General features: G+C 58.1%; 46 protein-coding genes (2 of these 46 cut by a window edge). 23 read left to right on the plus strand and 23 right to left on the minus strand.

The genetic code is table 11. The annotated features are described in order from the left end of the window. Positions 1–300, minus strand: the beginning of a protein-coding gene (locus tag WX88_RS27310) for a response regulator (protein ID WP_052732437.1). It extends 1695 nt beyond the left edge of the window; 300 of the gene's 1995 nt are visible here — the first part of the coding sequence; it begins with the start codon at positions 298–300; its stop codon lies beyond the left edge, outside the window. Positions 301–667: 367 nt separating this feature from the next. Between WX88_RS27310 and WX88_RS07075 the strand changes: the two genes are divergently transcribed. After that, positions 668–1048, plus strand: a complete 381-nt coding sequence (locus WX88_RS07075; RefSeq protein WP_046243644.1) for a hypothetical protein — start codon at positions 668–670, stop codon at positions 1046–1048. Between the two features lie 252 nt (positions 1049–1300). Here the strand turns inward: WX88_RS07075 and WX88_RS07080 are convergent, their stop codons facing one another. Continuing rightward, on the minus strand, positions 1301–2224 hold the full coding sequence (locus tag WX88_RS07080; protein WP_046243645.1) for an EamA family transporter: 924 nt from the start codon (positions 2222–2224) through the stop codon (positions 1301–1303). A gap of 205 nt (positions 2225–2429) precedes the next feature. On the opposite strand from WX88_RS07080, the gene WX88_RS07085 reads away from it, so the two are divergent. Beyond that, on the plus strand, positions 2430–4094 hold the full coding sequence (locus WX88_RS07085) for a M1 family metallopeptidase (RefSeq protein WP_046243646.1): 1665 nt from the start codon (positions 2430–2432) through the stop codon (positions 4092–4094). A gap of 147 nt (positions 4095–4241) precedes the next feature. After that, on the plus strand, positions 4242–5648 hold the full coding sequence (gene lpdA, locus WX88_RS07090) for a dihydrolipoyl dehydrogenase (RefSeq protein WP_046243647.1): 1407 nt from the start codon (positions 4242–4244) through the stop codon (positions 5646–5648). A gap of 146 nt (positions 5649–5794) precedes the next feature. On the opposite strand, the gene WX88_RS07095 is transcribed toward lpdA, so the two are convergent. Together WX88_RS07095 and WX88_RS07100 are read right to left on the minus strand one after the other, a co-directional pair. Beyond that, entirely contained in the window at positions 5795–6187 is a 393-nt protein-coding gene (locus tag WX88_RS07095) for a RidA family protein (RefSeq protein ID WP_046243648.1), read from the minus strand. Between the two features lie 444 nt (positions 6188–6631). Next, positions 6632–7363, minus strand: a complete 732-nt coding sequence (locus WX88_RS07100) for a hypothetical protein (protein ID WP_197076700.1) — start codon at positions 7361–7363, stop codon at positions 6632–6634. A 483-nt stretch (positions 7364–7846) separates the two neighbouring features. Between WX88_RS07100 and WX88_RS07105 the strand changes: the two genes are divergently transcribed. The 4 genes from WX88_RS07105 (at position 7847) to WX88_RS07120 (ending at position 11465) form a co-directional block, all read left to right on the plus strand. After that, complete coding sequence (locus tag WX88_RS07105; RefSeq protein ID WP_072052954.1) at positions 7847–8797, plus strand: helix-turn-helix domain-containing protein; 951 nt, start codon at positions 7847–7849, stop codon at positions 8795–8797. An 87-nt stretch (positions 8798–8884) separates the two neighbouring features. Next, positions 8885–9622, plus strand: coding sequence for an SDR family oxidoreductase (locus WX88_RS07110; RefSeq protein ID WP_046243650.1), 738 nt, complete (start codon positions 8885–8887; stop codon positions 9620–9622). 130 nt (positions 9623–9752) lie between these two features. Then, complete coding sequence (locus WX88_RS07115; protein ID WP_046243651.1) at positions 9753–10646, plus strand: AraC family transcriptional regulator; 894 nt, start codon at positions 9753–9755, stop codon at positions 10644–10646. Positions 10647–10721: 75 nt separating this feature from the next. After that, entirely contained in the window at positions 10722–11465 is a 744-nt protein-coding gene (locus tag WX88_RS07120) for an SDR family oxidoreductase (protein WP_046243652.1), read from the plus strand. Positions 11466–11695: 230 nt separating this feature from the next. On the opposite strand, the gene WX88_RS07125 is transcribed toward WX88_RS07120, so the two are convergent. The 3 genes from WX88_RS07125 to WX88_RS27315 all read right to left on the minus strand — a co-directional run bounded on the left by WX88_RS07125 (position 11696) and on the right by WX88_RS27315 (position 15162). Continuing rightward, a complete protein-coding gene (locus WX88_RS07125; protein ID WP_046243653.1) occupies positions 11696–12985 on the minus strand; it encodes an AlbA family DNA-binding domain-containing protein in 1290 nt (429 codons plus the stop codon). Positions 12986–13295: 310 nt separating this feature from the next. Continuing rightward, positions 13296–13985 carry a LytR/AlgR family response regulator transcription factor gene (locus WX88_RS07130; protein ID WP_046243654.1) on the minus strand — a complete coding sequence of 230 codons (690 nt, stop codon included), beginning with the start codon at positions 13983–13985 and terminating at the stop codon, positions 13296–13298. Positions 13986–14058: 73 nt separating this feature from the next. Further along, positions 14059–15162 carry a sensor histidine kinase gene (locus tag WX88_RS27315; protein WP_052732439.1) on the minus strand — a complete coding sequence of 368 codons (1104 nt, stop codon included), beginning with the start codon at positions 15160–15162 and terminating at the stop codon, positions 14059–14061. 228 nt (positions 15163–15390) lie between these two features. Here WX88_RS27315 and WX88_RS07140 point away from each other — a divergent pair, with 228 nt between their 5' ends. Then, positions 15391–16737, plus strand: a complete 1347-nt coding sequence (locus WX88_RS07140; RefSeq protein WP_046243655.1) for an erythromycin esterase family protein — start codon at positions 15391–15393, stop codon at positions 16735–16737. Between the two features lie 130 nt (positions 16738–16867). Beyond that, entirely contained in the window at positions 16868–17455 is a 588-nt protein-coding gene (locus tag WX88_RS07145) for a YdeI/OmpD-associated family protein (RefSeq protein ID WP_046243656.1), read from the plus strand. Between the two features lie 162 nt (positions 17456–17617). Here WX88_RS07145 and WX88_RS29875 read toward each other — a convergent pair whose 3' ends face one another. Continuing rightward, positions 17618–17821: a hypothetical protein gene (locus WX88_RS29875; RefSeq protein WP_156175988.1), complete on the minus strand. Its 204-nt coding sequence runs from the start codon at positions 17819–17821 to the stop codon at positions 17618–17620. A 266-nt stretch (positions 17822–18087) separates the two neighbouring features. Here WX88_RS29875 and WX88_RS07155 point away from each other — a divergent pair, with 266 nt between their 5' ends. Further along, positions 18088–19218: a putative sensor domain DACNV-containing protein gene (locus tag WX88_RS07155; protein WP_046243658.1), complete on the plus strand. Its 1131-nt coding sequence runs from the start codon at positions 18088–18090 to the stop codon at positions 19216–19218. Between the two features lie 125 nt (positions 19219–19343). Here WX88_RS07155 and WX88_RS07160 read toward each other — a convergent pair whose 3' ends face one another. From WX88_RS07160 to WX88_RS07185, 5 genes are all read right to left on the minus strand, one after another. Next, positions 19344–20438: an L-dopachrome tautomerase-related protein gene (locus tag WX88_RS07160; protein ID WP_052732440.1), complete on the minus strand. Its 1095-nt coding sequence runs from the start codon at positions 20436–20438 to the stop codon at positions 19344–19346. Between the two features lie 318 nt (positions 20439–20756). Further along, positions 20757–22361, minus strand: a complete 1605-nt coding sequence (locus tag WX88_RS07165; RefSeq protein WP_072052955.1) for a glycosyl hydrolase family 18 protein — start codon at positions 22359–22361, stop codon at positions 20757–20759. A 193-nt stretch (positions 22362–22554) separates the two neighbouring features. Beyond that, entirely contained in the window at positions 22555–26145 is a 3591-nt protein-coding gene (locus WX88_RS28630; protein WP_082115898.1) for a glycosyl hydrolase family 18 protein, read from the minus strand. A gap of 568 nt (positions 26146–26713) precedes the next feature. Then, positions 26714–29560, minus strand: a complete 2847-nt coding sequence (locus WX88_RS27325; protein WP_052732441.1) for an RICIN domain-containing protein — start codon at positions 29558–29560, stop codon at positions 26714–26716. 119 nt (positions 29561–29679) lie between these two features. Then, complete coding sequence (locus tag WX88_RS07185) at positions 29680–31620, minus strand: beta-1,3-glucanase family protein (RefSeq protein WP_046243659.1); 1941 nt, start codon at positions 31618–31620, stop codon at positions 29680–29682. A gap of 632 nt (positions 31621–32252) precedes the next feature. Here WX88_RS07185 and WX88_RS07190 point away from each other — a divergent pair. Next, entirely contained in the window at positions 32253–34283 is a 2031-nt protein-coding gene (locus tag WX88_RS07190; protein WP_046243660.1) for a sensor histidine kinase, read from the plus strand. A 64-nt stretch (positions 34284–34347) separates the two neighbouring features. On the opposite strand, the gene WX88_RS07195 is transcribed toward WX88_RS07190, so the two are convergent. Beyond that, positions 34348–34734 (minus strand): DUF5367 family protein, encoded by a 387-nt coding sequence (locus tag WX88_RS07195; RefSeq protein ID WP_197076701.1) that lies wholly within the window; start codon positions 34732–34734, stop codon positions 34348–34350. Between the two features lie 173 nt (positions 34735–34907). On the opposite strand from WX88_RS07195, the gene WX88_RS27330 reads away from it, so the two are divergent. From WX88_RS27330 to WX88_RS07210, 3 genes are all read left to right on the plus strand, one after another. Further along, positions 34908–35912 carry an AraC family transcriptional regulator gene (locus tag WX88_RS27330; protein WP_082115900.1) on the plus strand — a complete coding sequence of 335 codons (1005 nt, stop codon included), beginning with the start codon at positions 34908–34910 and terminating at the stop codon, positions 35910–35912. 296 nt (positions 35913–36208) lie between these two features. Continuing rightward, positions 36209–36550: a hypothetical protein gene (locus WX88_RS07205; protein ID WP_046243662.1), complete on the plus strand. Its 342-nt coding sequence runs from the start codon at positions 36209–36211 to the stop codon at positions 36548–36550. 99 nt (positions 36551–36649) lie between these two features. Then, a complete protein-coding gene (locus WX88_RS07210; protein ID WP_046243663.1) occupies positions 36650–36922 on the plus strand; it encodes a hypothetical protein in 273 nt (90 codons plus the stop codon). A 320-nt stretch (positions 36923–37242) separates the two neighbouring features. Here the strand turns inward: WX88_RS07210 and WX88_RS07215 are convergent, their stop codons facing one another. From WX88_RS07215 to rluF, 4 genes are all read right to left on the minus strand, one after another. Continuing rightward, positions 37243–37731: a cold-shock protein gene (locus tag WX88_RS07215; RefSeq protein WP_046243664.1), complete on the minus strand. Its 489-nt coding sequence runs from the start codon at positions 37729–37731 to the stop codon at positions 37243–37245. Between the two features lie 112 nt (positions 37732–37843). Further along, entirely contained in the window at positions 37844–38821 is a 978-nt protein-coding gene (gene rlmF, locus WX88_RS07220; protein WP_046243665.1) for a 23S rRNA (adenine(1618)-N(6))-methyltransferase RlmF, read from the minus strand. Between the two features lie 86 nt (positions 38822–38907). Beyond that, positions 38908–39744, minus strand: coding sequence for a hypothetical protein (locus WX88_RS07225; protein WP_046243666.1), 837 nt, complete (start codon positions 39742–39744; stop codon positions 38908–38910). Between the two features lie 131 nt (positions 39745–39875). Further along, positions 39876–40898 carry a 23S rRNA pseudouridine(2604) synthase RluF gene (gene rluF, locus WX88_RS07230; RefSeq protein ID WP_046243667.1) on the minus strand — a complete coding sequence of 341 codons (1023 nt, stop codon included), beginning with the start codon at positions 40896–40898 and terminating at the stop codon, positions 39876–39878. Positions 40899–41076: 178 nt separating this feature from the next. Here rluF and WX88_RS07235 point away from each other — a divergent pair, with 178 nt between their 5' ends. Then, positions 41077–41946, plus strand: coding sequence for an SDR family oxidoreductase (locus WX88_RS07235; RefSeq protein WP_046243668.1), 870 nt, complete (start codon positions 41077–41079; stop codon positions 41944–41946). A 109-nt stretch (positions 41947–42055) separates the two neighbouring features. Continuing rightward, the gene (locus WX88_RS07240; protein WP_046243669.1) at positions 42056–42685 is read left to right on the plus strand and encodes a hypothetical protein; all 630 of its coding nucleotides are present in this window, start codon (positions 42056–42058) and stop codon (positions 42683–42685) included. A gap of 87 nt (positions 42686–42772) precedes the next feature. On the opposite strand, the gene WX88_RS07245 is transcribed toward WX88_RS07240, so the two are convergent. Continuing rightward, entirely contained in the window at positions 42773–43978 is a 1206-nt protein-coding gene (locus WX88_RS07245) for a phosphatase PAP2 family protein (RefSeq protein WP_052732443.1), read from the minus strand. A gap of 250 nt (positions 43979–44228) precedes the next feature. On the opposite strand from WX88_RS07245, the gene WX88_RS07250 reads away from it, so the two are divergent. Continuing rightward, entirely contained in the window at positions 44229–45695 is a 1467-nt protein-coding gene (locus tag WX88_RS07250) for an aldehyde dehydrogenase family protein (protein WP_082115902.1), read from the plus strand. A 100-nt stretch (positions 45696–45795) separates the two neighbouring features. On the opposite strand, the gene WX88_RS07255 is transcribed toward WX88_RS07250, so the two are convergent. Beyond that, on the minus strand, positions 45796–46254 hold the full coding sequence (locus WX88_RS07255; protein WP_156175990.1) for a hypothetical protein: 459 nt from the start codon (positions 46252–46254) through the stop codon (positions 45796–45798). Positions 46255–46276: 22 nt separating this feature from the next. Further along, complete coding sequence (locus tag WX88_RS07260; RefSeq protein ID WP_046243671.1) at positions 46277–46621, minus strand: hypothetical protein; 345 nt, start codon at positions 46619–46621, stop codon at positions 46277–46279. Positions 46622–46897: 276 nt separating this feature from the next. Here WX88_RS07260 and WX88_RS07265 point away from each other — a divergent pair, with 276 nt between their 5' ends. The 4 genes from WX88_RS07265 to WX88_RS28635 all read left to right on the plus strand — a co-directional run bounded on the left by WX88_RS07265 (position 46898) and on the right by WX88_RS28635 (position 52153). After that, the gene (locus WX88_RS07265; RefSeq protein WP_046243672.1) at positions 46898–48745 is read left to right on the plus strand and encodes a glycoside hydrolase family 15 protein; all 1848 of its coding nucleotides are present in this window, start codon (positions 46898–46900) and stop codon (positions 48743–48745) included. A gap of 335 nt (positions 48746–49080) precedes the next feature. After that, entirely contained in the window at positions 49081–49284 is a 204-nt protein-coding gene (locus WX88_RS07270; RefSeq protein WP_046243673.1) for a hypothetical protein, read from the plus strand. Positions 49285–49436: 152 nt separating this feature from the next. Beyond that, a complete protein-coding gene (locus WX88_RS07275; RefSeq protein WP_046243674.1) occupies positions 49437–50087 on the plus strand; it encodes a hypothetical protein in 651 nt (216 codons plus the stop codon). Between the two features lie 347 nt (positions 50088–50434). Further along, on the plus strand, positions 50435–52153 hold the full coding sequence (locus tag WX88_RS28635) for a thaumatin family protein (protein ID WP_197076702.1): 1719 nt from the start codon (positions 50435–50437) through the stop codon (positions 52151–52153). A 95-nt stretch (positions 52154–52248) separates the two neighbouring features. Here the strand turns inward: WX88_RS28635 and WX88_RS07285 are convergent, their stop codons facing one another. Continuing rightward, on the minus strand, positions 52249–53562 hold the full coding sequence (locus WX88_RS07285; RefSeq protein ID WP_052732445.1) for a DUF2268 domain-containing putative Zn-dependent protease: 1314 nt from the start codon (positions 53560–53562) through the stop codon (positions 52249–52251). Between the two features lie 736 nt (positions 53563–54298). On the opposite strand from WX88_RS07285, the gene WX88_RS07290 reads away from it, so the two are divergent. Next, a complete protein-coding gene (locus WX88_RS07290; protein ID WP_046243675.1) occupies positions 54299–54901 on the plus strand; it encodes a helix-turn-helix domain-containing protein in 603 nt (200 codons plus the stop codon). A gap of 194 nt (positions 54902–55095) precedes the next feature. On the opposite strand, the gene WX88_RS07295 is transcribed toward WX88_RS07290, so the two are convergent. After that, entirely contained in the window at positions 55096–57102 is a 2007-nt protein-coding gene (locus WX88_RS07295; protein ID WP_046243676.1) for an FAD-dependent oxidoreductase, read from the minus strand. Between the two features lie 198 nt (positions 57103–57300). Here WX88_RS07295 and WX88_RS07300 point away from each other — a divergent pair, with 198 nt between their 5' ends. Beyond that, a protein-coding gene (locus tag WX88_RS07300; RefSeq protein ID WP_046243677.1) for an acyl-CoA thioesterase crosses the window boundary here: on the plus strand, positions 57301–57671 show its 5' portion. It continues 142 nt past the right edge of the window; 371 of the gene's 513 nt are visible here — the first part of the coding sequence; its start codon is at positions 57301–57303; its stop codon lies beyond the right edge, outside the window.

Consider the following 57671-nt stretch of genomic DNA (forward strand, 5'->3'; position numbering starts at 1 on the left):
AGCAGTACCCGCAAGCATAAATTCACTCAATGAATGGCCCGTGAGCTGCGCGGCTGGCCGTTGCAGCAGCAGCGCAAAAGCCTGATTGCAAGAAAGCAGCACGCCCTGCAGGTCATGCGTGGCTACGGCCGCCGGTAAGTAGTACAGCAGCTCATTGTGCTGCGTCTCGGGGGGCAGCCCTGCTAAGTGGCGTTCGGCGGCGGCGCGGTCGTTGGCTTCGCGCAGGGCCTGCTCAAGCTCTGCAATGCGGGCCGCCGCGGCAGCAGGAACAGCATCGGGACTGGAAGAGTCGGGGAGCATAAAATGAAGATGCGACGCGGTAGACTTCGTTCTGCTAAAGCGGCTTAGGGTCGGCTTCTTCTTGGGGCCGCTCGGGGCGTAAGCTATAATGGCCTTTTGCCTTGGATAAAAGGCTGCATTAGAAACGAGCTATTCACGCGCTCACTCGCTGTAAAAATACGGTCATTCGCATCATAAATGTGCTAATCCAGCAAAAACTCAAAAAGGAGGCTGAATGACGGGCTTAACATTGTATTGTCAACGCGACAGCAAGGCTCGTCGGGCGAGGTAAGCTCTTAGTCTGTGCCGCTGGCCCGTTACCAGCTCTCGTTCCAAATAGTCTTTTTTATCTCTTCTTTAGTCGATTTCATTTTAACCAACCTCAATTATGGCTTACTCTACTTCTTCGGCTGCTGGTCAGTGCGTTCAAAACATCATCAACTCGTTGCCCGGCCTGTTGGCCGTAGCCGTAGTAGATGTGACCTCTGGCATGGCTCTGGCTTCCCATAGCAACTCACCCAACCTGAATCCCGAAACGGCGGCTGCCTATAACACCGAAGTGGTGAAGCAAAAGCAAAAGGCCATATCTGCCCTGAAGCTGCAAGGCGAGCGCATCGATGACATCCTCATCACGCTATCGAACCAGTTGCACCTGCTCAACCTGTCGGAAGACGGCAAGAAATTCATTTATCTGGCAGTGAATTCCCGCGACACCAACCTGGCCATCGCCCGCGACGTGTGCCGTCAGGAGGCAGAACTGCTGAAGTAGATTGCTGCTGGTCAGGAATTCATTAGAAGCCACCTCGCTCGGGGGTAGCCCTTCTTATTGTTAGGACTCACGCACTCTGCGCCCCGCCGCAAGTTTACACCCGAGAGGGTATGGATTTCGCGAAAATAAAAAATCCATACCCTTCCCGGGGGTATGGATTTTTTATTTTCGCGAAATCCATACCCTGATGCGGAGCTGGGCATTGGCAAACTCGTCCGACAGCTTGCTGCTTACCGCTTACCCGGCCACTGCTCAACGCCGCGACCTGCCGCCCAGCACCACGAGGCCCACGGCCAGCACAATCAGTGCGGCACCGCCCAGCATCTGCGGGTTTAGACTTTCGCCGGCGAAGGCCCAGCCCAATAGCACGGCCACTACTGGATTGACAAATGCGTAGGTGCCGGCCAGCGCGGGCTCTACCGCGCGCAGCAGCCAGATGTAGGCTGTAAAGGCTACGATGGAGCCGAACGTGACCAGGTAGCCGTAGGCCAGCCAGGACTTGGCCGTGACCTGCGCCAGCTCGAAGCCCGATGCTTCGCCCCGCGCCAAGCCTACCAGAAACATGGCCGCGCCGCCGCACATCATCTGCATGCCGCCCGAGAGGAAGGGTGAGGCAGCGGGCTGGTTTTTCTTCGAATACAGCGAGCCGGCCGACCATAGCAGCGCCGCCAGCAGCACCAATGAAACCCCAATGCCGGCGTGTCCCGGTCGCGGCACGCCGGCCGAACTGGGGTGTGCGGCCAACAGGTACATGCCCAGCAGGCCGCACACCAAACCCAGTGTGACCCAGCGCGTGGGCCGGGGCGTGATGCCGCTCAGCCAGCCTAATAAAGCCAGAAACATGGGCACCGTAGCCACCAGCAGCGAGGTAGTGCCGCTGGGCAGATACAGCACGCTAAGTGTGGTGCCGCCGTTGCCGAAGCCCAGTAGGCACACGCCAATCACCAGCGCGTGGCCCCAGCCCCGCAGGGTGGGCCGGGGCTCGCCGCGCCCGCGCATGGCGGCGTAGAGCAGCGTCCCGGCCAGGCCGTAGCGGGTGCCCGCCATGAGCAGCGGCGGCATGCTGGCCACGGCCAGCTTCATGACCAGATAGGTTGAACCCCAAATGAGGTAAACGGCCGCAAAAGCGGCGAGAAGTGCTACCCGCGAAGGCGTGGCAGAACTGGAATTATTCATAAAAATTGCTGAAAACCGCTGCTAAATTACGACCTGCTGCCCGGGAGCTATGAAAACACGTCAGTGGATTGTACCTACCGCTGTGCGCGGAGAGTTAGGCTTGTTTTCCTCATCTCCAACTACGAGCATATAGCCACTGCCTTTTTTGCAGGAAGTATGTGGCCTGGGACGGTGTTAGTTAGGCCCGCCCGTTGTTGCTTTGTGCATGAGAAAAGAGAAAATGCTGCTTTCGCTGCTGCTACTGCTGGGGCCATTATGGCCGGCGGCCGCACAGCTGCTGCAAACCAAATCCACCTTCACCCGCGCCGATTCGCTGCGAGGAGGGCAGTCGGCGTTGCGCACCTGCTACGATATCAACTACTATCACCTCGATGTGAAGCTGGACCCGGCCAAGCGGTTTATCAGTGGCTCCAACTTGTTTCGCTTCACCGCCACGCAGGATTTTACGCGGCTGCAATTCGACCTCTTTGCCAACCTGCAAGTCGACAAGGTGCTCTACAAAGGCAAGGAAGTGCCCTTTACCCGCGAAGCCAATGCCGTGTTCGTTCGCTTTCCCACGGCTGTTCAGAAAGGCAGCCGCGACGAGTTTACGGTGCACTATTCCGGTAACCCGACCGTAGCCAAAAAAGCACCTTGGGATGGAGGAATGGTCTTCGCGCAGGATGCTGCCGGCAAGCCCTGGGTGGCTACGGCCTGCCAGGGCGTGGGCGCCAGCATCTGGTGGCCCACCAAGGACCAGCAGGCCGATGAGGTCGACAGCATGCTTATCAGCGTGAGCGTGCCCAACGGATTAAAGGATGTGTCGAACGGCCGCTTGCGTAAAACCACCAAGCTCAAGGGCGGCTACACCCGCTTCGACTGGGCTGTGCGCAACCCCATCAACAACTACGACGTGGCCCTGAACGTGGGCGACTACCAGCACTTTTTCGACTCCTACACGGGCGAGAAAGGCCTGCTCACACTCGATTATTGGGTGCTGCCTGAGAACGTGGCCAAAGCTAAAAAACAGTTCGGCGACAACGTGAAGCCCATGCTCAAGTCCATGGAAAACTGGTTCGGCCCGTACCCGTTTTATCAGGATGGTTACAAGCTGGTGGATGCCCCGCACTTGGGCATGGAACACCAGAGCGCGGTGGCCTACGGCAATAAGTACCAGAACGGCTACCTCGGCAAGGACCGCAGCAACACCGGTTGGGGCCTGAAGTGGGACTTCATCGTCATCCACGAAAGCGGGCACGAGTGGTTTGGCAATAGCATTACCACGAAGGATATTGCCGATATGTGGGTGCACGAAAGCTTCACCTGTTATTCCGAAGCCTTATTTGTGGAAAGTCAGTTTGGCAAAACCGCTGGCCAGGAATACATCCATGGCCAGCGCCGCCACATTCAGAACGACAAACCCATTATCGGCCCCTACGGCGTGAATCAGGAAGGATCGGGCGACATGTACGACAAGGGCAGCAACATGCTCAACGTGATACGCACCGTCATCAACGACGACGCGAAGTGGCGCCAACTGCTACGTGGCCTCTCCAGCACCTTTTACCACCAAACCGTGACCGGTCAGCAGGTTATCGACTATTTCAGCCGGGAAAGCGGCCGGGACCTCAGCAAAATCTTTGACCAGTACCTGCGCCACCCCAGCCTTCCCACGCTGGAAGTGCGGTTCGAAGATGGCAAACCCCTGGCCCGCTGGATAGCCAATGTAGATAAATTCGACATGCCGGTGCGCATGCGGCTGAAGGATGGGGAGTATCAGCTTATCCCACTCACCACCAAGTTTGAAGTTATCAAGCAGCTGCCCGGCGCTACCAGGGAAAACCTGGAAGTGGATACCTTCAGTTACTACATCGGCGTGCTGGTGGAGTAAACCGTTATGTAGCGTGGACTCTGCGAGTCCGCGTGTGCCAGACTTTCTTTCATACGCGGACTCGCAGAGTCCACGCTACTGCGTGCGTTTGTCGCGCGCTTCGCGGCGTACCTTCGTGGCAGCGAATTATCACCGAAAATCCGGCTCATGAATCAATACGACGTCACCGTCATCGGCTCCGGTCCTGGCGGCTATGTAGCGGCCATCCGTTGCGCCCAGCTTGGCCTCAAAACGGCCCTCATCGAGAAATACCCCACCCTGGGCGGCACCTGCCTCAACGTGGGCTGCATCCCCAGCAAGGCATTGCTCGACTCGTCGGAGCACTACCACAACGCCCATTCCGTGTTCGCCGAGCACGGCATCGGCCTGGAAAACCTGACGGTGGACATGAACCGCATGATTGACCGCAAGGCCGGTGTGGTGAAGGCCAACGTCGACGGCATCGCCTACCTGATGAAAAAGAACAAAATCGACGTCCTCACCGGCGTGGGTTCTTTTGTTGACAAAAACCACATCAGCATCGCGCCCACGGCCGGCGGCGAGGCCCAACAGATTGAAACCAAGAATGTCATCATCGCCACCGGCTCCAAGCCCACGGTGCTGCCGTTCATTGCCCAAGACAAGGAGCGCATCATCACCAGCACCGAGGCCCTGAACATCCGCGAAGTGCCCAAGCACATGATTGTGATTGGCGGCGGCGTGATTGGCCTCGAAATGGCCTCCGTGTACGCTCGCCTGGGTGCCAAGGTGTCGGTGGTGGAGTTCATGGACAGCATCATCCCGACCATGGACCGCGGCCTCGGCAAGGAGCTGCGCCGCGTGCTGGGCAAAATCGGCATCGAGTTTTTTTTCAGCCACAAAGTGACCGGCGCCACCCGCGAGGGCGACACCGTGACCGTGACCGCCACCAACCCGAAAGGGGAGGAGGTGAAGTTTGAAGGCGACTACTGCCTTGTGGCCGTGGGCCGCGTGCCCTACACCGCCGGCCTCAACCTCGAAGCCGCGGGCGTGGAAATGGAAGAGCGCGGCCGCATTAAGGTCGACGAGCACCTGCAAACCAACGTGCCCGGCATCTACGCCATCGGCGACGTGGTGCGGGGCGCCATGCTGGCTCACAAGGCCGAGGAAGAAGGCGTATTCGTGGCTGAAACCATCGTGGGCCAGAAGCCGCACATCAACTACCTGCTCATCCCCGGCGTGGTGTACACCTGGCCTGAAGTGGCGGGCGTGGGCTATACCGAAGAGCAGCTCAAGGAGCAGGGCAAGGCCTACAAAGTGGGCTCCTTCCCCTTCAAAGCCAGCGGCCGGGCCCGCGCCAGCGGCGACACCGACGGCTTCGTGAAGGTGCTGGCCGACAAAACCACCGACGAAATCCTGGGCGTCCACATGATAGGCCCGCGCATCGCCGACCTCATCGCCGAAGCCGTGACCGCCATGGAGTTCCGCGCCTCTGCCGAGGACGTGGCCCGCATGAGCCACTCGCACCCCACCTACGCCGAAGCCATGAAAGAAGCGTGCTTGGCGGCCACGGAGAACCGGGCCATTCACATGTAGTTGTTGCCGCCCTGCGGCAGCAAGAGAAAGAGGCCGAAGCTATGGAGCTTCGGCCTCTTTTCGTAGCGGCTCGCGCCAGATGGTGTTTTTGCCAGGTAGCCGCCGATGAATGCGCAGTTGTTCCTATCGCATGGCGGCGGCGGTGCCTATTTTACCACGGTTGCTTCTACTTCCACAGTTAAGCCCGCATACAGGCCTTGTACTTCAAACATCGTGGTGGCCTGCTTGATGCCGTGCTGGGCAATCCAGCCCTGATAGATATCCACGCAGGAAGTGAAAAATTCCCTCATCGACGTGGTAACAATATTCAGCCGCACAATGCCCGAGCAGTCGTACCCCGACTCCTTGATGAGGTGCTCCAGGTTCTGGAAGATTTGGGTGAGTTGGGCCCGCATGTCGGCGGTGCTGGGTTGGCCATTCGCGTCGATGGCTACCTGCCCGGAACAATAGAGCGTGCCCTCGGCCTGTTTGATTTCCACGGCCTGCACCGAATTGGTTTGCTCTCCCCATTTCCACGGGTCAACGGTTCGCTTTTCCATTTTTTGCTTGTTGCGTTGGTGTAAAAAAGTCATTGTCACTTGACTCCACAAACGTCCCGGCCTTTACTGACAGCCCTATGTCAGCTTCTCCGGCAGGGCGAAAAAAATAGATGCCCGTTGGGCCAGTCCGTGCAGGGGCTCCCATAACGCGGGCGTCCCGATCCAATATAGACAGGAGGTGGACGTCGGGTTAGGTGGACGGCCTCCCCTGAGAAACGGGGCATGCACCCACGCTACGGCAGAAACCGAAAGCGGCTGAAGCTACGGGAGCTTCGGCCGCTTTTCGTTTCGTGGTACGACAATTTATATCGATAGGACTTACGCAGTTGGAGTCGGAGAACCAGCTTCAATTGCAGGAAAGCGCATTTTTGAAGTTGCCTGAACTGCTTTTATCACTTAAGCAACTCGTTGATTTACAAGAATTTATTTTCAACTGCGTAAGTCCTACTTGATTTTCAAGGTAATTTCCTTGTTTGCGTATACTTGCATGCCGTTTAGCTCCTGCGTAATGGTGGCGAGCCAGGCGGGCTGCTGACTGCGGTCTGCGTACACCTCGCTGTCGTATTTGTCCTGCATGGCCTGCGCCTCGATGCTGACTTGGTGGTAAATAGCCTCCTGCTTCTGCTTCAACTCTTTGATATCGGCCACTTGTTCCTGAATGGCTTTGACGAAGCGGCAGGCGAAGAGTTCGCTGATGTCGAAGTGGCCTTGCTCATGGGCCAGGGTGCGCTCAGGGTCCTGTTTGCCCTTGAAATAGGAGTTCTGACAGTCGAACACCGTTTCGACAACGAACTGCACCTTGCCCTGAAACAACCTTCCAGCATAGTGGTAGCGTAAGTAGCTGCTGGTGGCTGCTTCGAAGGGCCGGCTGTCGGTGCTGGCTTTGAAATCGGCGCGTGTGAGCCGACGTGCCGGGTTCCATATTATCTCCTTCTCGTAGGGCGCCAGGTCGGCCACACGTAGCGCTTTGGCCTTGATGCGGTGGCAGGTGCTCCAGTTGTCGGGCAGGCGATGCTCATAAATCTTAAGCACGTTGGCACCGAGTTTTTGCGCCTCCTTGGTGGCCCGTGCAATCACCGTTTCGTAATCGCAGCTGAGCGTTAGCCCGGAGTCCTTTATTTCAATGTCGCCCACCTCTTCCGAAGGGCCGGTGAACGTGTCGGTTTCTTTTATCACCACAAAGCCCGGAGCTAACAGCGTGGGTGCTTTGGGTGGCTTGCGTAATAACGCGAGGCGAGCAGGCCGATAGCACCAAGCCAAGGCCAAGGGCCATAAAAATGCGTTTGAGGTAGAGAGTAGGGGTAAAGCGCATGGTTTATGATAGTTGCTTATTCGACCTGTAAATAACGCACTGTTTACTATTTGTACTGATTGTACAAAGCTAAGAAGCTCCTCCATCTAGACCCTTCCCAAGCTCCGCCAGCGGCTTCCGAACGCCCGCTAACTGCTTCCGGACCACAAACCTTTCCTTCCGGACGCTCGCCAATCGTTTCGGGACGCCCGCCAACCGCTTCGAGACTACAAAACTTGGTGCCAGACCACAAACCTGTACCCCGCACCACAAACCTTCGTGCTGAAGTACACCTATTGCTGACTTCACCAGGAGCCGTCCAACGGTTGCAAGCCATTCGCGCGGTTTGATTTGATTATTTTTGAGGCATGCCTTTACCCGCCCTGACGCCTGTTGTTTCGCCCACCCCAAGCAGCATTGAAGCCCCCACCGGCCAATTGCCGGAAATCGTCGCGGCCGACTGCTTCAATGTGTACGCCCGCGAGGAGTTCAGCGCCTGCAAGCCGATGTTTGGCCGGCGCGACTACTACAAGATTTCGCTGCTCACCGGCAGCAGCCGCTACAACTACGCCACCCGCGGCGTACTCATCGACCGGCCCGCGCTGGTGTTTTCCAATCCGCTGATTCCCTATTCCTGGGAGCCCATTTCGGAGGAGCAGGGTGGCTACCTGTGCATGTTTACCGAGGAGTTCCTCATCGTGAACGACCGCGCCGCCAGCTTGCAGGAGTCGCCGCTGTTCCGGCTCGGCAGTGACCCGGTGTACTTGGTGAATGAAACGCAGTACGCCGACCTGAGCTACTTCTTTCGCAAGATGTTGCAGGAGCTGAACTCGGGCTACGTTTTCCAGCAGGAGGTGATACGCAATTACCTCAACCTGCTCATTCACGAAGCGCTGAAGCTACAGCCGCAGGCCTGCTACTACCAGCACCCTAACGCCGCCACGCGCATCGCGGCGCTGTTTCAGGGACTGTTGGAGCGGCAGTTTCCCATCGACTCGCCCGCCCACGGGCTCAAGCTGCGCACGCCCGGCGACTTTGCCCGCCAGCTTTCCGTGCACGTCAACCACCTCAACCGGGCCGTGCGTGAGCTCACCGGCAAGCCCACCTCCGTGCACATCGCCGAGCGCATCATTCACGAGGCCAAGGCCCTGCTGATGCATACCAGCTGGAGCACCGCCGAAATTGCCTACGCCCTGGGCTTCGAGTACCCGACTTATTTCAACAACTTCTTCAAGAAGCAAACCGGCACCACGCCGTCGGCCCTGCGCGCCTTCTTCAACCAAAGCCACGCCGCTGCTGCCCCACCGCCGTCGGTTTGAATTTCTTACACTTTCGTTTGAATCTCGTTATGGCCCCGTGGGGGCGTGGGGGACTTTTGTGCTGTTCAATTAACGCAACCCCTCCCCATGAAATACGCCCTCATCACCGGCGCCAACAAAAGCATTGGCTTCGAAGCGGCCCGCCAGCTTCTGCAGGCTGGCTATTACGTGTACCTCGGCAGCCGTAACCTCCAGAACGGCGAGCAGGCCGTGGCCCAACTGCACGCCGAAGGCCTCACCCAAGTCGAGCCCATTCAGCTGGACGTTACCGATAGCGCCTCCATCCAAGCCGCCCGGCAGGCCGTTGGCCAGAAAACAACCGCGTTGGATGTGCTCATCAACAACGCCGGCATCAGCGGGGGCCTGCCCCAAACTGCCGTTGCGACCGACGTAGCCGTGTTCAAAGACGTCTACAACACCAACCTGTTCGGCGTGGTGGAGACGACGCAGGCCTTCCTGGACCTGTTGCGAGCATCGGCCGAGCCCCGGATTGTGAACGTGACCTCGGGCCTGGGTTCGGTGAGCTTGACTGCGGACCCGTCCTGGAGATATTATGACGTTAAGTTGGCGGCCTACAACTCGTCCAAAGCCGCGCTCAACATGTACACCATCATGCTGGCGTATGAGCTGCGCGACACCCCATTCAAAGTAAATGCCGTGGACCCCGGCTACACCGCCACCGATTTCAACGGCCACAGCGGCCCCGGCAGCGTGCCCGATGCCGCCGCCCGCGTAGTAAAATATGCCCTAATTGACGCCAATGGCCCAACCGGCAAGTTCTTCAGCGAGGAACACAACCCAGAAACCGGCGAAATTCCCTGGTAGCAGCGAGGGTTTAGGGAGTTGTCAGAACTTCTTTGAACGGTCGTGCCGAAATACGAACGTCATGCTGAGCGCAGTCGAAGCATGACGTTCTTTTGGGCTGTTGTACCCGCAAACAAGCTAGCTTTAACCCATGCCCACGCTTCTCCTCGACCAGCAAATCCCGGTTTATTCCTTGACGCCGCACGACACGCCGGGCAGCGGCTCGTTCCAATTGAACAGGGCGGAGGGCCAGCCGCCGGCTTTTCGGCAGAACATGCTGCTGCCGCACCGCAAGGACTATTACCACCTGGTGTTCGTGCGGCGTGGCGGCAGCCGGCACTGGGTCGACATGACGCCCTACGTGCTGAAAGAAAACGCGCTGTACTTCTCGGCGCCGGGCCAGTTGCAGGTAAAAGAAAAGCTGCTGCCGCTGTGGGGGTTCAGCCTGGCCTTCACCCGCGAGTTTCTGGCCTTGCAGCCCAACGCCGCCCTGGCGCAACTGCCGCTGCTGCGCAACCCCCAGCACGGCCACGAACTGCTGCTGACGGCGGCCGACGTGGCCTTCGTGGAAGACCTGTTCACCAGACTCGAAACCGAGTACCAGCGCCCCGGCGAGTGGCAGCAGCCCATGCTGACCGCCTACCTCACCGTGCTGCTCACCTACCTCAGCCGGCTCTACACGGCGCAGTTTCCGGGTAACGAGCCCTCGGCCGACCAGCTGCTGCTCCGGAAGTACCGGGCCAAGATTGAGGAGTGCTTCCGCGAGCGGCACGAGGTGGGGGCGTACGCGGCGCTGCTCCACATCTCGGCCGGGCACCTGAGCGAGGTGGTGAAGGCCCAGAGTGGCAAGCCGGCCATTGCCCACATTCAGGAGCGGCTGGTGCTGGAGGCCCGGCACCTGCTGTTCCACACCCCGCGGTCGGTGAAGGAAATTGCCTTCGACCTCGGGTTTGCCGATGCGTCCTATTTCAGCCGCTTCTTCAAGCGCGAAACCGGCCTCACCCCGGCCGAGTACCGCGCCAGCCGCCGCGAAATGTACCCGTGATGCCGCCAAATGTGCCACCGTCGCGCTGATGGGCCCCGGTAGCTTTGTGGTGTTCAACCAGCACCACCCTTCCCCATGAAAAAAGCTCTGATTACCGGCGCCAACAAAAGCATCGGTTTTGAAGCCGCCCGGCTGCTCCTGCAGCACGGCTATTACGTGTACCTCGGCAGCCGCAACCTCGAAAACGGCCAGCAAGCCGTGGCCCAGCTGCACGCCGAAGGCCTCACCCAAGTAGAGCCCATCCAGCTCGACGTGGCCGACGCCGCTTCGGTAAGAGCCGCCCGGGAGGCGGTCGGGCAAAAGACCACCGTCCTTGACGTGCTCATCAACAACGCCGGCCTCAGCGGCGGCATGCCGCAGTCGGCTCTCGATTCCGGCATCAGCCAGTTTCAACGGGTGTTCGACACCAATTTCTTCGGCGTGATAGCCGTCACGCAGGCCTTTATCGACCTGCTGCGGCAGTCGCCGGCGCCCCGCATCGTGAACGTGAGCTCGGCCCAGGGCTCGCTCACCCTGCACAGCGACCCGGCGCACGGCTACAAGTACTACGCCCACAAAGCGGCCGTGTACCACTCCTCCAAGTCGGCCCTGAACATGTACACCATCAACCTGGCCTACGAGCTGCGCGACACGCCCTTCAAAGTGAACGCCGTGGACCCGGGCTTCGTCGCCACCGATTTCAACGGCCACCGCGGCACCGGCACCGTGCAGGAAGCCGGCGCCCGGGTCGTGAAATACGCCCTGCTTGACGCCCACGGCCCCACCGGCAAGTTCGTGAGCGAGGAATACAACCCGGAAACCGGCGAAATTCCCTGGTAGAAACGGCCATGCCCGGCGGCCGAAACGCAAGAGGCTGAAGCTACGGGAGCTTCAGCCTCTTTTGCGCTTTATCACTCACTGGGCCTATTGGCTATATGCCTCTCTAGGGCTTCGATAAATATTTTTGAAAAATCAATTGAGGAGCTGTCAGGTAATCCAATGCCCTCTAGAATAAACCTCGCAAGCGTCATAAATGAATAATCAGTGCTTATGTCAAGCTTATACGCATTTCAATTTTTAAATACAGGTATTTCAATTGTGTCTTTAGGGGATAATGGAATGTTGTAAATTTTTAGCTTTTCTAAATAATCATCACCTTCAAAGAAAATAAACTTGCGCCAAGAGTCAGTAATTCGTGCTCTGAAATTTATTTCTGTTGACAGTTCGAATTCGCTTTCTTCCAGTACAGCTTTGTATTTAGACATTATAATCATAATGACTAAAATAAGCTCTGCTCCATCTATCAATTTTACATGATTAGCAAAGTCAGTGGACTTTCGCCTAGTTGTTGGTGGCAATTCGTAGTCCTTCATTCCCAAAGAAGGCACGCCATATCGCATATTCCTTATTGTTTCATTAGGTGAAAATTTGTCTAAAAGATATTCGATGGTCTTGGATTTGCCAAAATACTGGGGTATGCTATCTGCGGTGAATTCATGAATAGGGAAAAGAAATTTTAAGTTGCCATTTTTGAATAATTCAACTGTTGTGGTTTTGTAAATCATATTGTCATCCCTTAAAGGCCTGATAACAATGCTCTCGTCAGAGCAGTATATGCTATTGAACCCAATGTTAAGAAAAATGCCCCTTTCAATATTGTTAATTTTGAAAGGGGCATTTTGATAAAAAATAGCAGCTATTTTTTTGAAGAATTCAGAATTATAAAACGATTTAAATTCAAAATGATTAAAAGGTTTTGGGAAAAGGTATAGCTCCAGGAATGCCTGGTTATTGTTTGACTGCCCTTTAGATTGCGGTAAATCAAAAACGCTAAAGTCTTCAATAGATTTGATGTAATTAAGAGATTTTTCGTTCAGATTTTCTATTATATACCTCTCCTTTATAGGTTTGCTCTCATTGTTTTCGCGATTATAAATTATCCCTTGGCTCGTTATATATGGAGGTGTGGGGCTCTCTTCTACCTGAATGATGAATACTATTGTGTCTTTATTGAGTTTTAGCTCTTTGAAATGGTATATTGGTTTGGGGTTAATGTTGGATGCTATTATCTGTGATACTTGGTCTTGGAAATTTCTGTAAGATGAAATATCAAAGCCTTTTATTTCTGAAGCTTCATTTCTATCGCATTCAATTCCCCAAAATATCCATCCTCCCTTAGTGTTAGCGAAAGAGGAGATGGATTTTGTGATTTTGATATTGTCCAGCTTTCCTGGACTAGTTTCTGGAGGTTTACTCTTGTACTCAATATACCAGCCTTCGCCAATCTTATTGTCGATTAGTTTATTGACTTCAATAATGTCTAAATGTTCTATGCTTTTACTAAACGGGGTATATTCCATGTTATGATTTCGCTGAAGCCGATGATAGGCTTATTGAATTTATGAAAGAAGGTGGCTTAAGGTACTTAGTCTTTTTGTTTCATTTAGAATGGGGTATGTCTAAACTTAATACAGAGCACGCTGTCCACCGTCTCATTCTTTCTAAGCCCGTTTGCTTGGTGGTACCAAAACTGTCTAAAGAGCAATATTCGAGAAACTAGCAACCTACGTTACCACCCAGCCGCCCACCGCTTCCCAAGCACCGCCAGTGGCTTCCGAACGCCTGTCAACCGCTTTCGAAGCCTCGCCAACCATTTTTTCGAACACCTTTCTACTTCTTGAACCACGCCAGTAACTCCAGCTTATAGGTTTGGCCGATGGGAATCTGGCTGCCATCGGCCAGCACCACTTGCTCGGTTTGGAGAAGCTTGATGTAGGTCGTTGCCACAATGAACGAGCGGTGGACGCGCACAAAAGCGTCGCCGAGGAGGTCGGCCATTTCCTTCATGGTTTCGTGGTGCAGGTGGGTTTTGGTGGCCGTTACCACCTTCACGTAGTCCTTGCAGCCCTCCACGTAAAGAATGTCGCGGTAGGGGACTTTGAACAAACTGCCCTGGTCCTTTAGCAGCAGCGTTTTGTCCTCATCGGGGCCGTGGGGGGCAGTAGCTGGCTGGTAGCGGCCTATGGCTTTGCAAAACCGCTCGTAGCTGAAGGGCTTGAGCAGGTAATCGAGCACGTCGAGCTCGTGACCCTCGTAGGCGTATTCCCGATAGGCGGTGGTAATAATGGTTTTAGGTGGGTTTTTTAGCGTGCGCAGAAAGCTCAGGCCATTCATCAGTGGCATCTCAATGTCGAGAAATAGCAGGTCGACGGGGTGCTGGGTGAGGTGCTCGTGGGCTTCCATAGCGTTGCGGCAGGTGCCGGCCAGGGTGAGCCCGGGCGTCTGGCCGATGAATTGAGTAAGCACTTGGTGGGCCAGCGGCTCGTCATCAACCACAAGGCAGCGAATGGGGGAGGGCATAAGGTGTAGCGTGGACTTTTAGTTCGTGGTGAGAGTGGGAACGAACCTACCACGCACAGACTAAAAATCCGCGCTACGAGACGTGCAAGGTAAGCTCGGCGCGGTAGCGGCCATCTCGCTCCGTGAGCAAGAGCTCGTGCGCGTTAGGGTAATAGAGCTTGAGCCGTTGGTAGATGTTTGCCAGCCCGATGCCGCCGCTGCGCCGCTGCGATGGGGCCGGGGCCTCGGGCAGCAAGTCGTTCTCAATCACGAAATGTAGCCGACCCGGCGTGGCGCGAAGCGTGGCCGTTACGCTGGCATCGTCGGAATAATGGTGACGGCCGTGCTTGAAGCTGTTCTCGACCAGCGGCAACAGCAACAGGGGGGGCACTTGAAGGGGCGTATCGGATGCGCCACTGGCAGTGAAGGTGATGCGGGCGCCTGCGTACTTGCGCTGTTCCATCTCGAAGTAGTTTTCCAAGAAGGTGATTTCTTCGGGCAGGGCGATGTACTCACGGCCGCTGTCGTAGAGCACGTAGCGCATTAGCTCAGAAAGCAGCAGAACAAAGCGCGGCGTTTCTGGTGAGCCGGCCAGGCTCAGGCCGTAGATGCTGTTGAGGGTGTTGAACAGAAAATGCGGCTGCAACTGGCTTTTGAGCTGTTCTAGTTGCAGAGCCAGGTGGTCGCGTTCCAGGAGCCGTTGGCGCTGCTCGTTAGCGAAGGCAAACTGCGCGAACGCCACGCAACCAAAGGCCAGCGCATCGGTGAACAGCAACTGGAGGTAGGGCTGCCGCACATGCAGCAGTTGGTGCCAGTCGACGAGGAAGCGTTGGTAGAAATCAGCCAGCACCGGCGGAGCCGCCACCGGCGCAAACAACACTGCCGCCAGCCCAGTGTTGACCTTGATGCCCCACCACAGGTACAGCACCGAAATCAGCAACAGCAGGGCATAACGGCGCTGCCGCAGCAAGCGTGGCACTAGCAGCCGGTAGAAAGGTAGCACATACAGCGTGGCTAGCAGCGCAAATAGTATGAGCTGCGGGTAAGGGAAGTTGAGGCGGCCCGCGGGCTTATGCAGGGCAGCTGCTTCTTCCAGGTAGTAGCCGTACTTATAAAGGCCCACATAGAGAACCCAAATAAGGATTTCGAACAGGAGCGGGAAGCGGCTGGGCCGGTCGGCAGGTGGGGCTGGTTGCATGGAACGAAGGTGGCAGGTTTTGGGCTAGGGGCCGGAGGCAGTGAGGTGTTTTTCGACCAGACCGGGAATTTTTTCGACAAAAAAACGGAAGAACAGCTTTGGTCGGAAAGCGGCCCAAGATGGTCGAAAAACGAAGAAAAGGGGGCTTTTGCTGCTGTTGCTTTGTCCCATTCCCAGCCGGTTAGCGGCCAGGCTTACCTTCCCACCAAACGTTCAGCTCCTGTTCTCATGAAATTCTCGCTCCGCTCCCTGCCTGTTGCTGCCTTGCTCGCTACCGTTTCGCTGGCCACGCAGGCCCAGAGCCCCCAGCCAGTTAGTGGCGTAGTGGCCGTCGGCGATACGGCCCGAATCGTACTCGACCCTGCTCTCATCAAGCCCGTCAGTCTGCAAAGCTTTGAGGCCTTTCGTACGGCAGTGCAGCCGCTCATAAAACAGATGGCTGGCAAGAAAATAGTGGCCCTGGGCGAAGGCACTCACGGCACTGCCGAATTCTATCGGGTGCGCTTCTGGCTCACGCGCATCCTTATGGAGGAGCACGGCTTCAAGCAAGTGGCCTTCGAAAACACCTACGGTGACTCCTACTTGCTGAATCAAGCCCTGCAAAATCGGAGCGTTGCCGACCTCAAGCCGCTGATGAAAAAGCACTTGCTCAGCATGTGGCAAAACCGCGAAGTAGAACAACTGCTGACCTGGATGCAGGCCCGCAACTCCAAGGCCAGCCGCAAGGTCACGTTTTCGGGAATTGATGCCATGTTTGGCACCGCCGATGCCCAACTGCTGCACGATGGCCTGGCCCAGGCTGGCCACCGCGAGCTACGGCCCCTCACTGCCCAGCTGCTAAAAAGCGCCAGCTACCAAGACTCGCTCTGGTTGCGCCTGAATGACAAAGAAATGAAAATGAATTATGCTGCTTGGCGTACCAGCGGCTGGCGCGGCTATGAGGCGGCCGACAAGCTGGCCCAAGCCCTGCCGACCCTGCGTTTGCCCAAAGCGCAGCGCACGGTGCTCGAAAATGCCGCGCAAAACTCCCGGATGGTGTTCGACATGTTTTACCAAGCCAAGGTGCACAAGCGCGAATCCTCGCGCGATAGCTCGATGGCCGAAATGGCTCGCCTGCTGGTGCGTGAGCCCGGCAGCAAGCTCATCATTTGGGCGCACGATGCACACGTGTCGCGTCGCGCCGCCTTGGCCCAGGATGGGGGCGACGACAATGGCGGCGGCGCCGGTGGCTTCCTAGAACGCATGTTTCCCGGACAATACTTCGTGCTAGGTACCAGCACAGCCGCCGGCACCTTTGCTGCCACGCCCCAAAATTTCATTTCGCCGGTCAGCCCCATGGCTGCTTACCCGCTTAGCAAGCCTTCGGCTGGTTCTTGGGAAGAATCGTTGAGCTACGTGGCTGCCCCTGGCTTTTTCTTCGACACCCACGCTTTGGGCACGCAAAACCTGAAGCGCCCGCACCGCGTGGTGGGCCAGACGCCCGAAAGCCAAGCGCAATACGCCACTTACAAGCTGGGCGATGCCTACGATGCCCTGCTTTTCCTGCGCCAAACCACGGCTGCTACGCCGCTGTAAATCAACCCAAATAGACTACTGTAACAGCGTGTGGTGCTTGGAGAAGCATCACACGCTGTTGTTTCCGTAAATTTCAGCAGCAAATCCTCGTATTTTCCTTAGTGATTACCTGAACCCGCTTTCTCCCCACATGCCCCGCCCCGACGCCTTTGCCCAAGCCCAGCCCGCCAGCCGCGCCGAGTGGCGGCAGTGGCTGGCCGATAACCACGCTACCCAGCCCGGCGTGTGGCTGGTCTACTTCAAGAAAGAAACCGGCCAGCCCAGCGTAAGCTACGCCGAGGCGGTGGAAGAAGCCCTTTGTTTTGGCTGGATAGACTCGCTCCCACGCAAGCTCGATGCCGAACGCTCGCAGCTGCTCTTCACGCCCCGCAAGCCTAAAAGCGGCTGGAGTAAAGTGAACAAGGAGCGGCTGGTGCGCCTAGAACAAGCCGGCCTGCTCCAGCCCGCTGGCTTGGCTGCCATTGAAGTTGCCAAACAAAACGGCGCCTGGGAGAGCCTCGACGCAGCCGAAGCCGGCCAGGTTCCCGATGACTTGGCCGCAGCCTTGGCTGCTAATGCGGAGGCACAGACCAACTTCGAAGCCTTCTCACCATCAGGGCGTAAAGCAATTCTGACTTGGGTGCTGGGTGCCAAACGCCCGGAAACCCGCGCTCACCGCGTGGCGGAAGCCGTGCGCCTGGCCGCCCTGAACAAACGGGCTAATCTCGACCGGGAATAGCTGGTTGTTCAGGTAGCGTTCGGTTCTCGTTTGCGCCGACAGTAGAGAAACTAGCACCGCGCTTCGCCTATGAAGTCTTTCCCCACTACCGGGAGCGGTTTCGTCAATGGTCGTAGCTCACGACGCGGGTGATTTTTCAGCGGCCGGCTTGCTGCCACAGCATCACGAATTTGGAGTTGCCGCACTCGTCGCGGCCATTTTCAACGTGCAAAACCGGTGGACCCCCATGTGCATGGCTCCGTATTCTTTCACGGGGTACACTTCCAGGCTGCCCGGTACCAGCGTGCGGGTGATGTCGGGCGTTTGGGCCACTGCCCGGCCCTGCCTTGCGCGGTCGGCTTTGGTGGTAGGCGATGGTGCTGGCAAGAACCAAAACCACCAAGATGTTTACGATGGTGCCATGTATAGAAGGAGCGATAAGAAAGGCAAACGACGGGTTCGCCTCTCGTGGGCAAATGACGCCTTCCAGCAGCACCAAATGGGGATAAGATACCGTAGCTAGAGTACCAGGAGCTAGTGCAAATTAAATGCTGCGAAGTGGAAGCTCCTGGCACTCCAGCTTTTCGTCTTGACCCAAGCTTGCCGATGGTTCTGATTCTAGATTTGTCCCGCAAATCTTCGTATTGGCCCCTATGCTCTCTGAACCTGCCTATCTGACGGCGCGCATGGCCGCGCCCCTGATTGAAGCTCACTTTGCGCGGCACCGGGCGGCCAGTCCCGACGAGATAGCCGGGCTGGCCGCGCCGCCGGAAGCGCGCTGGGTAGAAGCGGTGATTGACGTGGCCTTTTGGGCCAGCCTGCGCCGGGAAGAGGGGCACCCGCCCCGGATTTCGCTGGCGCTGCTGCCGCCCGGGCAGGCCCGGCAGCCGCTACTGTTCGGCCAGGGGCGCCGCCTCACGCCCTACACCCTGCTGAAGCTGGCGCCCGCCGTGGAGCAGCCCGGCATTCACCTGGGGGTGTGGCACGACGAGGAGGGGCTCTACGTGTGGGGCACGGCCACGGCTATTCCGCCGCTGTGTTTCGTGCTGGAAGTGGTGGAGCCGGGCCTGCTGGTGGTGAAGCACCGCCGCGCCGGCGGCTTCGGCAAGTTTGTGAACGTGGCCGTGCTGCGCGGCGACCGGTTGCAGCTGGTCGATGAAGGCAACGTGGGCTTGAGCGACTGCCCGGCTCTGCACACGTTTCTGCCCGGCCGCAGCCTGCCCACCGGTACCGGCGAAGCCGACAACGCGCTGCTGGGACTGGCCGCCGCCATGCGGGCCCACGGTCGCGGCGGCCTGGTGTTGGTAGTGCCCCCCGGGTCCAGTCAGTGGCAGGAATCGGTGGTGCACCCCATCACCTACTCCGTAGCGCCGGCCTACCAGGGGGCCAGAGCCGGGCAGCGGCCGGGGCAGTTGGGGCAACAGCGGCAGGACCGGTTGCGGCGTAACATCGGCGTGGTAGGTGGCTTCACGGCCATCGACGGGGCCACGGTGATTACGCAAGAGTATCATATGCTGGCGTTTGGGGCGAAGGTGGCCCGGGCCAAGGCCAGCACGCCCGTCGACAAAATGGTGCTCACCGAGCCGGTGGTGGGCAGCGAGGCTGTGCATTTGCACCCGGCGCAGTACGGTGGCACCCGGCATCTGGCCGCTGCCCAATTCGTGCACGACCAGCACGATTCCCTGGCCCTGGTGGCTTCCCAGGACGGCTATTTCACGGTATTCGCCTGGTCGGAGGTGCTGCAACAGGTGCACGCCCACCGCATTGACGTGCTGCTCCTGTAGCGCACAAGCGGTTCTCCGGTCAGTGTACACGGCGCGGGTGGGGAACCTCACCCCCGGCCCCTCTCCCAAGGAGAGGGGAGCCGAACGAAATCAGTACACGAAAACGAACTTGGGAAACGCTCTGGTTACTGCGGCACCGCCAGCTTGAAAATGCGGAACGGCTCGGTGCGCTGCGAGCGGGGAATGTGCAACTGCGAAGTCGTGACGTAGACGGCGCCGTCGGCGCCCACGGAGAAGCTGTCGGGCCACTTCAGCTGGGCGTCCTGCGCCACCACCTGGAACTGCCCGGCCGGGGTGACGCGGGTCACGGCATTGTTCTCGATGTCGGTGAGGTAGAGGTTGCCGGTGGCATCGAAAACCATCCCATCAGGCGGGTTGGTATTGGCCACCAGCTCCACGCGCTGGGCCAGCTGCGCCGGCGACAGGGCCTCGTCGCGCAGGTATTGGGTGGCAATGCGGTAGAGCGGGCGGGCCGTGAGGGCGTGGTAGTAGAGGTATTCGCGGTTGGGCGACAGGGCAATGCCGTCCGAATCGATGGAAGGCAGCTTGCCGCTGGGGTTGCGCCACACGCGGCCCTCCACGGTTATAATCAGGTTTTCTGATTTGGTGGACGGGTGGTTGCCCAGCAGTCGGCGGCTGCGGCCCGACGTCAGGTTCACCACGATGATGGCGCCCTGATTGGAGTCGGTGATGTAGGCGACGTTGTTCTGCGTGTCGATGCGCACATCGTTGAGGTAGCTGGTGGGGTAGGCCACGGTTTCGTCGAAGTTGATGCGCTGCACTAGCTGCCGTGTGGCGACGTCGAACTTGAGCAGCTTGGCGCCCCCGGGCACCACGCCGCGCATCAGGGGCGAGGCCGCGTCGAGCACCCATAGGAAGTTGTTAGCATCGACGTACACGCTCTGCACGCACACAAACTTATTCTGGGGTGCCATGGTGCGGTCCCAGGTATTCCACTCAGCGTCGGGGAAGGGGGTGGCCTGGGTGCCGTTCACCTCCGCTACCGAGTAGGGAATGGTGTCGGTTTCCATGCGCGGGAAGTTGGCAAACACGCGGTTCTCGCGGGTCACGGCCACGCCCGTCCATTGCACCGGGGACGTGGCCACGGGCGTCAGCGTCGCGTTCAGCGATGGGGTGGCGGGCGGGGTCTCGTTGTCGTCGTCTTTGCTACAGCCTGCCAGCAAGAGTAGGGCCAGGCCCAGCATTAGTACATTTTTCATCAAACAGAGGGTAGAGGGTGAAACATGCCGGCACATCACGTGTCCGGTTTCGGTCTACGCGGCCCTCCACCGTTCTGGTCAGTAAAAGCCAGTGGCTGGCTGTTAATTGAGGGTTTATACGGAAGAAGGGCGGTGGGAAGTACGGAGGTTTTATCCGGGTCACCTCACATACCTAGGGGGAGCCTAATGGCGCATAGCAGCTTTAAGACTGCTATAGATGGCCTTCGGGCCAAGTGGTGGGAGAACTGAGCTGAAAACAAAAAAGCAGGCTGCCCAATTTGGACAGCCTGCTTTACTCAATCATCAATTACCTGTTAGCTATTTTACGAAGCGGTGGGTAGTGGTTTTCTGGTCTTGATCAGTTACTACCAGCGTGTAGATGCCGGCGGGCAGCTCTGCCACGTCTACAATACCTTTTTCGCAGGCGCCCTGGGCTACGGGCTTGCCATAGGTATTCAGAACGCGGTACTGGCTACCGGCCAGGCCTGCTTCTGAGGAGAGGTGGAGCTTGTCAACCACCGGATTGGGATAGATTTCCAGGGACTTGGCGCTGGCGTCTTTGGCCGTAGTGTTGGCGGTCCGGGCGTTGGTTTTGGTAATGCGAATCCAGTTGAGGTTGTAGCCGCCGGTCTGGGCATAAATACCGAAGTTGTAGGTGCCGGCATTGAGGGTGACGGTCTTCGAGATGGTGGTCCAGTTCTGCCAGCCGCCGGTCCCGGGCAGGGTGGTGCTGCCCAAGGGAATGGTACCGGCGTTGAGGTCGGCGGAGATGGTACCGCCGCTCGTGCCGCTAGCCACGCGAAACTCGAGGGTGTAGGAGCCGGAGGAGGGGAAGGAGAGGCTATTGAAGACGAGGTAGTCGCCGGCATCGACGTAGCCCGCATTCTGGCCGCCGCCGGTGTCGGAGCAGGCTTCGAGGGTCATGCCGCTGTTGAGGCTGGCGGCCTCGGCTTCGAGCAGGCGGCTGAACCCGTTACCCACGGGCGGCGGGTTGCTGCCACCGCCACGTGAGACAACCACTTGATTGATGGCGGTGAGCAGCGAGTTATTGCCGGTGGCATCCTGGCCGAGGTGCCAAATCATGATGCCGCCGCCCTGGTCGAAGGCCAGGTTAGTTTTGCTCTTGATAGTAGGAATACCGTTGTAGCCTACGCCGTTGAACTGGTCGGCGTTGGGGTCGGCACCTTGCGCCAGCAGCGTAGAGAACGGTACCCCGTTAGGCTGGCCGTAGAAGGGCACGCCCAATACGGTTTTGCTGGCTGCCAGCCCGCGGCTCCGCCAGTACGAAACCGACTGGGAGGCCAGGCTGTAGGTGGAGTGAGCCGGCGCGACGTCGTCGTAGGCCATCACGTTGAGGAAGTCGATGTTGTTCAGCACGCTGTTCTGGATGTAGGGGCCAGCCCAGGAGCCTCCGGCTACGGCCGTGGTGAGCAGCTTGCCGCGGCTGTGCAGCCGATTGGCCAACTCTTGCATCAAGGACGCATAGCTGTTGGCGGTGTTGGCGTCGGGGTGCTCCCAGTCAATGTCCACGCCATCGAGGCCGTATTGGTTGACGAAGTTGACCAGGTTCGTGGCGAAAGTGTTGGTGTAGCCGCCGTTGTTGGCAATCGAGACAAATACGCTGGGGTTGCCATCGAGCCAGCCGCCGACGGAGATGAGGACTTTTACGCCGTTGGAGTGGGCGGCGCTCACCACGCTTTGCAGCTTGGCCGGGTTCTCGATGGGCTTGAAGCTGCCATCGCCGTTGGGCAGCAGGAAGGCGTAGTTGATGTGGGTGAGCTTGTTGAACTGAATACTGCTCACTTCCCCGTTCCAGGAAGGCACGTACCCAATCACTTTAAACTGGGCAAATGCTGGCCCCGTGGCCAGCAACAGCAGCAAGACCAGCGCCCTGCGTAATAAATGTTGACTCATGGTTTTCATACAAAAAGAGTTGGGGTGAAACAAAATAAAACTGGTTGAGAATGAGGCTAACGTGGCGACGGAACGGGGCCTGCTTTGCTTGAAGCACGAAGCCAAAAGAGAGAGGGAGCCGAACTGGGCACTTATGCCGAAGTGGTAGGGCGTTCACCGGCGGTGAGCGGAACTGGTCTGCTCACCGCCGGTGGTTAGGATTTTATAATGTGCCCTTCACAAAGTGTTTGGTTACCGGAGCCTTCTCAGCGGAGGTCAATCGGATGGTGTACATGCCATCTTTCAGCGCTGATATATCGACGCGGCCGCTGGGGCCGGACCCTTTCAGCACGGGCTGGCCCCAGGCATTCAGAATCTCGAACTGGATGCCTTTCTGGCTTTGCTCACCTTCAATCAGGAGGTAGTCTACCGCCGGGTTGGGATATATTGCCAGCTCCGGGGCTGCCGTCCGCGCACTGCCACCGCAGGGGCCTTGCAGGCGCCACACGCAGTCGGTGCAGCTGGCGGAGGCTGGGTCTTCGCCCTGGGTCCACCACTTGGCGGTGTAGACGTTCCCATCTTTCGATACCTGATTGTCTTTGACGTAAACCGCCGTCGATACCCAGGCCGGGACGCTGCACGTGTTGCCGCCGCTGCCGTTCACGGTCACCGTCACGGCGGCGGAGGTAGTTACTGCGCCTTGGTTGTCGGTGGCGCGGGCGGTCAGGGAATAGCTGCCGCCGCTCACATTGGCCCACGTGAAGCTGTAGGGCGCGGAGGTGGCTGTGCCCAGCAGGGTGCTGCCGTTGTAGAACGCTACCGAGCTTATCGTGCCCGGAGCCGCATCGGTGGCGTTGGCGCTGAGCGTGATGCTGGCGGGGGCAGTGTAGGTGGCGCCATTGGCCGGGGCGGTCAGGCTCACGGTCGGGGGCGTGTTGGTAGTCCCCGGGTTGGGGTTGCCGAAGAAGCTAGCCGCATTATTTACGAAGGAGTCACCCTGGGTTTTATCCCAGTTGATTGACCACGTCATGATGCCTCTTAAGTTGGGATACGTAGCGGAGAGCGTGTACTGCCCGCCGTAGGAAACTCCTTTAACCAAGTAGTTCAAGGCCTTGGTTACTTCCGTCGGCGATACGTAGCCACCGGCCGGCGCAGCCCCATTGCTGGAGGCCGGCAAGCCAAACGCCACTTGGTCCTGGCGCAGCGCGGGGAATACATTGGCCGTATTTCTGGCCACGGGGAAGCCTCGCAGCAGCATGTCGGTCATCGAAACGATGAAGTCTGCCGTGCCCTGGGAATAAATACGCTCGTCGAGCGCATTCTGAGAGCCCGTGTTGTAGTACTGCACGTGCACAAACGTGAGGATGTCCCGTAGCCCGTGCAAAATGGGCAGGTAGCCGCCGAAAGCCGTACCATAGTTGCCATATCCGCCTTGCACGTATTGTACTTCCGGCGCAGCAGTCAGCCAGAACTCTTTCCCCTGGCCTCTGAAAAACGCGGTGAGCTCCCGTGAGGCCACCACCAGATTATTTATCTTGGGAGTCGTGGAATTCTTGAAGTTGCTGTCGCCGGCATTCAAGATGACGGACGTTCCCTCCAGGTCAATATCGAAGCCATCAAAGCCGTACTCGTTAATGAGCGCCTTCATCGAAGTCACGAACTTGTCTTTGTCGGCGGTGGTGTTCAGCTCCACCGGCGCATCGGCGCCGCCAATTGAAATCTGGACTTTCCGGCCCTGGGCCTGCAGGGCTCTCATGTCGGCAATAAACTCCGCCTTGCTCTGCATGGTCGGGGCAAACGTCATGGTCATATCGCCGGGCGCAACGGGCGTCGCGAAGGCAATGTTGACCACGTTGTACTTGGGGTTTACCTCTTTGAGGCGGATGTAAGGCGCGCTGGCATTGTTCCAGTTGTGGAAGTAGCCCACGATTACCTGGTTTTGCAAAGCGGGCGGCGATGGCGGGGTCGTACCCGTCGTAACGGTCACGCTCACAGCGGCCGACGTCGTGGTGGCGCCAGCGTTGTCGGTTGCCTTGGCCGTTAGGGAGTAGGTGCCGGCGGCGGCGCCGGTCCAGGTGTAGCTGTAGGGGCTGGTGGTGCTAGTACCCAATAAGGTAGCTCCATTGAAGAACTCCACTTTGGCCACGGCGCCGTCGGCATCGGCAGCGGTGGCCGTGAGCGTCAGGCTGGCCGGGGCCGTGAAGCTGGCGTCGTTGGCCGGGCCAGTCAGGCTAACGGTGGGTGCGGTGTTGGGGGTAGGCGTGGTGCCGGAGCCGAATACTTCGTTCAGCTTGTTCACCAGCGGTGCTTTGGTATTGGGGCTGGACACCAGCTTGCCGCCGTAGGTTGTGGTATTGGTGGTCAGGTCAAGCCAGTCGCCGGAGATGCTCCAGACGATGGCGCCGGCCAGCTGCTGGTCCTTGATGTACTGGGCTTTCAGGCCAACCGAGCGCTCATTGTCGTAGCTCAGGAAGTAGCTGCCATTCGTTTTGTAGGGGACTTTCGCATCGTCGTCCCAGTGGTCGGTCCAGCTGGTAGTGCCGGCCAGAATAGCGTTGTAATTGGGGGTGCCGTCCCATACATCTTTGGGCCAGTTGGCAAAATCGGCGGCCGTCATCACCGAGCCATCGGGAGTAACGGTTTCCTGCCGCTTCACGGTGGGGGCATTCAGGGCGGCCGGACCGCTGGTTACCACGCCGCGACCGTAGAAAGCCACGCCCAGGTTCACTTTGTTCAGCGGAATACCCGCGGCCTTGATTCCCTTGGTAGTAGCATCGAGGGAAAAGCCAGCAAATTCGGCGTTGGGATAGTCATACAGCGGCGAATTATGGCCGGCTTTGTTCGACCAGCCCCCGTTATAATCATAGGTCATGAAGTTGAAATAGTCCATCGACCGGCTCAACCGGGCCCAATCGAACTGGCTGAATTTGGTGGGCGTAGCGCTGAAAGCGGCCGTGATTAACTTGTCCGGACCGATGGCGGCGCGGATGTCTTCTACCAGCACGGCGAAATTGGCGTAGTCGCTGGCCTGCCCGGTAAAGTTCATGCCGGCCTGCCCAGGATACTCCCAGTCCAGGTCGATGCCGTCGAACCCCAGCGCAATCAGCCGTTTGCAGTCATTGACGAAGGTGGCTCTTTTGGCCGGATTGGCCGCCATGTCGCCGAAGTGTTTGCTCATGCTCCAGCCGCCCAGCGAAGCCATGGCTTTCACCCCTTGCTGGTGCGCAAGCTCGATCAAGCCCAGCCGGCCGCCTTGCTTATGAATGGCCAGCGGAAAAGCGCCCGTGGCGCCTGTATTGATGTTCGACCAGCCCCCCGGAGCATTGCGGTAGCCCAAGGTGTAAGCGTAGCTGGCGTCGGAGATGTACTGGATAATGTCGAGCTCGCCTTGCAGCAGGTATAAATCCCAGCTGCTGTAGATATCGGTGTTAATAAGTGCCGCCGGCTGTTGGTCAACGCCCGGCTGGCTAATGTTCTGATTCCGGTAGTCACCGCTGTGAATGGACCCGTCCACAGCAACGCCGAAGAAGGAGAAATTTAGTATCGTGTATTGAGAGTAATCGACGTTTAAGTGGTTGAGACTTCCTTTCGGGATAAGGCCTGGAATATCTTTCCAAGGCCCCCACTGCGTGATATAGCCAATAATTTGCTTGTTGTGGTCGGTTCTTTTTTTAGGAACCGTTGGGTTGACTTGGGCGCGTATGACCCCGGGTAGGAGCAGGAGAGAGACAATCAGCAAACAGGCCACGGCCTTTATTCTCTCAAGAAGTAATTCTCTGCCGCTCTTTGAGGGCAGCGGGTGAAGTTGTTTCATGGTTTGTGAGGTGAAAAAGGTTGAGTGTGGTATTTCAGTATTGTGCTGCTCCCGTCACGCAGCGTATGATTCCGGGCGCGTTTTTCCAGCTAGCCGCGCTGGCCAAGGCCCATTCGTGCGCCCGCCAAAAAGCAGGTGCACGTATTGCAGTAAGCGGAAGTCATGGTCGTCGTTGGTACCAGCGGCGCTGATCATGCCCGAAAGCTCTAGTAGCAAATGGCGCGCTACTGCATTGGGGGCGGCGCTGGTGTAAGGGCCATAAAGAGGATAAAAGTGGGAAGCAATCTGGCGTTTACCGGTCGCATTCAATTGTGTTGAGGTGACAGTTGCCCAGGGCTCCGGGTTGATTTGCAACCCAGCCCGGAGAGGCCTGCTCCCAACGGTAAAAAGGAAGTTGTTTTCATGGATAGCTCAGAAAGAGTGTGCGATTGATAAGTTGCTATCGGCTCGCAGTTTGCTTCCACTCTCATCCCCTTTTCCCTTCGGTAGGCCGTGCTCATCCGGCATCTGCGCCAGATGAGCACGCCCGTCTCGTTACCGAGGGCCCGGCGTATTCCGGGCCCTGCTTTTATTGCTTACTGAACCGGCTGATGAGCTTGTGCTGGTCTTTGGTATACACCACCAGCGTGTAGAGGCCTGGTTTCAGCGTCGATACATCCACGGTTTCGCCGGCGTAAGTGCCGTGCCATACTTCTTTGCCTTCCACCCCGATGATGCTGATTTGTCCGCCCGCGAGGTCAACCGCTGAATTCAGCTTCAGCTGGTCGGCTACGGGGTTGGGGTACAGCTCCAATGGAGCCAGCGGCTGGGCCAGGGGCGTGGTCTCGGCCACGCTGCCCGCCGCGGCTTTGCTGATGCGGAACCAGTTCAGGTTCCAGCCGCCGGCCTGAGCGTAGATGCCGAAGTTGTAGGTGCCCGCGTTGATGGTCACGGTGTGCGACACCGTCGTCCAGTCCTGCCAGCCGCCGGTTTTGGGCAGGTCGAGCATGCCGAGCACATTCTTGCCGGCCTCCACATCCAGCGACAGCCGTCCGCCATCGGGGCTAGCCACCCGGTATTCAACCGTATAGTTGCCCGTAGTCGGAATCGTGATGTTGTTGTAAGCCATGTAGTCGGCGGTTTCAATGCCGCCCACGTTCTGTCCGCCACCAGCATCGGTGGTGGGTTCGGTAATGATGTTGCTCATCGCGCTGTAAGCTTCCGCCTGAATCACGGTGCTGAACGAGTTGGTTACGGCCGTGAGCTTCCATTGCTGGGTAGGCGAGCTATTTTCCGTCCACTGCCGCACGTTGGCCCCAGTATTAGTCCTCGATTCGGCCACTTCCACCGCCTTATTGCTGTGCTTGACAATGAGGCGATAGAAGCCGTCGCCGGCACTCTGAACGATGAATTGCTGGTTGGCGCCACCCACGTAGCCCCACTGCTGCACGTTGCCGCCATCGGTCAGGCTCGCATCCTGCACATCCAGCGCTTTACCACTGTGCACGGCTATAATCTGATACACGCCCCCGCCCAGGTGGGTGAAGCGGAACTGCTGGCACTCGCAGCTATTGGCCGTCCACTGATGCACATTGGCTCCGTCGGCCATGCTGACGGCATCCACGTCCAGCATCAGACCACTGTTGCGGTTTTGCAGGGTGTAGGTGCCGCTCAGGTTGATTACCCCCGTGGCCCGCACTTTTAGCGAAGACGCCCGGTCGTTCCAGTTGCTTACCAGGCAGCTGTTGTTGGCGTTGATGACAATGGAAGCGCCTTGGAAATTGTCGTCCTCAAACAGCTGCACTTCGTAGCCGCTGTTCACTTTCAGCGAAGAGATATCATCGTTGATAATGCCGCGCGACTGCAGCGCCCCCAACGTGAATTCTCCGGCTTCCAGAGCGGTAGCGGTGCTGCCATAGTTGCAGTCGCGGTACACAGTAGCTACCCCATTGCTGGTGCCGCCGCCACCCACCGGCGCGGTGCCGGAAATGGAGAACGTGCCCAGTGAAGCATAGTCCGAGTAGCCATCCGTAGCCGGGTTGCCAGCACCAGTTCCATCTACCGACAGATAGTAGGTGCCGGCTACTACGTTGACGTTGAGTGAGGTGTTCAGTCCATTGGCATCGTAGGTGCCAATCAATGCGCCACCACCGTTGTAAAGGCGCGCCACAATGTCGAGGTTGCCATGACGGCCTACGGTGTTTACATTCAGATTGATGGTGCCCGCGCCGGCTGTGAAGACGAAGAAGTCCTGGTCGTTGTTGCGCTCGATGACGCCCCCGCCCGAGAGGCTGGTGCCGTTGCGGCCTAAGTTCGTGGCGCCGGCTGTGCCGTTGCTGTGGTCATCGTTGCGGTAGCCCAGGTTGTAGGTGCTGCCCGCCATAATGGCCAGGTCATCCTGCTTCTGGTTGGCCGAGTTGTATTCACCGCGGCTCCATTGTGAAATTGGTTTGTAGTAGCCCACACCCATAATCGGGGCCCAGTTACCCTGACCACTGTAATACCCTTCATCCGGGCTGATACGACCATCGTGGCCCAGGCCCAGCGTGTGGCCCACCTCGTGCGAGGCGGCCTCACCACCCGATTTGGCCGAGGTGATGAACACCCAGCAGGGGGTGTCGTCGTTCCAGTTGAAAGAACCCACGTAGGCCACGCCCCCGGCGCCGGGCGCTGCCGTGTTAGTGGGGCTGATGATGCAGCGGCGCCGCATGTTTTTGGGGTAGGAGTTGAACACGCTCTCGTCTGTGGTCACATTCATGCTAAAGGGCCGGAAGTCCTCGCTTACCAGCTCCCATAACTCCCGAACGGCAGCATCATTCATGCCCGACGGCGCGGCATTGATGGGGTTGCCTTTATTCCAGAGCGTGCCCGATACGTACTGCCCATCAACGTCGAGCAATATGCAGCCCCGGGCGCCGGGGAAGCTCTGCAACGACACCACCGCGGCCCGGTTGGCCGTGTTGCTGGTTGGGCTGGGGTTGCGGTAGCCTTCGGGCTGGCTGTAGTCAATGCAGAGGACCTTGTTGATGTCGACTTCCTGCACAGAAACATTGCCCAGAGCATCAGCCGAGTAGCGGTAAGCTTTCTTGGACGAACGCAGAACAATGTTCCCTTGGACCTCCTTGTCCTCAACCCGCAGCTGGAACGACGAGCCGGGCACGTCCTGAATTTCACCGACCACGTACTCGCCGGTCTTCGACAAATCCTGGCGGTAATTCACTTTGCCCGTGAAAGTCTGGGCGGCCGATACCCGAAGCGTCACCGTTGAACCACCACGTTGGGCAGTGCCGGTCACTTTCTGGGCTTCGAGCTGTTTCACCAGGGTCTGGCTCGTGCCCAGGAAATAACTCGGGCCGTCGGGCTGGTTCTGAGCTTGAGCGCCGAGCCCAACGAAGAGCATAGCAACGCCTAACCCAAACTGATACTTCTTTTTCATAGCAGTGAGAGAAATTTTTGAATTAAATCAAGAGAGTTTGTGATGAAGGAAAAACGTAAAAGGCAACAGCGTAGCAAGCTGCTCAGATGAGCAGCCTGCCGATGATGTAAAATCCGCTATTATTTGCTGAAGTGGCGGGTTATTTTCTGATTGTCTTTGGTTGTGATAACCAGCATGTATAAGCCTGATTTTAGTTCGGCTACATCCAAGTGGCCCTCTTTGGTAGCACCGTTGGCCACCACTTTGCCGTGCCCGTCCATAATCTGATATTGGCTACCCGCTAAGTCAGCCTCCGATGTAATATTTAGCTGATTCACCACCGGGTTAGGATACACCTGCAAGGGTTCAGCAACGGCGACGTCTTTGGCCGTAGTGTTGGCGGTCCGGGCGTTGGTTTTGGTAATGCGAATCCAGTTGAGGTTGTAGCCGCCGGTCTGGGCATAAATACCGAAGTTGTAGGTGCCGGCGTTGAGGGTGACGGTCTTCGAGACGGTGGTCCAGTTCTGCCAGCCGCCGGTGCCGGGCAGGGTGGTGCTGCCCAGGGGAATGGTGCCGGCGTTGAGGTCAGCGGAGATGGTGCCGCCGTTCACGCCGCTGGCCACGCGAAACTCGAGGGTATAGGTGCCGGAGGAGGGGAAGGAGAGGCTGTTGAAGACGAGGTAGTCGCCGGCATCGACGTAGCCGGCGTTCTGACCACCGCCAGCGTCGGAGCAGGCTTCGAGGGTCATGCCGCTGTTGAGGCTGGCGGCCTCGGCTTCGAGCAGGCGGCTGAAACCGGTGCCCACCGGCGGGTTGCCGCCCACATAGCCGCCGAACGTGGCAATTACCTTGGTCGGCTGCGGGGTGTGGAGCGTGGCCGACTGGTCAGCCACGTCGTCGTAGGCGAAGCCGTAGGACTTCTGGTCGACGCTGATGCCGGGCAGGTGCCAGAACCGGGCGTAGTAGTTGGCGGGGCTGGCTTGGTAAAAGCTACCCACGTTGTACCAATCCTGCTGGCCGGGGTTGGGCGTAGTCACGTTCACCACGTGGCGGTTGATGGCTGCCGTGAGTTGGGCCTGCACCACTAGGTCGCAGTCGCCGTCGCCGTTACGGGTGGCCAGCACGCCCTTGCCTTCGAAGGCTTCCTGGGTGGTGGGGCGGCGGGTGATGACGCCCGTGCGGCCATTATAGGCTCCCGACTGGCCCACTAGCGTCAGCCGGTCGTTGACAACCCGGCCCTTGAAGACGCCCGCGTTGCCCGCGTTAAAAATCAAGTCCTCATTCGCGTATTTCGCCCAAATGGCATCGATGTACGACTTGAAGTAGTTGGCCTGCGGGCCGGGCGTGGTCCCATTGGTGCCGTCGTAGAAAGCCGCCGTTTTGGAAGGAAAGGTGATTTCGCCGGTGGCATTATTCACTGTGCCCTGAAACTCGCTGGGTACGTTGGCCTTGTAGGCGGCCACAATGTCGGCGGCGCTTTTCAGCTCGCCCGTCCGCTGCTGGTAGCCGTTGCCGAACAGTTCCAGCCCCATTGGGTATTTGTAAGAATCGACGCGCGTGGTGTTACCAAAGAAACCGAATTGGTTGTTAGTCAGCTCAATGATTTCGTAGAGAATGTCGCGGTTTGGGTCGTTGGGGTTCTGGCCATTGGGACCCGCGTAGCCCGACGGTGCCCCGGATGCGCCGAAGAAGTAGAAGTACAGCTGTTGCCCTTTGGAGATGAACACCCGGCAGCCGGCAATCTGGGGCAGCGTAAAGGTCCGGTTGGGGATGTCGCTCAGCCGGGTGAAGCAGGCGGCGTAGCGGGAGTTGCCGCCGGGGCCGGTATTGCCGTTGTAAGTTGGCCCTTGCACCGTGTTATAAGAGCTCGACATGGGCACTATCGCGCTGTTCTGAGCATTAACCCAAACGTGGTTACCTGCGTTATCGAGCCCGACAATGGCTACGTACAGGTCGGCATCACTGAAGGGAGAGTTGTTGGCAATGGTAAAGGGAATGGAACCCTGGGATTGGCCTGAGTAGGGCAGGAGGAAAGCCCCAAGTAGGAGTGCCAATAGGGAGAGCAGAGTAGGCTTTTTCATACGTGTGGAAATTATGGAAAAGTTGTAAAAAAGGAATTAACCACGACGTTATCGCCGTGGTCAGATAAGTATTCGCAGTGCAAAAAAGAGGGACTTGAGGTGGAGCGCTGTTCTGGTAGTGAAAACAGCTTTTGCCAGAGAATAGGCGTCCCGGGAAGTGAAAGGCATTCCATTAGAACCCGTGCTTCGTGGTGCAAGCTAGAAGTCTTTTGGCAAGAAAAAAAGCCGTTTTGGTTGCTAAAAGCGGCGTTTTTCGAGATTTTACACGCTTAGTGCACACGTATTAAAAGCCTTCCCGGGCTCATTTGCGCCGCCACCAACCCATCCCTTGACTGCCTTAGGTATTTTAAAGAACAAGGAAGCCTCGCTTAAAAAACAATCCTATTTTGGTCAATTTTTTTGCTCCTGCGCTATCGGTTTTACATCTCGTTTAAATACCATCTGATTAGTCCTTTTTCAAGTCAAAACGAGTCTTGAAAAGGTGCATTACCCTGTTTGCGCTTATCGTCCGGCTAGCTTGATAATGGACCAAGCTCTAAGCTCATGCTTACACGCACCTTGCTGCTGCCTCGTATGTATTCAAAATGGGCACGCTGATTCCTTATAGGGTGTGCTGCTTTTCTTTGCTTCTCATGAAACACCGCTTCTGGATTTTGGTGGCCGCCGTTCTGCTGACTAATATCGGCTGGACGCAGACGCTCGTCCCTGCGCCACCGGTCGCCACTCCCTCGGTTTCCGACCAAGTTGCAGAGTTTTTCACCCAACTGCTCGACCCGGCGGGCTTTCCCGCCCGCTGGCACTGCGGCCACTGGACCAGCTTCCATGGCTGGCTCTACATCCTGTCCGACCTGCTGATCTGGGCGGCCTACTTCACCATCCCTTTCCTGCTGATTAATTTCATTCGTCAGCGGCGCGACGTGCCCTTCGACCGTGTGTTCTGGATGTTTGGCCTGTTCATCTTTGCTTGCGGCGCTACCCATTTGCTCGATGCGCTCATTTTCTGGGTGCCGGTGTACCGGCTCAGCGGCTTGGTGCGGCTGATAACGGCCGTGGCCTCCTGGGGAACGGTGTGGGCGCTGATAGTTGTGTTACCAAAAGCCCTGCTCCTCCGAACTCCCACCGAGCTGGAGGGCATGGTGCGGGCGCGCACGGCCGAGTTGGCCGCCGCCAACCAGCAGCTGCAGGAGGTGGCAGCACAACTGCTGCGCCGCAACGCCGAGTTCACGACCCTGGCCAACGCCATGCCGCAGCTGGCCTGGATGGCCGAGCCGGACGGCCACCTGTTCTGGTACAACCAGCGCTGGTACGACTATACTGGCACCACCCTGGAGCAAATGCAGGGCTGGGGGTGGGAAAAGGTGCATCAGGTCGGGCACCTCGGCCCGGTTACCGAGCGGTGGAACAAGCATCTGGCGGCTGGCCAGCCTTGGGAAGACACCTTCCCACTGCGCCGCCACGACGGGGAGTACCGCTGGTTTCTGTCGCGTGCCGTGCCCGAGCGCAACGAGCAGGGTGAGGTAACGCGCTGGTTTGGCACCAATACCGATGTCACCGACATGCGGCAGCTGCAAGAGCAGGTGCAGCGCAGCGAAACCCAGTATCGGGTCCTGATGGAAAGCATTCCGCAGCTAATCTGGACTGCCAATAGCGTTGGAGAACTCAACTATTGCGACGAGCGTACCGTGACTTACACGGGTGTAGCGGCAGCGGCTTGGCTCGGCCGGCCCTGGCAGCACTTGCTGCACCCCGACGACCAGGTAACGGCGGCGGCTCCCTGGCAGCAGGCCCGGCACACGACCGGGTTCTTCGAAGGCGAATACCGGCTGCGCCGGGCGGGAGGTGAGTACCGCTGGTTTCTGGTGCAGGCGCGCCGGCTCGACCACGCTGCTCCCTCGGCGGCGCAATGGTTTGGCACCTGCACCGACATCCATGAACAGCATAACCTACGCGAGGCCCTGCAGGTGCAGAACACCGAATTGGCCCGTACCAACCGCGACCTCGACACCTTTGTGTACGCCGCCTCACACGACCTGAAGCAGCCCGTTCAGAACCTGTCGGGTTTGTTTGGTGAACTCCAACGCACCGCCACCTTCGCTGACCCCGAAGCCGACCACATGCTCGGCATGGTCGACGATTCGCTGGGGCAACTGCTGGGCACCATCGAGTCGTTGGCCGAAGTGGTCCGGGTGCAGCGCCCGGCCGAGCAGCTTCCGCCCGAACCAGTGGAGCTGCAGCCGCTAGTGGAAGAAGTAATCCGCCTGGTGCAGAACTTGGGCCCGACGACGCCCAGCTGGGAGCTGGATTTTGCCACGCTGCCGGCCGTCATGTTTGTGCGGCCCAATCTGCGCAGTGTGCTCTACAACCTGCTCAGCAATGCCGTGAAGTACGGTGACCCGCACCGCCCTCTGCACATTAGCGTCCGCACTGAGCGCCAAGGTGAAGCATCGGCTTTGATAGTACAGGACAATGGCCTTGGGCTCGACCTGACTCGCCACAGCCAGGAGCTATTCCAGCTTTTCCGCCGCTTTCACAACCACATGCCTGGCTCCGGCGTGGGGCTCTACCTGGCGCATCGCATCGTTGAGCAGGCTGGTGGGCGCCTTGAAGTAGAAAGTAAGGAGGGCCATGGCAGTACGTTCCGCATCCTGTTGCCTGCCAGCTGAACACCGGTATTTGTGATTTGTTAGAGTATTCGGCTGGGGTTGGGGTTGAACAGCCGTTTTATCCCTAGCTGTTATTCCTACCCGTTAAACAGTAGCCCAACAACAACCCTGCGCCAACCCCCCATAGTATCCAGGCCGCACCATAAAGAGCTACTTCAAAACTTTGGGCATAGAGTTGTCTGAACCAGGCTAATGCCACTCCATCTAAAAAAGTAGCCGTAGTAGTCATTATCGTCACGGCTCTTAAAATCTCGGGCTTTTGAAGGTTGCCAAGTTTCTTGCTAATAAGAATGAATCCGTAAGATACCGGGAAAGCCAGCACGAATACTAGAATGAGTTTGGGGTTGTTTTCTGAGAAAACGGCTGGCCCGAATAGCCGGATGAACAGTGCGGCCGCCAACCAAAAAACAACTCCCAGAGCTATCAGTGGAAGCTCTTTCGACTGTTTCATTGCAGCGCTGGGGTGGCCCACTACTGCTGGTGCGAGGGGCGTGGTATCTACATTTGTTGCCATCTTGGGGGTGTGTTTGTTTACGGTCGCACCATTGCTGCCGTAGCACAAAGGTCAGATTACCAGCTGCCAGCATCTATTCGAAGTACGACAAAAACCTGTTAAATCACGACATGCAGCTAGCTACTCCTTTGTTACACGGCTTGCTAGCCTGCCTGCAAAAGATGCAGTTGTCGCCCCAAGCGTTGTTGGCGCCAGCGGGCCTGGTCGAAGCCGACCTGGTCGCGACCAACAGGGCTGTCTCTATCCAAGCCATGACAGTGCTCTGGTCCAACGCCGCCGCACAGGCCCTCGACCCCTATTTACCTTTTCGGGTGGGCAGCCAGCTCTATGTCGAACAGCTGGGAATTTTGGGTTATATTCTTCGCAACTGCGCGCATCTGGAAACTGCCTTGCAGAAGCTCGAAAAGTATAACCGTCTCACCAATGATTTCGTGGATTTCCAGCATCAATCCACTGGCAGCGTGGTCGAAATAAGTTTTCGCTTCTCTGAAAAAGCCCCGACTGGCTCGTTTCTGCGCCGGGTATTTACTCTCCTCGAATTGGGATTCCTGGCCGGCGGACTTGCCCAGCTGATTCACCAACCCCTCGCCCCGCTTTACCTGCGCTGCGAACTGGGAGAGGAAGACCGGCATTACCTGCAACAAAAGCTAGGCTGCCCCGTCGAAGCAGCTACTGATACCAACCTGCTGGCCTTCAACGGAACGCTATTACAAGTCCCCATTCTGTTGCCCGACCAAGTGCTCCGGCAGCAATTGGAACATTTAGCCGATGCGGAAATCGTCAAATTCGACCGCAACCAATCCTGGACCGATAAGGTGCGGTACATCATTGTCGAAACGCTGGACGGCGAAAAACCGGCCGTCGAACGAGTAGCCGCGGCATTTTCTATTACGGTTCGGGCGCTGCAACGGCGATTAAAAGACGAGCATACCTCCTTCCAGGCGCTGTCGGAAGAGGTTAGAAAGGAGTTGGCCTTGCGCTACTTGCAGCAACCGTACTCGGTAAACGAAGTAGCCTATCTATTAGGCTATGCTGTGCCCAGCGCCTTCAGCCGCGCTTTCAAGAGTTGGATGGGCTGCACGCCGCTGGAATTCAAGCAGCGCAGCAACGCGTAGCAAAAGCATGTAACAAAGCGGGCAGGCTGTATCAAACAGCGCTTTATTATTATTAAAATAATGATTGTTAAGCAATTGTAAATGTATGGGCGCAACCAAGAGTTACCTGAAACGGATGTTGCAGAGTGGCCCTGGCAGCCAAAGAGGCTAGTCATGCCCAAATAAGGACAACCTTCCGAGCTCACCTTGCGAATACCCTAATCCACCCGTTGAGAAGGGTCTAACAGGTTTCGCACTTGCTAACCAATCGTATCCTTCCCGGTAGTCTCTTCCTGAAAAAACTACGCTATACTCCCATGGCGAAAGACAAAAAGAAGCACTCGAAAAAAGACAAGCTCTCAGACGATATCATGGATGCCGCTGTGCTGTCGCTCAAGAAGTTCCGCAAGGTGACGAAGGAAATCGGGCGGCTCAGCACCGGTCAGAAGCTAGTAGGCGGCATTGCCCTGCTGGCAGCAGGCCTCACTTATTTGGCCAAGATGGAGAAAGACGGTACCAACACCCAAACTCCGGCCGCCGACCCCGACACGCTAGCGTTACCGGACCCTGGTACCTACGCTACTGCCGAAGAAGACGCCGCACCTATTAGTGCCCCAGAGAAGCCCCGTAAAACCAAGAAAAGCACGAAGTCTAAATAAAACCAGCGAGTTAAGTGCCCTGGTTGTATCGAATACACTTTCATCTCTTCTGCGTATTCGTTCTTATCAAAACCATCACGTCAAGCATATAGAACCATCATGAAAAAGACCAAAAAGAATAAAGTCGGCAAAAAAAACTCCCTATTTGGTGGAGCCACTAAGTCGCTGAAGAAGCTGGGCAAGGGCACGGCTACGGGCATCAGCGGGCTGAGCACAACCCAGAAAGTAGTCGGTGGAGCTGCTTTGGTGGCGCTGGGCTTGAGCTACTTATCCAAGCGCCGGGGCAACAAGTCAGTAGCCGAAGAAACCATTACTCCCGATGCTACCGCGGCTGAAGAAAATCTGGCGGCCCTAGACCAAAATCAAGTTTAATCCCGCGTTCATGGCTAATGAGGCCAGTCGAGCAGTAACAAATAATACGGGGACGTTCGGGCCAGCACAATTACCCGAACGTCCCCGTATTATTCGCTAGGAGCTAACGCGGCTCTTACATTGGGATAAGGCAAACCGGTACGCTCAGGAACCATTGTAAGTAAAAACAGCCAGAGCTATCCATACTTGGATAGCTCTGGCTGTTTTATATCTCTGGCGAGGATGCAACTGGTTATGGCAGAGGTGGAGAATTAGCCGCAGGGCGCGGGCTTCCACCTAAGCCGCTTATGCTTTGTAGAGATGCTGAAGCATATTCGGACTTAGGCTGCGGGTGTAGCTGGTGGTGGGGTGGCGCTGGCCTTCTTCACCCGCACGGCGTTGGGCCCTTTGGCACCCATTTCTACTTCAAACGTCACCTTGTCGCCTTCTGCAATGGGGCCGCTAGCCAAGCCGTTGGCGTGCACGAAAATGCTCTCTTGCGTCTGCTGGTCCTTGATGAAGCCGTAGCCTTTCGAGTCGTTGAAGAAGCTCACGATGCCGTTGCGCACGGGGTCCGCGTCCTCGTCATCGGTGCGGCGGGCCACCCCAATTTGGATGTCCTCGTCTTTGATGACGCGCTTCTTCTTCGGGTCAGGCGGAGTAGAAGAGATGTTGCCATCCTCGTCCACGTACGCGAACATTTCCTCCAGCGGCTGGCCCGATTTGGCGTTAGCCTGGCGCTCGGCTTTGCGCTCTTCCTTCTCAGTTTTCTTCTTTGCTCGCTTTTTTTCGTTGTCCTTTTTACCAAAAGTCTCTTGTGACCTACCCATAGTTTTGTGCTGCTAAATCATTGTATCTGTTTTTACCAATAGAGATAGAGGCGCAAAACAGAGGAGTGGATTATTACGAAGATACGCAATATACGGGGCGTATCGGCTGGCCCTACTCGCTAGCCTTCGCCCACCGTGCCAACTGCCACTCGGCTTGTTGGGCTGGAGTGAGAAAAGACCAGGCCACCAGCCGGCTTTTTTTCTGTCCTTGGGCCATAGAAATGGTTCTCACTTCCCCGGCTTCCACTTTTTTCAGGGCTTGGTAAACGCCCGGTAACGAGTCTTTTTTGGAGATGAGCGTAGTAAACCAACGGCATGACGTAGGCCGCTGCGCGCTTTCCTGAATCATCCGGCGCACGAAGCCTTCTTCGCCACCCGTGCACCAGAGTTCGGCTTGTTGGCCGCCAAAATTCAGCACAGTTTTTGGGCCGCGCTGGGTGCCCAGGTTGGTAGCCTTGCGCCGGGTGCCCGCCGCCGCTTCGGCCGCCGAAGCGTGAAAAGGCGGGTTGCACAAGGTGAGGTCGAACAGCTCGCCGGGCCGAATGATGCCGTCAAAAATAGCCGTTCGCGAAGGCTGAAGCCGGCACTCAATAGCGCCCGCCAGTGCCGGGTTGCTGGCCACAATCTGCTGGGCCGAACGCAGCGCCATCGCGTCGATATCTGAGCCCACGAAGTGCCAGCCGTATTCCTGGTGGCCGATAATCGGGTAAATACAGTTGGCTCCGACTCCCACATCCAGCACGCGCACGGCCGCGCCGCGGGGCACCACCGTGTGGTTATCGGCCGCCAGCAAATCGGCCAGGTAATGAATGTAATCGGCCCGGCCGGGGATGGGCGGGCACAGGTAGCCCGGCGGAATATCCCAGTGGCCGATGCCATAGAAGTGCCGCAGCAGCGCCCGGTTCAGCGCTTCCACCGCCGTCGGGTTGGCAAAGTCAATCGACTCATCACCAAATTTATTGACCTGAACAAAAGCGGCCAACTCCCGGCTGGTCTGGGCCAGCTGCTTAAAATTGTAGCGCGAGCGGTGCGGGTTGCGCGGGTGCAACTCGTCTTTTTCAGTCAAAACGGTGGGCGGCGGTAGCTTCATGGGGCCAGGAACAGCAGGTGCAAAGGTACCCTGCTTATCGCCGCAGGGGCGCTGAAGAGGCCGATTGTTCCGCGGCTCGTGCTTGTTCAGCTGGTTTTATACAGATACCAGCCGTCGCCGAGCGGCTTGAGTACGATGAGGTGGTCGGGAGTCATGGCGGGCAATTGGTCGGGCTGCGGCTGGTAGAGCAGGCCCACCGTGCTGGTCACCTTGCCGCCAATGACGAACTCCAGGCAGCTGTCGCAGCCGGTTTCGTGGCGTGTCACCCGGCCCAGGTAGAGCTTGCGGAGCAGGGCGTGCACAGCTGGGTTGGCATTGGCCGCTTGCTCGCCGACTGTAGTGGCAGTATTACCGGTTGGGGTAAAGTACTGCCCGGCCTGCACGAGGCGCAGCACCTCTTGGAAATCAGAACGATGTTGGTAATAATGCGCGGCGATATCGGCATCGGCGCTGGTCCACAGCTTGAGGTTACCCACGGTGAAGGCATGGGTGGCCTCGGGATGCTTGAGGTCATACTGAGCCACTTCGGCTGGTGGCATGGCCGTGAGCAGCTCAACCATAGGCGGTCCCAGGTGCGTCATGGCCAGGTTGCGGATGGCACCTAGCTTCCAGCCATCGGCTGCTTTGCTGAAGTGCAGGTAGAAGTCGCGGCGGCTGGTCGAGTCGCGTAGCTCGACGGCCACCACGGCGGTGCTTGGGCCTTGCTGTACCAGCTGGCAGGTGCGCCGCAGGGGTGCTGGAATTTGCTGGCCCAGGGTCTGGCGTTTGGCCTGGCCGGCGGCTTCGCAGCAGAGGTAGTCCTTCATCTCGGCCCAACCCGTGGGCGCCACAAACTGCCTGGCAATCTGGAGCGGTTCGAGCGGCATAGCAGCCCGTAACACCTGAGGTAGCCACAAAAACAGGATGAATAGGAAATGCTTCATGAGCAAACCTAACCCCAAAATGACTCGCTATAATTCCAGCCCAGCGAGTGACCTTAGCGACTAGCCATACATACCAAAACAGCAGCCAGAGCCGTCAACTCCTCCCGTTGCTTGCCGGTTAACCGGTGGGATTAGCGGCGTGGGGCGGGGCCTTTTGCCCGCCCGCCAGGCTTGCCCTTGGCTGGAGGCCGGCCACTCTGCTGGCCCGAACCGCTGCTTTTCGGCCTGGCTAGGCCACTAGCGCTGGCTTTAGCGGGGCGCTTGCCGCCCGCGCCAGGTTTGCCCCCAGTTGTTTTGGGCTTGTCGGGGCGCGGGCCCCACCAGCCCGTGCCCGAGGGATTGTGCATGGAGGGCAGGCCCGATTTCTTGGGGCGGACTCCTTCCGGGGCAGGCGCTTTGGTGCTACGCTTGCCACCTGAAGCTTCTTCAGTGCCACTCGATTTCTCTACCATCTTCATGATGCCGGCCATTTCCTGCTCGGTCAGGTCACGCCAGTCGCCCACAGCCAGGCCTTTCAGACTCACGTTCATGATGCGCACGCGTTCGAGCTTGGTTACCTCGTAGCCAAAATGCTCTACCATGCGACGAATCTGACGGTTGAGGCCCTGCACCAGCGTGATGCGGAAGATGTAGGGCGTCTCCTTTTCGATGAGGCATTTTTTGGTCACCACGCCCAGCATGGGGATACCGTGGGCCATTTCCTCCAGCATCTGGTCGGTGAGAATGCGGTTCACCGTAACCAGATACTCCTTCTCGTGCCGGTTGCCGGCCCGCAGGATTTTATTCACAATATCGCCGTCGCTGGTCAGGAAAATCAGACCCTGCGAATCCTTGTCGAGCCGGCCGATGGGGAAGATGCGGGTTGCGTGATTCACGTAGTCCACGATGTTACCGCGCACGCCCGGCTCGCTCGTGCTCGTAATGCCCACCGGCTTGTTGAAAGCCAAGTAAACAGCATCTTCCGCTTGCTTGGGGTCCAGACGCTGGCCGTTCACGGTCACCCGGTCGCGCGGGCCTACTTGGTCGCCCACACGGGCCAGCTTGCCATTGATAAGCACTTGGCCCTGCTCGATGAACCGGTCGGCTTCGCGGCGCGAGCAGATGCCGCTTTCGCTGATGAACTTGTTGAGGCGGGTGGACTGGACAGGGGGCATGGGCACAGGAATTAAAAGACACCGAAAACCCAGGCAGCGAAGCACCTTGAACAGCCGGATAACGACAAGTTACGGCTTTTGGCAGTGTCATTGTGCCCGCCCAAGCCTGGGCGTAGGAGCAACCCGTAACGGTTCAGCTCGTTAAGAAAACGTACAACTTCCTAGCCTTCCACAATTCATGTCTGATAAACCCACTATTTTCCCGCCCCAGCACCAAGATGCGGGCGCCGGCAATCCCGGTCTGGAATACAAAATGACTCCTGAGCCCGAATTCATCCGTGCCGGCTACAAAGGGGCTGACAAGCTTAAGGGCAAAGTGGCCCTCATCACGGGCGGTGATTCCGGCATCGGGCGGGCCGTAGCTGTGCATTTTGCCGTGGAAGGCGCCGACGTGGCCATCAGCTATTTTCCCAGTGAGCAGCAGGATGCCGAAAAGGTGCAGGAAATTGTGGTGGGCCACGGCCGCCGCTGCCTGCTGCTACCCGGCGACCTGAAGCAACCTGCTTTTTGCCAGGAAATAGTGGACCGCACTGTGGCCGAACTGGGCGGGCTAAATGTGCTGGTGAATAATGCTGCCGAGCAGAACTGGCACGACTCGCTCGAAGAAATCAAGGATGAAGAACTCGACAGCATCTTCAATCTTAACATCATTGCCATGTTCCGCATCTCGCGGGCGGCCCTGAAGCACCTTCAGGAGGGCGATTCTATCATCAATACCGCCTCGGTAAATGGATTCAAAGGCAATGAGTTGCTTCTTGATTACACCTCCACCAAGGGCGCCATCACGGCTTTCACGCGGGCGTTGTCGCTACAGCTCATCAAGAAGGGCATTCGGGTAAATTCGGTGGCGCCGGGGCCCATCTGGACGCCGTTCATTACCGGCGTGGGGCTGCTCAAGCTCCCGCTCTTCGGCCACGATGTGCCCATGGGCCGCGCCGGCCAGCCTTCGGAAGTGGCTCCGGCCTACGTGTTTCTGGCTTCGGAAGACGCTTCGTACTTCTCGGGCCAGACGCTGCACCCTAACGGGGGCTCGGTGGTGAATGCCTGATGGAGATAATATGAAAATATTGTGCTTGCTTATAACCTTGGTGTAAGCACAGCCGTATCAGCGCCCATTGGCCGCCAATCGGTTGCTTTTTACTTAACTCAGAATCTCGATGAATACCAAACTGCTTGGTCTGCTGGCCGCTGCTACGTTGGCCACTGCCGCCTGCTCGCAGGAGAAAAAGACGGAAGAAACCACGACCATAACCACGCCGGAAACCACCACGACCACCACTACCGTGGACACCACCGCCTACCGTAGCGAGGCCGATGCCTTGGCCGCCCGCGTAGCCGAGGACCTAAAACTGACCGATACCACCGTGGTGCGCCGCATCAAAACCGTGTACTACACCCGTGGCCGTAAGCTAAACAGCTACACCACCGATACGACCGGGCGCTACGCTGCTGCCAAAGCCGCCAACGACGAGGCCAACCAGCAAATCAAAACCATCATCACCGACCCCGCGCAGTACAGCACCTATTCCAGCAACTTAGGCACGTATTACGCCGGCCAACCTTACACAGTAGTTGTGGCAGACGCTGCGGCTAAGCCCTCGCTAGCCCAGCGTGTAGGCCAGGGTTCGGGCATAAAGAAGATGGAGCGGGAGGAGGACGGCGATACGAAAACCAAATTCGGAAACGGCGCCAAAATCAAGCGTGAATCAGACGGCTCGCTCAAAATTAAACGGGCCGATGGTACGAAGGTGAAAATTGACGAAGAAGGCAACCGTACCGTGAAATAAGGTTTGCGGTAAGCTTCTGGACTTCCATAAAAAAGCCTGTTCCAACTAAGGAACGGGCTTTTTTATGGAAGTCCAGGTAGTGGTTGCTCACAAGCGAAGCGTCCAGGAGGCGCCAGTGAAAGGGCCATAGGCGTAGGGTGCGAACTGGCCCTGCCGGTACCAGGGCTGCGGCTGATGTGGCCGGACCATCCCCGTGCCGTGGACCGACGGGTCGTTGGCAACTTCGACGCGGGTACGGCCGTTGCGCACGGCAATTTTAGCAAACGCGTAGCCCAGCGCAATGCCAATTGGATAGTCGGAAGCCCAATGCACGCCGTTATTGAGCATGGAATAACCCAGCAAGCCCATCATGGAGTAGCCCATGGGGCGAATGAAGCGGTGTTCGGGGTAGTTTTCGGCAATGACCGTGACCGTGGCCATGGCTGTAGCCAAGTGGCCGGTGGGGTAGGCGTCGTACTTGGGAACGGCGCTCTGGTAGGTGCTGAAGGAGGGGAATAGGTGCCACTCGCCACGGTCCTTGGTAGAGACAAAAGGGCTTTGGCGGCCGGTGATACGCTTAAGAGTCTGCACAACTAAGCCGGTACTGAGAATGGCTTCGCCGAGCTGGCTGGAGGTTTGCAGGGCGCGATTGTCCTTCCGGATGCCGCCGTAAATCCAGAAGCTGCTCGCAACCGTCAGGTGAGTCCAGCCGTCGCCGATGAAGTAGAAAGCGCTATTGAGATTGTCGGGCCCGTTGAATTCGAATGGCAGATTGATCGAACCAATCCTGAAGGGAATGCGAACCAGCGTTTTCTGCCTGCTGGGGGCGGTAAGGTCAATGGCTCTGCCAAACCGCTGGGCCTCGTCAACAATAGTTTGGTCGGCCACCCACAGGGCCGCTGAGCTAACAACCAACCCAGTTAAAAGGCCCAGGTTGTCTTTGCGGAAAGCATAGCCGGGAAACTGGCCCAGGTCGCGCGGAATATGGATGGCCCAGTGGAAGGGGCGGGGTTTGTCGTAATGCCAAGTTACGCCCGGCGCCACGGTGTAGTCCGTGATGCGGCCATTGGCATCGCGGGGATGAATGTGGGGCAGCGAGTCGGTGGGTCCCACCAATTCGCTTAGCGCGGGCATGGGTTGGGCTACTGCCGGGTTGGTGGTAGCGAGGGTATCAGGAGCGCTGCCAAGGCTGATTGAAGCTGGCGCGTCGGCAGTGAGCCTTGGAAGGTTAGCAAAGCTGGCCGGAACAGTACTTAGATAGAACAGCAGTGCAACAAGCAGCCGCTGGAAGTAGCTTGGGTAGCAATGTTTCACAGAAAAAACAGTGATAATAACTATCGGCGCCGCTCTGGGTAAGAGCATTCAGACGAAGGTGTAGCCAGATGAAAAATAAGTGAGTAACCGCCCATGAAGGGCCTCGCAAAGGTAATCCTCGCGTCACGCTTGATTAACGCTGCACTGTGTTGGCCGCGCTGGTAGATAAAAGCCTCGAATATTATGCTCGCAGCGTATCTTTCAGCAACACTGGCTCGTTTTAACCAGCTACCTTCCATTGCTTCTGCCCATGCAAACTACTGTTTCAGCTCCTTCGGCCACTCCCGTTTTGGTCGCTTCGCCGCCCTCTGCCAACCATTTTCAGCCCCAGTTTGATGCCCTGCGCCAGCGGGCGGTCAGCCTGCGCCAGGAAGACGTAACGGCCCGCCGTGCCCGCCTGCAGAAGCTTCATAATTGGCTGCATGCCAACCGCACCGCTATTCAGGAAGCCCTGTACAGTGATTTCCGCAAGCCTGCTGCCGAAACCGACCTCACCGAAATCTGGACCTCGCTGGCCGAGTTGAAGCACACGATGCGCCACCTGAAAAAGTGGATGGCCCCGCGTCGGGTCGGTACCTCCATTGCCCTGCTCGGTACCCGCTCGTGGGTGCAGGTCGAGCCCAAGGGCGTCGTGCTGATTATTTCCCCCTGGAACTACCCGTTTTACCTGGCCGTGGGTCCGCTGATATCGGCCATCGCGGCCGGCAATGCGATAATAGTGAAGCCCGCCGAGCAAACGCCTGCCACCTCGGCTGTGCTGCGCCGGCTGTGCACGGAGCTGTTTCGGCCCGACGAAGTGCTGCTGGTGGAGGGCGATAAGGAAGTAGCTACCGAGCTGCTGAAACTGCCTTGGGATCATATTTTTTTCACCGGCAGCCCGGAGGTGGGCAAAATTGTGATGCGCGCCGCCACCGAGCACCTCAGCGGCATCACCCTGGAGCTGGGCGGCAAGAACCCCGCTGTGGTGGATGCCACTGCCAACCTACGCGACGCCGCTGAGAAAATCGTGTGGGGCAAGTTCCTCAACAATGGCCAGACCTGCGTGGCCCCCGACTACCTCCTGGTGCAGGAGAGCGTGCAGCCGGCTCTCCTCACCGAACTCACGGCGGCTATTCAACGCGCCTACAACCCCACTGGCGCTGGTATTAAGCAGTCCGATTCGCTGGCCCGCGTGGTGAATCGCCACCATTTCGCCCGCCTCGCCGGCCTGCTCGAAGACGCCCAAGCCAAGGGCGCCACCGTGGCCGCTGGTGGCACCGTCGATGCCACTCAGAACTACATCGAGCCCACCATCCTGACCAATGTGCCGGCCGACTCCCGCGTGCTGGAAGAAGAAATTTTCGGTCCGCTGCTGCCCGTGCTCACCTTCAAAACCCTGCCCGAAACGGCAGAATACGTTAATGCCCGCCTCAAGCCACTGGCGCAGTACGTCTTTACCACCAGTGGCGAGAACCGCCGCTACCTGCTGGATAACATCTCGGCCGGCGGCGCGGGGGTGAACGAAACCGTGCTCCACTTCGCCCAACCCGAACTGCCCACCGGCGGCGTGGGCAACAGCGGCCTCGGCAAGGCCCACGGCCACTCCGGCTTCCTGGCCTTCAGTAATGAAAAGGGCGTAATGCGGCAGCGCGTGGGCTTCACAGGCATCAAGGCCATGTACCCACCCTATACCGGCAAGGTGCAGAAACTGATTAATGTGCTGGTGAAGTACTTGTAGGCGGACAGGGTAGGGTGACCGTTTCCTTTTGGGCAGTTACTCAAAGCCGCAACCCGCTGTTGCTGGACCAGTGCCCGAAATGCTGCTTCGATAATGGTCGTTATTTCTGCCGCTGCTGCATCTCGGCGGCTATTTTGCTCTGGCTGGCTTGTAGCTGCTTGAACTTCGCAGGCCCTAGTAACTGCTGAAGCTCTTTTTGTGATGCAAAGTTGATGCGCCTTAGTTCGGCCGTGAGCTGCGGCGATTTGGGCGGGAGCTTCTCCTTAGCGGTATTGGCCTGGACTAAGGTGTTGTTGAGAATGGTACGAACGCGGCTGGTTTGGTCGGGCGTAAGTTGAAGCTCCGTAGACATTACATCCGCTAGGTCGCGAGCGGCAACGGGCGGTGTGGGGGAGTCGGGTGTGCGCACGGCTTCGACCACCGGCGCGGGCTTTTTGCGATGAAAAATGGAACAGCTGCTGGTGGCAAACAACAGGGTACCAGCCAAAACCAACTGGGGCCGAAAAAATGGAATACGAAACATAGTGAGGAGGCGCCAGGTGGCAGAATGGGTCTGCATACGCAAACTTAGTGCCCTACGGTTAAGGCTGAGCGGGTGGGGCCGGCGAGTGGAGTAGCCGCCGGTCCACCTTGTTGCGGCGGTTGCGGAATTTACGCCGCTCGGCTTCGTCACGGAGCAGGCTGTCGGTGCGGAGGTTAGTAGCCTGCTCGATGCACCAGTACGCATCTTGGCGGGCCCGACCGCGCAGCTGTTGCCGGGCGGCGGCCCGCTCTGCTTGCCGCCGTACCACAATTTCGCGCAGCCGCTCGCGCCGAGTGTTACCCATGCCGCTCAGGAACCCATATACCCCGCCGCCACAGTTGCCAAACAGCAGCACCGCCAGCAGCGGCAGCAACAGCAGATACGGTAACGGCGGGCGTTTCATAAGCTGAAAGTACTACCGGGTTGTGTAACAAGTAGTACGAAAGCACCGGTCAGGCTCAGCGGGAGAAAGAAGCGGCTTAGCCACGTGCGGTGTGGGAGTGGTTAAGGCGCAGTAGTAGGCTTCGCGCCGCCGGGAATAATAGTGGGCTGTTTGCATTAGGTCTGCTGTGCGTACAGGGAAAATAGAAGAGTAAAGTTCTCTGCTTGATATTCAAGCGCGGCCATTTTGCGTTAGCAGAACTACACCTAAAGCTCTTCGGCTTTTTCCTGACGGCGCATGCGAAACTACCTCCCCATTGAAGACTACGGCCTGATCGGTAACCTGCACACGGTGGCGCTCGTCTCGCGCACGGGTTCCATCGACTATTTACCTTTCACCCGCTTCGATTCGCCCACCATCTTTGCCGCCTTGCTCGATAAAAATCAGGGCGGCTACTGGCAGCTGGCTCCCGTGCGAACCGATGTGCGCTCCCAGCAGCAATACCTGCCCGACACGGGAGTGTTGCTTACCCGCTTTTTCACGCCCGACGGCATTGCTGAACTGCTAGACTTTATGCCTGTCAAAGGCCCCGGCCAGCCCTGCGCCGTGGTGCGGAAGCTGCGCGTACTCAAGGGCGAGTTCGCCTTTCGTCTGGTGTTGCGGCCGCGCTTCGACTATGCCCGCGCCCCGCACGAAATCGAGCGGCAGGGCGAAGACCTGCTCTTCCGCAGCCCCGGCCCCAACTCTCAGCAGTTTCGTTTGCTCAGCAGCCAACCCCTGACCCAGCGGCAGGGCGATGTAACCGGTTCCTGGACGCTGAGTCTTGGCGCTGAGGCGAGCTTCGTGTTGGAAGAGGTGCCGCAGGACCTCTCCGAAGCTACACCCTCGAACCTGGCGTACTACGTGGGGCCCTGCTTGGAGCAAACGGTGACGTTTTGGCAACAATGGGCCGACAGTTCTACCTACTCCGGCCGGTGGCGCGAAACGGTGCTGCGGTCGGCCATCACGCTCAAGCTGCTCACCTGCCAGCAGTACGGCTCCACGGTAGCCGCCGCTACCTTCGGCTTGCCCGCCACCATTGGCGCCAACCGCAACTGGGACTACCGCTACACCTGGATTCGGGACACGGCCTTCACTATGTACGCTTTCCTGCGTCTGGGCTTCACCGAGGAGGCTAAAGGCTTTATCCGCTGGCTGATGGACCGCTGCGAGTCCATGGAGGAGGCATCCGAATTGCAGCTGCTCTACGCCGTTGATGGCTCTTCTAACCTTGCCGAGCAGGTGCTTGATCACCTGGAAGGCTACCGTGGTTCGACCCCGGTGCGCATTGGCAACGCGGCGGTCCAGCAGTTTCAGCTCGATATTTATGGGGAGCTGATCGATACCATATACCTCTACAACAAGGACGGCGGGCCCATCACGTACGACTTCTGGCAGCACGTGCGCGGATTTGTGGACTACGTGGCCGCCAACTGGCAGCGACCCGACCACGGCATCTGGGAGGTGCGCTCCGAGCAGCAGGAATTTATCTACTCGAAAATCATGGCCTGGGTGGCGCTCGACCGCGGCATGCTCATCGCCCAAACCCGCTCGTTTCCGGCTCCGCTTGAGGAGTGGCGCCGCACCCGCGATGCAATTTACCAGGACGTGTACGAGAATTACTGGAACCCCGACAAACAAGCCTTTGTGCAGTACCGGGGAGCCGATGTGCTCGATGCGGCCGTTTTGCTCATGCCCCTGGTGCACATGTTCAGCCCCGCCGAACCGCGCTGGCTGGCTACGCTCAAGGCAGTGGAGGATAATTTGGTGACCGATTCGTTGGTATTTCGCTACAAGCTGGCCAATGGCGCTACCGACGGCCTAAGCGGTGAGGAAGGCACGTTTAGCATCTGCTCGTTCTGGTACATCGAATGCCTGGCGCGGGGCGGGCAGGTAGCTAAAGCCCGGTTTTATTTTGAGAAGATGCTGGGCTACGCCAACCACCTGGGCCTGTATTCCGAACAGTTGGGCCCGCAAGGCGAGCAGCTGGGTAATTTTCCGCAGGCCTTCACTCACCTCGCGCTTATCAGTGCTGCCTTTCAGCTCAACCGCGACCTGAGCAGCCCCGCCAACCAAACTACGCCCCATGCCCGGTGGTATGTTTGATGGGGCACTGGCATTGACGACCACCGGCTCTTCAAACGCTAGGCAGGGTCCGCCGCAGGGTGAAGGGGATTTACACGGTCGGCTAATACCAGCCAGGGCACTTCAGTAGACTATTTCGGAAATAACTGGCCTGACAACCGGGCATTTTTGCCATAAATTCCGTGATTAGAACTATCACCCGGGCTTGCCTACCTGCTTCCTTTGTCTAATCAACCATCCGCTTTTTTGTTATGCAACGCAACGTGCCAGTGGTACTGGCGGCCGTCCGACCGGAGGACGACCTGTTGATGACTGAGTACAAGCATCACCCGATTACCTGGGACTAGAGTAGAGGCTTGGCTTCGCTCCAGGCTAGTCCGGCAGCCCCATCTCCCGACACGCTGTGGCAGGTGAGCAACGAGTTTAACCGTCAGGGGCAAAAGTGGCCGCTCGACCGGCCAGAACAGTGGCTTCCCGATATCCTGAACCTGGCCATTCAGCAACCGCTCGGTTGGGCTAAGCCCCGCGCTTACACCGCTTTGCTACAGCCTGGCGCCTAATGACCCACACCTTTGGTTGTCATAACGACGCAGGGCCGCATTCTTGATCCGACTATCGGTTAGCTACTATAGGAAGGTCAGTCTTTCCCTTTCTCTAAGGCTAGCCGGCCCGACTACAATACGCTTTACCAAATCTACCCTCTACTACCCTCATGAAAACCTGCTCTCCCCTATGGGCACACCAATCTACACGATGCGCAGCATACGCTTTTGTCATCACCCAACTGCTTAGTGCCTGCGAAAGCCCCACCGAGCGCGAGTCCGCTACCCCAACAACACTGAACACACTAGCTGAGTACCGCACGATGGCCACCTACAACTACAATATGAGGAGCGGCACATTGAACAATTTAAGTAAATGGGCTTTGAGCGTGACACGTCTGGCCCTAAACCACGGTGTGGAGGCATTACGCGAGGCGAGTACAGCCCCACCAGTCAGCAGCGCCCTGATCAGGCGTGTCACGACCCCCGAGGGTACATTCACGATAGCGCAGTGGCAACGGGGCATAACAAGCCGACCACAACAGCGCTTCGTCTATTTCCTGAAAACGGATCAGAATGGCAGCCTCTACTTCGTGGGGTGGAGGCACTCACGAACGATGGGCGATGCGAACCACGAGGGCGTACCGGGTACTCGGATCGATGAAATTCTGCAAAGAACTAATTGTGCGGTGCCGATCTGTAAACCCAATCCGGTTACGATTGTGGCAGGCACCAATGATGTGGTGCAAGGGCAACAAGTTACCACTGCGGGCGACAGGCTGGGAAAACTGGTTAATGAGGTGCTGAAGAGCTCCCATTAGCGACCGTGCTCGTACAGCCTCTACTCCCTTTCGACCTCCTCAACCGTTGCTTTTGAACGGTCTACCTAACATGGATGCCCAGGGGCAAGAATGGGCCTTTCTTCCTGGGCTATTTTAGCGATACTATCTGTTTTAACGTCTACCCACTACCCATGAAAACAAACTACTCGTGCCCAAACGGCAGCCACAGCCGCTTGGATATTCCCGGCTGCGTCCCTGTGACTAAAGCCAGCCAAAGACCGGCCCGGCAACTACGAAAAAGCCCGCGAGAAGCCTCGGCAAAGCACTGGACACGGAGCATTACTTACCGAATCAGCCGCCGCTGGACTTCCCCGACTATTGCCTTTGTGCTTCTTGTTCTACAATTGGTCTCCTTCAATGCCAAAGCGCAGCGGACCATTATAACGGTTAATAAATCCAGCAAGCCAGTATGGGTTGGAGTAGAAGGTAAAATTCTGGTTTCGAGTAATCCTGATGTGTTTAATGCATTAAATCCCAATAATGGAGGCTGGTATCTGGCGCCCAATGGGGGCAGAGTAACGGTCACCGTGCCGAATGGTTGGGAAGGACGCTTTTGGGGCCGTACCGGTTGTCAGTTTGACGCGAATGGCAACGGCACTTGCGAAACGGGCGACTGCGGTAACGGTTTAAACTGTAAGGGCAGCTGGGGGAAATCGGCAACCCTGGCCGAGTTTAAGTTCAACGGCTGGCAAAACATGGACTTCTACGATGTTAGCCTCATCGACGGGTATAATATTCCCATGCTGATTATCCCGGTGCCTGGCTCGTTTACCCCGGCTCCATTTGGTAACAGATTCAATGGTGGAACAGCCGGTTGCACTACTGATCTGAACCCACTTTGTCCGCCCGAATTGCAGATCAAAAACGCAGTTGGACAAGTGATATCGTGGTTGAGCACCTGTTCCAAGTTTAACACGGATCAATATTGCTGTTACGCCAATGACCCGAACACCTGCAAGCCTAATTATTATTCTCAGATAATGAAGGCGGCTTGTCCTGACGCATACAGTTACGTTACCGACGACCCTACGAGTGTATTCGTTTGCACTGGGGCTACTTACGAGATTGTTTTTCCGGAACCTACTCCGCCTCCAGGGGTGCCGACGGGAGTAGCGACGTTTTATCGGGATTGCGGCTTTGGTGGTGCATCGGTCGGCCTTCCCATCGGCAATTACACGCTGGCGCAACTGCAGGCCAAAGGCATTCTGAATGATGATATTTCTTCGCTGAAAGTAAACCCCGGCTACGCCGTGCAGCTGTTTGATAACGACAACTTCGACGGCGCAAGCATTACGGTCACTACCGAAACGCACTGCTTGTTTGATAGCAACTGGAACGACCGGGCGTCGTCGGTAAAGGTGGTTACTGCGCCGCCACCCGCCTTCACTACCCTGATTCAGGCGGAGGCCTTCCAGGCTTCGAGCGAGCTGTTTACGGAGCCAACCACCGACACGGGCGGCGGGCAGAACGTGGCCGGCTTCGACACAAACGATTGGCTGGCCTACTACAATGTGAACTTCCCAACTAGCGGGGCCTACCTGATAGAGTACCGGGTGGCCAGTCTTGACAACGGCGGGCGTCTCTCGGCCGACCTGAATGCGGGTACCCTACGGCTGGGTGAGTTGGACGTGCCTTACACAGGAAGCTGGCAGAACTGGCAGACAATCTCGCACACTGTCAACGTAAATGCAGGCACGTACAACTTTGGCGTGTTTGCCACCAAGGGCCGCTGGAACATCAACTGGTTCCGTATTACCAAGGCCGGTAGCGCCCGCACTGCTCGCGTGCTGGCCGGAGCCGGGGCTTCCAACGCCACCCCAGTTCTGGAGTTATACCCCAATCCCGCCACGAATCAGCTATCCATTCTCTCAACGCAGCACTTGGCCGACTACGAATTCCGGGTACTGGATGCTTTGGGACGAGTCGTAGCCAATGGCTCCGCCGCTGCCGGCAGCGTGGATGTATCGAAGCTAATGCCTGGAATTTACACCGTGGTACTAACCGCCGAAGGGAAAGAGCCACTAGCTCGCCGCTTCACCAAGTAAGCAATGCAGGTCTGGTTGAGTTAAACGCCAGGGAGCCAGGAACGAAAAAGCCTGGCAGGCCGCGTGGGGCAACGTATTTCGCGTGGGGTGCTCTGTTACCGGGTCTTGAACCGAATGGTGTAGTTCTGCCGAAGTGGGTAGCCATCTTTCGAAGCAAACGACTGGTTGGTGACCACGAATTCGTATTCGCGGTTGGGCTGCAGGGCAAGCGGCATAGTTAGCGTCTTGCCATCGGGCGAAAAATGACCGGCTTCCTTTAGCGGGAAGTTCTCTTTGCCGCGCGGACCGGGCGAGAAAGACATCCCCCGCCCACTCATGGCCTGGCTGAAGTGCAGCACAAGCTCCTTGGCGGAAGCCTCCACTGCTTCGGCCCCGTTCTCAAACGGGGTAGTGTTCACCAATATTGGCTTTTTCGCTTCTAGAGCTGCGGCCAGCTCTGGCTTGTTCCATCCCTCCGGATAGTATCCCGACTGCTGCAGGAAGGTCTCCACCGCCGCCGAATCGGCATAATTGAGCTCGACGATTTTTTTTAATGCTTGTCGCTTATCCTTGGCTTTGGTGTAGTAAGCTTTGTTGATGCGGTAGCCCACGAAATAGCCCAGGTCTGCCACGGTACTGGCGTTGGTGCCATTGTAGAGCCAAGGGCCACATACTTTCGAAAACATATCCTGCTTGAATGCCTCGCGCAGGGTGGCTTCGTGGGCACTGCCGTAGCTCACATAGCTCCCCTGCAAGGGCTTGCCCGTCACCAGTTCCGCTACAAAATCGCAGGCTCCCTCACATAGTGCCTGGCTCAGCAGGATTTCGTCGTCGCTGCTATGTTGCTGCGTATGCACGTACTCGTGCACATTGAGAGCTACTAAGTTGTCCAGGGATTGGGGTTGCTGTTGAAATACCGTCGCCAGCCATTTGTCCGGAAACTCTGAGACGTCGGTTTGGGCGTTACCGGTCGCTATTTCGGTTCCGATGAGCACCAGATTGTCCTTGGTTGTCCCGCCGGAGCGCAGCCCCCCGATGGTGAAGTAGAGCTTGGCTTCCCTCAGTTCCGGGTACAACTTCTTGAACTGCCGGATGCTCTTTTCAATTGCGACGGTCTTTGTTTTTACCGCCAAGGTATTGGGGCGGATGGAAGCCCAGTACTTTGGGTACTTGTTGATTAAATCAACCCATTGCTCCGTGGAATAGTCTCGCGCCTTCATAAATGCGGCCAGTCCCTCGGTGCCCTTATCTACATAGAGGCGCTGCATAAACGCTAGCTGCCTGGCTCGGTCTTGCGTGGTACGGACGCTATCAAAAGCGGTCCAGAAATGGTCGATATCGGCGGTAAAAATGTGCTGTTGGCCGGGCGGGGCAGTGGCGGCGGTGGTAACTCCACCCAGCAGCAGCAGCGTACAGAACAATTGTTTCATGTGGAGGCATCAGGAGCGATACAAATAACGCCAACAAGCTGGTAGTAGCTGACGGCTCCTTCGACAGGTTGTCCCCTGCTGCTGGTTGCTACCGGCGATTTTTGGTAGCTCTTAGGACGTGCTTTCGTCAGGAAGTCCTACAAGGAGACTAACAACCGGGGTGCAGAAAAGCTTTTCCGAAGCTCCTGTTTCTCTAAGCGGCGGCCGTAGCGGGTGGGGAGGGTGTTCAGGGGTTATTAATCCAGTTTTTCAGCCGCAGGTTGGCCATCATCGCTCAATAGCGTGGCGGTTACTCTCGCGGGGGGGGTAGGGCGTCTTATTTATTTCATCACTAGTTTCATCCGACTTCCAAGCGCCAAATAAGGCTAGAAAACGGCGCTACCTCTCTTCTAATGGCAGCTTCGTGGCCGGCCACTGCGTCAGGCTCAGCAGCAAGTGCAGGTCGGCACCATTGGTTGGCTCCAAGACGAGGGTAGTAGGTATGAAGGATATAATAAATGGGAAACTACTGCTTTTGAAACTAAGTCACGGTCTTTCTGAGCATTCGAGAGGCCACGGGGGCAGGCCACCAGTGCCCTCAGCATCGCAGTCCGCGCAGGTATAAACTCTTTTCATTTCTCAAGGGGCTTTATACCTGATAGGTATAAAATCTTTTTATTTTTGTGAGGGTATTATACCTGGCAGGTATAAAGCCTTTCAACTTTTGTGAAGGGTTTATACCTCGCGATTCTCCGCCATGCCCCGCATCCCCCGTCCTGCTGTCGGTTATGAAGCTACCGTGCGGGCCCACTTCGGGCTGAGCATGCGGCAGCTTGCCCGCTTGCTGGGTGTGTCGGTGGGGTTCGTCGGGCACCTGGAGGCCGGCCGGAAGCAGTTGCCTCTGCCGCTGGCTTTGCGCCTGCTGCCCTTGGGCCGGCTCCTGCCACCCCCGCTGGGCCAGGGCCTGCCCGCCCCGGCTCCACCTCCCTTGCCCGAGCTGCCGGTAGTGCCGCCGCAGTTCGCCTTCCCGGCTTCTCTGGAGCCTGAGCCCCTGCGGCGCCGTATCCGCGACTGTCATCTGAAAGCCCTGGTGCTGGGTCAGCGTCTGGACGTCCTGCTTGCCCGTGCCGCCGCATTGGACCACCGCCGTTGGGGCTTGGTCCAGCTCACGGCCGCCCCGCCGCCTCCCGACCCCGCCGAAGCTGCCCACTACGCTCACTGGCTGGCCGGGCTGGCCGAAGACCTCGCCCTGGATGACCCCCAGCCCGCTGCCGCGGCCACTCAGCGGGCCCTGCTGGTCGCGCGCGTGAGTGCCCTGCAATTCGAGATTGATGCTCTGGGCGGATTGTCAAACAGCTAAGAAACTGTGCGAATCAGCCAGAACGCTGTAGAGACGCGACCCTTCGCGTCTCGTCGTCCGCGCCGTTCGGGTGTTATCTGGGCGTCATCGTTCAACGACGAGACGCCAAGGGTGGCGTCTCTACAGCGTTCTGGCTGCTAGGGGTTGACTGCCGGGGCATTTCCAGTAAAGTGAGCTCGGCTGGGAACGCTACCTTAGGCCATGGCTACGCGTTGGGCTTCCACGGGCCGGCTGGTTTTCAGGCCCTGGGCCATGAAGTACGCCAGCGCCATAATGGTGAGCATGGGGTTGACGCCGCTGCACGCCGGGAAGGCCGAGCCGTCGGCCACGAAGAGATTTTGCACCTCCACGGTTTCGCCGTTGGGCTTGAGGGGGTGGGTAGCCGAGTCGCCGCCCAGCCGGCAGGTACTCATCTGGTGGGCGCTGTAGAGGCCAAACTGGTTGGGCTTCCAGCTCAGGTGGGGCAGCTTGTCGAGGACGTCTGGGTTGAGCATAACGCCCTCTTTCACGTGCAGTGTGGGCAGGGTATTATGGGGCAAATACACCGTTTCGGCCCCGGCCGCCGCGTGGATTTGGGCGGCGGCCCGCACGCCTTCCAGCATGTTGGCCCGGTCGAAGTCCGACAGCGTGTAGTCAATCAGCGGGGTGCCATGCTTGTCGATACTCACCCTGCCCCCGTCGCGGTCGCGGGTCAGGACGATGAACGAGCCCAAGTGGTCGGCATCGCGCAGCAACTCATGGTGCTGGCGGCCCGACAGCCAGGGCAGAACCATGCTCAGCAAGCCGGGGTGAGTGGGCGGCGTTTCGAGCTTGGCGCCGAAGTTGGTGCCGTGCAGCATGGTGTAGGTATCGTTCACCACGCTCATGCTGGGGCCGTGCCAGGAGTTCATAGTGTGGGGGTAGCGGGCTCCTACGACTACCGTGGGGTGCAGATGCAGGTGGCGGCCCAGGTGCGGGTGCTTCAGGCCGGAACGCAGCAGCAGGGCGGGCGTCTGAATGGCGCCGCCGGCCACCACCACGCGCCGGGCCCGCACGCTGATGCGCACCGGGCGGCCGTCGGCGGTAGTGTGCACGGCCTCGGCGCCGGTGGCGCGGCCGTGGGCAATGGTCACGTGGTCGACCTTGGTATCGGCCAGAATGCGGGCCCCATGCTCGAAGGCCGTGAGCAAATAGGTGTTCAAAGTGCCTTGCTTGAGGCCGTGGGCGTCGCCGAGGGTCGTGTAGCCGAGGGCGCGGAAGTGAGCGTCGGAATCATCAAGGCCCTTTTCGTTGCGCGGAATCAGCTTTACTTCCTGGCCCAGCTTGGTTGAGCCGTCCCAGAGGGCCTGGTTCTGGCCGTTGTGGCGGGTGTAGTTGGTGTTCACGCCAATGGTGCGGGCCACGGCGTTGATGCTCTCCTTGAACGCCAGCGTGGTGAACTGGGGCGCGTCGTGCTCGCGGGCCCATTCCTGGAGCACGTAGTCGGGCGTGCGGAAAGCGCCGGCCCAGTTCACGGTGGTGCCGCCACCCAGGCAGGAGCCGGCCAGAATGCCGATGCTGCCATCCTGGGTCGAGAGTGTGCCCTTGGCGTCGTAGAGCTTGCCCAGCATGTCTACTTCGCGCTGGGTAAAGTCGCAGCCGTGGCAGTAGGGGCCTTTTTCGATGACCAGCACGTCGTGCCCGGCCTCGGCCAGCTCGCCGGCCACCACGCCGCCACCCGCGCCGCTGCCGATAACTAGCACGTCGCACTCATACACCGTGTCCTGGGCGGGGCGCAGGGTGCGGATGGGTCTGGGGGTGTCCACAGGCTTTTCGGCGGGGCCGGGGTAGCCGAGGTGGCCCCAGGCAGCGGGTACGTCGGTCATGCTGCCGCCGTAGTAGAGCAGCGTGCACAGCTTGCGCAGCGCGTTGAAGCCCTTGCGCAGCTGCGGCACGTTCGAGGCGGCCCAGCTTTGCAGCAGCTGCTCGCGCTGCGCGGGGTTGAGCTTGCGGAAGGGCCGCAGCGGCCCAAACCAGGTGAGGCCCAATAGCGGCTTTTCCAGGAGGTCGAGCAGCTGGGCAAACTCGGCCTGGGCCCCCTGGGGCTGCTCACGGATGGCTTCCTGCAATTTGTCGAGGTTGAGACCGGTGGAGCCGGCCGGGCTGCCGTCGGGCAGGGCCGGGATGAAGGTATCGGCAAGGGCTTGAAGAACAGCGGAACGGTCGGGCGTAAGCGTGAACATGGGGCGGGAATTTTGGAGGCTAAAAGGTAAGGTTTTTTTGGCAAAATAGTAGGCGTGCCGACTAGTTTTTGGCCCTTCAGTGCCCGCGAACAATGTAGGACGCAGCCTTTGCTGCGTCGGTGCTGCACCATTTTGCGTTGTTCCTTTGGGGAATATTCCGTCTCAGCGCCTGACGCAGCGAAGGCTGCGTCCTACTTTATGCCCCGCCTTATCCAAACGCCCGAAACCACTCACCGCATTCACTTTCAGGATTGCGACATGCTGGGCCACCTCAACAACGCCCGCTACCTCGACTATTTCCTCAACGCCCGTGAGGACCACACCTCTGAGCATTATGCGTTGAATCTGGGCGAGCTGGCCCGTGAGCAAAATGCCGCCTGGGTTATCACCAAGCACCACATCAGCTACCTGAAGCCGGCCCGGCAGGGGGTGCAGGTGCGTATTCTCAGTCAACTCATTCACTTCGACAACTCCAACCTGGTGCTGGAAATGCAGATGCGCGACGAAGCCGGTACCCGCCTGTTGGCCCTGCTATGGTCAGAAATGACCTATATAACAACCCCCACCGG

It is taken from the genome of Hymenobacter terrenus, assembly GCF_000972495.1.
Classification (GTDB): Bacteria; Bacteroidota; Bacteroidia; order Cytophagales; family Hymenobacteraceae; genus Hymenobacter; species Hymenobacter terrenus.

Excerpts from the sequence above, each read along its gene's own strand:
- rlmF (WP_046243665.1), bottom strand. The coding sequence starts at position 38,821 with ATGAAGCTACCGCCGCCCACCGTTTTGACTGAAAAAGACGAGTTGCAC.
- WX88_RS07195 (WP_197076701.1), bottom strand. The coding sequence starts at position 34,734 with ATGAAACAGTCGAAAGAGCTTCCACTGATAGCTCTGGGAGTTGTTTTT.
- WX88_RS07075 (WP_046243644.1), top strand. The coding sequence starts at position 668 with ATGGCTTACTCTACTTCTTCGGCTGCTGGTCAGTGCGTTCAAAACATC.
- WX88_RS07190 (WP_046243660.1), top strand. The coding sequence starts at position 32,253 with ATGAAACACCGCTTCTGGATTTTGGTGGCCGCCGTTCTGCTGACTAAT.
- rluF (WP_046243667.1), bottom strand. The coding sequence starts at position 40,898 with ATGCCCCCTGTCCAGTCCACCCGCCTCAACAAGTTCATCAGCGAAAGC.
- WX88_RS07130 (WP_046243654.1), bottom strand. The coding sequence starts at position 13,985 with ATGCCCTCCCCCATTCGCTGCCTTGTGGTTGATGACGAGCCGCTGGCC.
- WX88_RS07155 (WP_046243658.1), top strand. The coding sequence starts at position 18,088 with ATGCTCTCTGAACCTGCCTATCTGACGGCGCGCATGGCCGCGCCCCTG.
- WX88_RS07235 (WP_046243668.1), top strand. The coding sequence starts at position 41,077 with ATGTCTGATAAACCCACTATTTTCCCGCCCCAGCACCAAGATGCGGGC.
- WX88_RS27330 (WP_082115900.1), top strand. The coding sequence starts at position 34,908 with ATGCAGCTAGCTACTCCTTTGTTACACGGCTTGCTAGCCTGCCTGCAA.
- WX88_RS07125 (WP_046243653.1), bottom strand. The coding sequence starts at position 12,985 with ATGGAATATACCCCGTTTAGTAAAAGCATAGAACATTTAGACATTATT.
- WX88_RS07140 (WP_046243655.1), top strand. The coding sequence starts at position 15,391 with ATGAAATTCTCGCTCCGCTCCCTGCCTGTTGCTGCCTTGCTCGCTACC.
- WX88_RS07080 (WP_046243645.1), bottom strand. The coding sequence starts at position 2,224 with ATGAATAATTCCAGTTCTGCCACGCCTTCGCGGGTAGCACTTCTCGCC.
- lpdA (WP_046243647.1), top strand. The coding sequence starts at position 4,242 with ATGAATCAATACGACGTCACCGTCATCGGCTCCGGTCCTGGCGGCTAT.
- WX88_RS07210 (WP_046243663.1), top strand. The coding sequence starts at position 36,650 with ATGAAAAAGACCAAAAAGAATAAAGTCGGCAAAAAAAACTCCCTATTT.
- WX88_RS07160 (WP_052732440.1), bottom strand. The coding sequence starts at position 20,438 with ATGAAAAATGTACTAATGCTGGGCCTGGCCCTACTCTTGCTGGCAGGC.
- WX88_RS07225 (WP_046243666.1), bottom strand. The coding sequence starts at position 39,744 with ATGAAGCATTTCCTATTCATCCTGTTTTTGTGGCTACCTCAGGTGTTA.
- WX88_RS07105 (WP_072052954.1), top strand. The coding sequence starts at position 7,847 with ATGCCTTTACCCGCCCTGACGCCTGTTGTTTCGCCCACCCCAAGCAGC.
- WX88_RS07110 (WP_046243650.1), top strand. The coding sequence starts at position 8,885 with ATGAAATACGCCCTCATCACCGGCGCCAACAAAAGCATTGGCTTCGAA.
- WX88_RS07275 (WP_046243674.1), top strand. The coding sequence starts at position 49,437 with ATGAAAACCTGCTCTCCCCTATGGGCACACCAATCTACACGATGCGCA.
- WX88_RS07250 (WP_082115902.1), top strand. The coding sequence starts at position 44,229 with ATGCAAACTACTGTTTCAGCTCCTTCGGCCACTCCCGTTTTGGTCGCT.
- WX88_RS07165 (WP_072052955.1), bottom strand. The coding sequence starts at position 22,361 with ATGAAAACCATGAGTCAACATTTATTACGCAGGGCGCTGGTCTTGCTG.
- WX88_RS07295 (WP_046243676.1), bottom strand. The coding sequence starts at position 57,102 with ATGTTCACGCTTACGCCCGACCGTTCCGCTGTTCTTCAAGCCCTTGCC.
- WX88_RS27315 (WP_052732439.1), bottom strand. The coding sequence starts at position 15,162 with ATGCAACCAGCCCCACCTGCCGACCGGCCCAGCCGCTTCCCGCTCCTG.
- WX88_RS07095 (WP_046243648.1), bottom strand. The coding sequence starts at position 6,187 with ATGGAAAAGCGAACCGTTGACCCGTGGAAATGGGGAGAGCAAACCAAT.
- WX88_RS07265 (WP_046243672.1), top strand. The coding sequence starts at position 46,898 with ATGCGAAACTACCTCCCCATTGAAGACTACGGCCTGATCGGTAACCTG.
- WX88_RS07145 (WP_046243656.1), top strand. The coding sequence starts at position 16,868 with ATGCCCCGCCCCGACGCCTTTGCCCAAGCCCAGCCCGCCAGCCGCGCC.
- WX88_RS07260 (WP_046243671.1), bottom strand. The coding sequence starts at position 46,621 with ATGAAACGCCCGCCGTTACCGTATCTGCTGTTGCTGCCGCTGCTGGCG.
- WX88_RS07205 (WP_046243662.1), top strand. The coding sequence starts at position 36,209 with ATGGCGAAAGACAAAAAGAAGCACTCGAAAAAAGACAAGCTCTCAGAC.
- WX88_RS27325 (WP_052732441.1), bottom strand. The coding sequence starts at position 29,560 with ATGAAAAAGAAGTATCAGTTTGGGTTAGGCGTTGCTATGCTCTTCGTT.
- WX88_RS28630 (WP_082115898.1), bottom strand. The coding sequence starts at position 26,145 with ATGAAACAACTTCACCCGCTGCCCTCAAAGAGCGGCAGAGAATTACTT.
- WX88_RS07185 (WP_046243659.1), bottom strand. The coding sequence starts at position 31,620 with ATGAAAAAGCCTACTCTGCTCTCCCTATTGGCACTCCTACTTGGGGCT.
- WX88_RS07290 (WP_046243675.1), top strand. The coding sequence starts at position 54,299 with ATGCCCCGCATCCCCCGTCCTGCTGTCGGTTATGAAGCTACCGTGCGG.
- WX88_RS07115 (WP_046243651.1), top strand. The coding sequence starts at position 9,753 with ATGCCCACGCTTCTCCTCGACCAGCAAATCCCGGTTTATTCCTTGACG.
- WX88_RS07215 (WP_046243664.1), bottom strand. The coding sequence starts at position 37,731 with ATGGGTAGGTCACAAGAGACTTTTGGTAAAAAGGACAACGAAAAAAAG.
- WX88_RS07120 (WP_046243652.1), top strand. The coding sequence starts at position 10,722 with ATGAAAAAAGCTCTGATTACCGGCGCCAACAAAAGCATCGGTTTTGAA.
- WX88_RS07085 (WP_046243646.1), top strand. The coding sequence starts at position 2,430 with ATGAGAAAAGAGAAAATGCTGCTTTCGCTGCTGCTACTGCTGGGGCCA.
- WX88_RS07255 (WP_156175990.1), bottom strand. The coding sequence starts at position 46,254 with ATGCAGACCCATTCTGCCACCTGGCGCCTCCTCACTATGTTTCGTATT.
- WX88_RS07240 (WP_046243669.1), top strand. The coding sequence starts at position 42,056 with ATGAATACCAAACTGCTTGGTCTGCTGGCCGCTGCTACGTTGGCCACT.
- WX88_RS07285 (WP_052732445.1), bottom strand. The coding sequence starts at position 53,562 with ATGAAACAATTGTTCTGTACGCTGCTGCTGCTGGGTGGAGTTACCACC.